The sequence below is a fragment of the Actinomadura sp. NTSP31 genome, from assembly GCF_041951385.1.
GTDB classification, from domain to species: Bacteria; Actinomycetota; Actinomycetes; order Streptosporangiales; family Streptosporangiaceae; genus Spirillospora; species Spirillospora napierensis.
This window is the reverse complement of the sequence record NZ_JBGNUT010000022.1, coordinates 112,274-166,136: the sequence shown is the minus strand read 5'-3', so window position 1 is coordinate 166,136 and position 53,863 is coordinate 112,274. Positions and strand designations below refer to the sequence as shown.

Annotated in this window: 56 protein-coding genes and 1 pseudogene (2 of these 57 cut by a window edge); 26 read left to right on the top strand and 31 right to left on the bottom strand. The window is 73.8% G+C overall.

All coding sequences use genetic code 11. From position 1 onward, the window contains the following. Positions 1–359 (bottom strand): annotated as a pseudogene (locus tag ACA514_RS32195) (helix-turn-helix domain-containing protein); its annotated part reaches 61 nt to the left of the window's first position; the annotation flags it as partial. Between the two features lie 23 nt (positions 360–382). Between ACA514_RS32195 and ACA514_RS32190 the strand changes: the two are divergent. Genes ACA514_RS32190 through ACA514_RS32180 form a run of 3 tightly spaced genes read left to right on the top strand, consistent with a single transcriptional unit; the run spans position 383 to position 2,346 of the window. Further along, the gene (locus ACA514_RS32190) at positions 383–991 is read left to right on the top strand and encodes a LysE family translocator (protein ID WP_375045034.1); all 609 of its coding nucleotides are present in this window, start codon (positions 383–385) and stop codon (positions 989–991) included. A 37-nt stretch (positions 992–1,028) separates the two neighbouring features. Continuing rightward, complete coding sequence (locus ACA514_RS32185) at positions 1,029–1,595, top strand: TetR/AcrR family transcriptional regulator (RefSeq protein ID WP_375045033.1); 567 nt, start codon at positions 1,029–1,031, stop codon at positions 1,593–1,595. Between the two features lie 16 nt (positions 1,596–1,611). Continuing rightward, on the top strand, positions 1,612–2,346 hold the full coding sequence (locus ACA514_RS32180; protein WP_375045032.1) for a cupin domain-containing protein: 735 nt from the start codon (positions 1,612–1,614) through the stop codon (positions 2,344–2,346). A 15-nt stretch (positions 2,347–2,361) separates the two neighbouring features. Here the strand turns inward: ACA514_RS32180 and ACA514_RS32175 are convergent, their stop codons facing one another. Then, positions 2,362–3,135 (bottom strand): glucose 1-dehydrogenase, encoded by a 774-nt coding sequence (locus ACA514_RS32175; protein WP_375045031.1) that lies wholly within the window; start codon positions 3,133–3,135, stop codon positions 2,362–2,364. A gap of 84 nt (positions 3,136–3,219) precedes the next feature. Here ACA514_RS32175 and ACA514_RS32170 point away from each other — a divergent pair, with 84 nt between their 5' ends. Then, entirely contained in the window at positions 3,220–3,837 is a 618-nt protein-coding gene (locus ACA514_RS32170) for a TetR/AcrR family transcriptional regulator (protein WP_375045030.1), read from the top strand. Between the two features lie 76 nt (positions 3,838–3,913). Here ACA514_RS32170 and ACA514_RS32165 read toward each other — a convergent pair whose 3' ends face one another. Continuing rightward, positions 3,914–4,657: an SDR family NAD(P)-dependent oxidoreductase gene (locus tag ACA514_RS32165; RefSeq protein ID WP_375045029.1), complete on the bottom strand. Its 744-nt coding sequence runs from the start codon at positions 4,655–4,657 to the stop codon at positions 3,914–3,916. Positions 4,658–4,781: 124 nt separating this feature from the next. Between ACA514_RS32165 and ACA514_RS32160 the strand changes: the two genes are divergently transcribed. The 5 genes from ACA514_RS32160 (at position 4,782) to ACA514_RS32140 (ending at position 8,940) form a co-directional block, all read left to right on the top strand. Further along, positions 4,782–5,081: a hypothetical protein gene (locus ACA514_RS32160; protein WP_375045028.1), complete on the top strand. Its 300-nt coding sequence runs from the start codon at positions 4,782–4,784 to the stop codon at positions 5,079–5,081. Between the two features lie 4 nt (positions 5,082–5,085). Next, on the top strand, positions 5,086–5,328 hold the full coding sequence (locus ACA514_RS32155) for a hypothetical protein (protein WP_375045027.1): 243 nt from the start codon (positions 5,086–5,088) through the stop codon (positions 5,326–5,328). A gap of 117 nt (positions 5,329–5,445) precedes the next feature. Continuing rightward, a complete protein-coding gene (locus tag ACA514_RS32150; RefSeq protein ID WP_375045026.1) occupies positions 5,446–6,576 on the top strand; it encodes a serine hydrolase domain-containing protein in 1,131 nt (376 codons plus the stop codon). 380 nt (positions 6,577–6,956) lie between these two features. Then, positions 6,957–8,222 carry a PucR family transcriptional regulator gene (locus ACA514_RS32145; protein WP_375045025.1) on the top strand — a complete coding sequence of 422 codons (1,266 nt, stop codon included), beginning with the start codon at positions 6,957–6,959 and terminating at the stop codon, positions 8,220–8,222. A 106-nt stretch (positions 8,223–8,328) separates the two neighbouring features. Continuing rightward, the gene (locus ACA514_RS32140) at positions 8,329–8,940 is read left to right on the top strand and encodes a DUF4232 domain-containing protein (protein WP_375045024.1); all 612 of its coding nucleotides are present in this window, start codon (positions 8,329–8,331) and stop codon (positions 8,938–8,940) included. 4 nt (positions 8,941–8,944) lie between these two features. Here ACA514_RS32140 and ACA514_RS32135 read toward each other — a convergent pair whose 3' ends face one another. Continuing rightward, positions 8,945–10,132, bottom strand: a complete 1,188-nt coding sequence (locus ACA514_RS32135) for a hypothetical protein (protein WP_375045023.1) — start codon at positions 10,130–10,132, stop codon at positions 8,945–8,947. A 195-nt stretch (positions 10,133–10,327) separates the two neighbouring features. After that, positions 10,328–11,539, bottom strand: a complete 1,212-nt coding sequence (locus ACA514_RS32130; protein WP_375045022.1) for an acyl-CoA dehydrogenase family protein — start codon at positions 11,537–11,539, stop codon at positions 10,328–10,330. A 377-nt stretch (positions 11,540–11,916) separates the two neighbouring features. On the opposite strand from ACA514_RS32130, the gene ACA514_RS32125 reads away from it, so the two are divergent. Further along, positions 11,917–12,345 (top strand): ATP-binding protein, encoded by a 429-nt coding sequence (locus ACA514_RS32125; RefSeq protein WP_375045058.1) that lies wholly within the window; start codon positions 11,917–11,919, stop codon positions 12,343–12,345. 103 nt (positions 12,346–12,448) lie between these two features. On the opposite strand, the gene ACA514_RS32120 is transcribed toward ACA514_RS32125, so the two are convergent. The 3 genes from ACA514_RS32120 to ACA514_RS32110 form a co-directional block, all read right to left on the bottom strand. Next, positions 12,449–14,053 carry an AMP-binding protein gene (locus ACA514_RS32120; protein ID WP_375045021.1) on the bottom strand — a complete coding sequence of 535 codons (1,605 nt, stop codon included), beginning with the start codon at positions 14,051–14,053 and terminating at the stop codon, positions 12,449–12,451. A 106-nt stretch (positions 14,054–14,159) separates the two neighbouring features. Continuing rightward, positions 14,160–15,377, bottom strand: a complete 1,218-nt coding sequence (locus ACA514_RS32115; protein WP_375045020.1) for a PucR family transcriptional regulator — start codon at positions 15,375–15,377, stop codon at positions 14,160–14,162. Positions 15,378–15,585: 208 nt separating this feature from the next. Then, positions 15,586–17,175, bottom strand: a complete 1,590-nt coding sequence (locus ACA514_RS32110) for an MDR family MFS transporter (RefSeq protein WP_375045057.1) — start codon at positions 17,173–17,175, stop codon at positions 15,586–15,588. A 164-nt stretch (positions 17,176–17,339) separates the two neighbouring features. Between ACA514_RS32110 and ACA514_RS32105 the strand changes: the two genes are divergently transcribed. After that, the gene (locus ACA514_RS32105) at positions 17,340–17,933 is read left to right on the top strand and encodes a TetR/AcrR family transcriptional regulator (protein WP_375045019.1); all 594 of its coding nucleotides are present in this window, start codon (positions 17,340–17,342) and stop codon (positions 17,931–17,933) included. 22 nt (positions 17,934–17,955) lie between these two features. Beyond that, the gene (locus ACA514_RS32100; RefSeq protein WP_375045018.1) at positions 17,956–18,621 is read left to right on the top strand and encodes a pentapeptide repeat-containing protein; all 666 of its coding nucleotides are present in this window, start codon (positions 17,956–17,958) and stop codon (positions 18,619–18,621) included. Here the strand turns inward: ACA514_RS32100 and ACA514_RS32095 are convergent. The 3 genes from ACA514_RS32095 to ACA514_RS32085 all read right to left on the bottom strand — a co-directional run bounded on the left by ACA514_RS32095 (position 18,618) and on the right by ACA514_RS32085 (position 20,906). Beyond that, the gene (locus tag ACA514_RS32095) at positions 18,618–19,028 is read right to left on the bottom strand and encodes a VOC family protein (protein WP_375045017.1); all 411 of its coding nucleotides are present in this window, start codon (positions 19,026–19,028) and stop codon (positions 18,618–18,620) included. The genes ACA514_RS32100 and ACA514_RS32095 overlap by 4 nt on opposite strands. 49 nt (positions 19,029–19,077) lie before the next feature. Beyond that, complete coding sequence (locus ACA514_RS32090; protein ID WP_375045056.1) at positions 19,078–19,437, bottom strand: helix-turn-helix domain-containing protein; 360 nt, start codon at positions 19,435–19,437, stop codon at positions 19,078–19,080. Positions 19,438–19,508: 71 nt separating this feature from the next. After that, positions 19,509–20,906: an MFS transporter gene (locus ACA514_RS32085; RefSeq protein ID WP_375045016.1), complete on the bottom strand. Its 1,398-nt coding sequence runs from the start codon at positions 20,904–20,906 to the stop codon at positions 19,509–19,511. A 92-nt stretch (positions 20,907–20,998) separates the two neighbouring features. Between ACA514_RS32085 and ACA514_RS32080 the strand changes: the two genes are divergently transcribed. Both ACA514_RS32080 and ACA514_RS32075 read left to right on the top strand, forming a co-directional pair. Beyond that, positions 20,999–21,898, top strand: coding sequence for a LysR family transcriptional regulator (locus ACA514_RS32080; RefSeq protein ID WP_375045015.1), 900 nt, complete (start codon positions 20,999–21,001; stop codon positions 21,896–21,898). Between the two features lie 96 nt (positions 21,899–21,994). Then, on the top strand, positions 21,995–22,492 hold the full coding sequence (locus ACA514_RS32075; RefSeq protein WP_375045014.1) for a nuclear transport factor 2 family protein: 498 nt from the start codon (positions 21,995–21,997) through the stop codon (positions 22,490–22,492). On the opposite strand, the gene ACA514_RS32070 is transcribed toward ACA514_RS32075, so the two are convergent. Beyond that, complete coding sequence (locus ACA514_RS32070) at positions 22,493–24,229, bottom strand: pyruvate dehydrogenase (protein WP_375045013.1); 1,737 nt, start codon at positions 24,227–24,229, stop codon at positions 22,493–22,495. Positions 24,230–24,384: 155 nt separating this feature from the next. Between ACA514_RS32070 and ACA514_RS32065 the strand changes: the two genes are divergently transcribed. The 4 genes from ACA514_RS32065 (at position 24,385) to fahA (ending at position 28,263) form a co-directional block, all read left to right on the top strand. After that, positions 24,385–24,915, top strand: coding sequence for a MarR family winged helix-turn-helix transcriptional regulator (locus ACA514_RS32065; RefSeq protein WP_375045012.1), 531 nt, complete (start codon positions 24,385–24,387; stop codon positions 24,913–24,915). Between the two features lie 140 nt (positions 24,916–25,055). Continuing rightward, the gene (locus ACA514_RS32060; protein WP_375045011.1) at positions 25,056–26,252 is read left to right on the top strand and encodes a homogentisate 1,2-dioxygenase; all 1,197 of its coding nucleotides are present in this window, start codon (positions 25,056–25,058) and stop codon (positions 26,250–26,252) included. Continuing rightward, positions 26,249–27,091 carry a hypothetical protein gene (locus tag ACA514_RS32055; protein ID WP_375045010.1) on the top strand — a complete coding sequence of 281 codons (843 nt, stop codon included), beginning with the start codon at positions 26,249–26,251 and terminating at the stop codon, positions 27,089–27,091. The genes ACA514_RS32060 and ACA514_RS32055 overlap by 4 nt, the downstream gene beginning before the upstream one ends. Beyond that, entirely contained in the window at positions 27,088–28,263 is a 1,176-nt protein-coding gene (fahA, locus tag ACA514_RS32050; protein ID WP_375045009.1) for a fumarylacetoacetase, read from the top strand. Before ACA514_RS32055 ends, fahA begins: the two co-directional genes overlap by 4 nt. Here the strand turns inward: fahA and ACA514_RS32045 are convergent. Further along, the gene (locus tag ACA514_RS32045; protein WP_375045008.1) at positions 28,258–29,475 is read right to left on the bottom strand and encodes an MFS transporter; all 1,218 of its coding nucleotides are present in this window, start codon (positions 29,473–29,475) and stop codon (positions 28,258–28,260) included. The genes fahA and ACA514_RS32045 overlap by 6 nt on opposite strands. Then, positions 29,472–30,356, bottom strand: coding sequence for an MBL fold metallo-hydrolase (locus ACA514_RS32040; protein ID WP_375045007.1), 885 nt, complete (start codon positions 30,354–30,356; stop codon positions 29,472–29,474). The genes ACA514_RS32045 and ACA514_RS32040 overlap by 4 nt, the downstream gene beginning before the upstream one ends. A 109-nt stretch (positions 30,357–30,465) precedes the next feature. On the opposite strand from ACA514_RS32040, the gene ACA514_RS32035 reads away from it, so the two are divergent. Then, positions 30,466–30,894, top strand: a complete 429-nt coding sequence (locus tag ACA514_RS32035; RefSeq protein WP_375045006.1) for a MarR family winged helix-turn-helix transcriptional regulator — start codon at positions 30,466–30,468, stop codon at positions 30,892–30,894. Here the strand turns inward: ACA514_RS32035 and ACA514_RS32030 are convergent. Continuing rightward, a complete protein-coding gene (locus ACA514_RS32030) occupies positions 30,883–31,134 on the bottom strand; it encodes a hypothetical protein (protein ID WP_375045005.1) in 252 nt (83 codons plus the stop codon). The two genes, ACA514_RS32035 and ACA514_RS32030, sit on opposite strands and share 12 nt — an antisense overlap. Positions 31,135–31,398: 264 nt before the next feature. On the opposite strand from ACA514_RS32030, the gene ACA514_RS32025 reads away from it, so the two are divergent. Next, on the top strand, positions 31,399–31,863 hold the full coding sequence (locus ACA514_RS32025) for a MarR family winged helix-turn-helix transcriptional regulator (RefSeq protein WP_375045004.1): 465 nt from the start codon (positions 31,399–31,401) through the stop codon (positions 31,861–31,863). Here ACA514_RS32025 and ACA514_RS32020 read toward each other — a convergent pair. Then, on the bottom strand, positions 31,833–32,441 hold the full coding sequence (locus ACA514_RS32020) for a hypothetical protein (protein WP_375045003.1): 609 nt from the start codon (positions 32,439–32,441) through the stop codon (positions 31,833–31,835). The genes ACA514_RS32025 and ACA514_RS32020 overlap by 31 nt on opposite strands. Before the next feature lie 130 nt (positions 32,442–32,571). After that, positions 32,572–33,156, bottom strand: coding sequence for a hypothetical protein (locus ACA514_RS32015; protein ID WP_375045002.1), 585 nt, complete (start codon positions 33,154–33,156; stop codon positions 32,572–32,574). A 377-nt stretch (positions 33,157–33,533) separates the two neighbouring features. Here ACA514_RS32015 and ACA514_RS32010 point away from each other — a divergent pair, with 377 nt between their 5' ends. Further along, positions 33,534–34,526 (top strand): helix-turn-helix domain-containing protein, encoded by a 993-nt coding sequence (locus tag ACA514_RS32010; protein WP_375045001.1) that lies wholly within the window; start codon positions 33,534–33,536, stop codon positions 34,524–34,526. Between the two features lie 19 nt (positions 34,527–34,545). Here ACA514_RS32010 and ACA514_RS32005 read toward each other — a convergent pair whose 3' ends face one another. Continuing rightward, a complete protein-coding gene (locus tag ACA514_RS32005) occupies positions 34,546–35,556 on the bottom strand; it encodes a nitronate monooxygenase (protein ID WP_375045000.1) in 1,011 nt (336 codons plus the stop codon). 114 nt (positions 35,557–35,670) lie between these two features. Between ACA514_RS32005 and ACA514_RS32000 the strand changes: the two genes are divergently transcribed. Beyond that, positions 35,671–36,603, top strand: coding sequence for an NAD(P)-dependent oxidoreductase (locus ACA514_RS32000; protein WP_375044999.1), 933 nt, complete (start codon positions 35,671–35,673; stop codon positions 36,601–36,603). On the opposite strand, the gene ACA514_RS31995 is transcribed toward ACA514_RS32000, so the two are convergent. From ACA514_RS31995 to ACA514_RS31980, 4 genes are read right to left on the bottom strand one after another with little or no spacing between them, the layout of a single operon-like run. Continuing rightward, positions 36,600–37,694 (bottom strand): NAD(P)-dependent alcohol dehydrogenase, encoded by a 1,095-nt coding sequence (locus tag ACA514_RS31995; RefSeq protein ID WP_375044998.1) that lies wholly within the window; start codon positions 37,692–37,694, stop codon positions 36,600–36,602. The genes ACA514_RS32000 and ACA514_RS31995 overlap by 4 nt on opposite strands. A 13-nt stretch (positions 37,695–37,707) precedes the next feature. Beyond that, positions 37,708–38,955, bottom strand: coding sequence for a cytochrome P450 (locus tag ACA514_RS31990; protein WP_375044997.1), 1,248 nt, complete (start codon positions 38,953–38,955; stop codon positions 37,708–37,710). A 60-nt stretch (positions 38,956–39,015) separates the two neighbouring features. After that, positions 39,016–39,840 carry a crotonase/enoyl-CoA hydratase family protein gene (locus tag ACA514_RS31985; RefSeq protein WP_375044996.1) on the bottom strand — a complete coding sequence of 275 codons (825 nt, stop codon included), beginning with the start codon at positions 39,838–39,840 and terminating at the stop codon, positions 39,016–39,018. Between the two features lies 1 nt (position 39,841). After that, on the bottom strand, positions 39,842–41,608 hold the full coding sequence (locus ACA514_RS31980) for an acyl-CoA dehydrogenase family protein (RefSeq protein WP_375044995.1): 1,767 nt from the start codon (positions 41,606–41,608) through the stop codon (positions 39,842–39,844). Positions 41,609–41,718: 110 nt separating this feature from the next. Here ACA514_RS31980 and ACA514_RS31975 point away from each other — a divergent pair, with 110 nt between their 5' ends. Next, the gene (locus ACA514_RS31975) at positions 41,719–42,450 is read left to right on the top strand and encodes a PaaX family transcriptional regulator C-terminal domain-containing protein (protein WP_375044994.1); all 732 of its coding nucleotides are present in this window, start codon (positions 41,719–41,721) and stop codon (positions 42,448–42,450) included. 7 nt (positions 42,451–42,457) lie between these two features. Here the strand turns inward: ACA514_RS31975 and ACA514_RS31970 are convergent, their stop codons facing one another. Next, positions 42,458–43,171, bottom strand: a complete 714-nt coding sequence (locus tag ACA514_RS31970; protein ID WP_375044993.1) for an SDR family oxidoreductase — start codon at positions 43,169–43,171, stop codon at positions 42,458–42,460. An 82-nt stretch (positions 43,172–43,253) separates the two neighbouring features. Here ACA514_RS31970 and ACA514_RS31965 point away from each other — a divergent pair, with 82 nt between their 5' ends. Next, positions 43,254–43,646, top strand: coding sequence for a winged helix-turn-helix transcriptional regulator (locus ACA514_RS31965; protein ID WP_375044992.1), 393 nt, complete (start codon positions 43,254–43,256; stop codon positions 43,644–43,646). 25 nt (positions 43,647–43,671) lie between these two features. On the opposite strand, the gene ACA514_RS31960 is transcribed toward ACA514_RS31965, so the two are convergent. From ACA514_RS31960 to ACA514_RS31945, 4 genes are all read right to left on the bottom strand, one after another. Beyond that, a complete protein-coding gene (locus tag ACA514_RS31960) occupies positions 43,672–44,112 on the bottom strand; it encodes a DUF732 domain-containing protein (protein ID WP_375044991.1) in 441 nt (146 codons plus the stop codon). Positions 44,113–44,295: 183 nt separating this feature from the next. Further along, positions 44,296–44,715: an acyl-CoA thioesterase gene (locus ACA514_RS31955; RefSeq protein ID WP_375045055.1), complete on the bottom strand. Its 420-nt coding sequence runs from the start codon at positions 44,713–44,715 to the stop codon at positions 44,296–44,298. Between the two features lie 13 nt (positions 44,716–44,728). Further along, positions 44,729–46,015, bottom strand: coding sequence for a PQQ-binding-like beta-propeller repeat protein (locus tag ACA514_RS31950; protein WP_375044990.1), 1,287 nt, complete (start codon positions 46,013–46,015; stop codon positions 44,729–44,731). A gap of 134 nt (positions 46,016–46,149) precedes the next feature. After that, positions 46,150–46,785 (bottom strand): MBL fold metallo-hydrolase, encoded by a 636-nt coding sequence (locus tag ACA514_RS31945; protein WP_375044989.1) that lies wholly within the window; start codon positions 46,783–46,785, stop codon positions 46,150–46,152. Between the two features lie 87 nt (positions 46,786–46,872). On the opposite strand from ACA514_RS31945, the gene ACA514_RS31940 reads away from it, so the two are divergent. Then, positions 46,873–47,334, top strand: a complete 462-nt coding sequence (locus tag ACA514_RS31940) for a MarR family winged helix-turn-helix transcriptional regulator (protein WP_375044988.1) — start codon at positions 46,873–46,875, stop codon at positions 47,332–47,334. Between the two features lie 12 nt (positions 47,335–47,346). Here ACA514_RS31940 and ACA514_RS31935 read toward each other — a convergent pair whose 3' ends face one another. The 4 genes from ACA514_RS31935 to ACA514_RS31920 all read right to left on the bottom strand — a co-directional run bounded on the left by ACA514_RS31935 (position 47,347) and on the right by ACA514_RS31920 (position 53,667). Further along, on the bottom strand, positions 47,347–50,742 hold the full coding sequence (locus ACA514_RS31935) for a DUF4132 domain-containing protein (RefSeq protein WP_375044987.1): 3,396 nt from the start codon (positions 50,740–50,742) through the stop codon (positions 47,347–47,349). Between the two features lie 49 nt (positions 50,743–50,791). Then, positions 50,792–51,739 (bottom strand): LysR family transcriptional regulator, encoded by a 948-nt coding sequence (locus ACA514_RS31930; protein ID WP_375044986.1) that lies wholly within the window; start codon positions 51,737–51,739, stop codon positions 50,792–50,794. 11 nt (positions 51,740–51,750) lie between these two features. After that, on the bottom strand, positions 51,751–52,743 hold the full coding sequence (locus tag ACA514_RS31925; RefSeq protein WP_375044985.1) for a DMT family transporter: 993 nt from the start codon (positions 52,741–52,743) through the stop codon (positions 51,751–51,753). A gap of 90 nt (positions 52,744–52,833) precedes the next feature. Beyond that, entirely contained in the window at positions 52,834–53,667 is an 834-nt protein-coding gene (locus tag ACA514_RS31920; RefSeq protein ID WP_375044984.1) for a helix-turn-helix transcriptional regulator, read from the bottom strand. Positions 53,668–53,790: 123 nt separating this feature from the next. On the opposite strand from ACA514_RS31920, the gene ACA514_RS31915 reads away from it, so the two are divergent. Next, positions 53,791–53,863, top strand: partial view of an aldo/keto reductase gene (locus ACA514_RS31915; protein WP_375044983.1) — the start only. It continues 911 nt past the right edge of the window; the window shows 73 of its 984 coding nt (coding positions 1–73); its start codon is at positions 53,791–53,793; its stop codon lies off the right edge, out of view.

Below are 53,863 nucleotides of genomic sequence, written 5' to 3'. Positions count from 1 at the left end.
CCCGCCGCGAGAGCCGTCTCCGCCAAGGGCCTCCCTTCGCGCAACCGCCTCCGCGCCACGTCGAGGCGGCGCATCACCGAGTACCGGTAGGGGCCCGGCACGGCGCGGACGCGAGAGCCCGCGCCGCAGCGGAGCAGGCCCTCCGCGAGTTGGAGAACCAAGGCGTCGGACGTCCGGATCCCCACCTCGGTGACGCCGACGGCGTACACGTCGTGCCGATGCCGGCCATACGGACGGCCGCGCAGGCGGGCGCGGAACAGCTCCACGCCGTCCACCGGTCCGCCGGCCTCCACCCACTCGCCCGGACGGCACGAACGTTCAAGACCGCCGCCGCGCGCATCGGCCACACTGCGTGCCATAAGCGGAGTCTACGGAGGAACCCATGGAAGCCTCCTTGGCCCAGGCGATGGCCTTCGTGGCGTTCACCGCGGTGGCCGCCGGAAAGCCCGGCCCCAGCAACGTGCTGCTGGCCGCTGTCGGCGCCAGGGTCGGCGTGCGGCGAGGCATGAAGAGCCTGCTCGGACAGGTGACCGGGATGACCTCCATGCTGTTCGCCGTCACCCTGGGACTCGGCGGCCTCCTCCTCGACCACGCCTGGACGCTCGAGACCCTGAAATGGGGCGGCGCCGCGCTGCTCTGCTGGACGGCCTGGGGAATCGCGACCGCGGACCACACCGAGGAGGCCGCGGAGGCGCCCACCGGCTTCCTCGGCATGGCCGCCTTCCAGTGGGCCAATCCCAAAGGCTGGCTGATCGCCACCGCGGCCGACGCCACGTTCCTCGACCAGCACAAGGGCAGCGCCCTCAACCAGGCGCTCGTCTTCGCGGTCCTGTTCCTGCTGGCCGCGCTGCCCAGTTGCCTGCCCTGGCTGGCGTTCGGCGCCGCGCTCCAGCGCTTCCTCCGCACCCCGCGGACATGGCTCGTCTTCCGCTGCACGATGGCCGCCCTCCTGGCGGCCTCGGCCATCCTCTTCGTCGTCCCGCACGGCTGAGCGCATCTCTGTACCTACTGGTATGTACACTGTTCGCGTGAGCACCAGGGAACGGCTCGTCGAGAGCACGCGCGCGCTGCTGTGGGAACGCGGCTACGTCGGCACCAGCCCGAAGACCATCCAGCAGCGGGCCGGCGCGGGCCAGGGCAGCATGTACCACCACTTCACCGGCAAAGAGGACCTCGCGCAGGCGGCCATCCGCCGTACCGCCGACGAGATGCGCGCCGCCGTCGACGCGCAGTTGTCCGGCCCCGGCACGGCGGTCGAGCGCATCACCGCGTACCTGCGCCGGGAACGCGACGTCCTGCGGGGATGTCCCATCGGCCGGCTGACCCAGGACCCCGACGTCATGGCCGTCCCCACCCTCCGCGCGCCCGTGGAGGAGACCTTCAGCTGGCTGCGCGCGCGTCTCGCGGCCGTGGTGCGGGAGGGCATCGACCGCGGCGAACTGGACGCCGCCGTCGACCCCGCGTCCACCGCGGCGGCGATCGTCGCCGCCCTCCAGGGCGGATACGTCCTCGCCCGCGCCGCGGGCACCACCGACCCCTTCGACCAGGCGGTCACCGGCATCCTCGCGCTCCTCGGCGCGCGCACCGTCCACTGACCCAAGGAAGGCCACCATGGACATCACCCGGCAGTCCGCCGCCGCAGTCGCCGCGCCGTCCCAATGGATCACCGGCGACGCCTGGATCGAGCCCGTCGCCAAGCCCGAGGTGGGCACGCAGATCGACAGCGTCCGCTTCGCACCCGGCGCCCGCACCGTCTGGCACCGCCACCCGCTCGGACAGGTGCTCGTCGTCACCGAAGGCACCGGACGCGTGCAACGCCGCGGCGGGCCCGTCGAGACGATCCGGGCGGGCGACACCGTGCGCATCGCCCCCGGCGAATGGCACTGGCACGGCGCCGCCCCCGCCGCTCCCATGACTCACCTGGCCATTGAGCCGATCTCCGCCGACGGCACCGCGTCCGAACCGGGCGCCCCCGTCACCGACGACGAGTACCACCGCGACGACGACGACGTCCCGCCGGTCACCCGCTCAGTGGTGCTCGACCAGCTCCTGCCGGCGCCGCGGACCACGCAGCGGGTCCAGGTCCGCCGCATCACCATCGCGCCCGGACACGCCGCCGGGCTCCACGTCCACAACGGCCCGGTGTTCGGCAGCATCGAGACCGGCTCGGTGATCTACCAGATCGACGGCGAACCGGCGTCCGTGCTCGGCCCCGGAGACGTGTTCTACGAACCCGAGAACACGCGCATCGCACGCTTCGACGCACGGGAAGACGGCGTGACGTTCCTCGGCTACTTCCCCCTGGCCCCCGGCGAGGACGCCGAACTCACATTCCCCGACCACTGACGCCGCCCGGCTGAGCTACAGGCCGGAGCCGCCCGTGGCGTCGACGACCCGCCCCGTCACCCAGCGGGCGTCGTCGGAGGCGAGGAAGGCCACGATGTCGGCCACGTCCTCCGGCCGCCCGACGCGGCCGAGTGCGGCGAGCGAGGCCGCTTGCGCCTCCGCTTCCGGGTCACCGCGCAGCCAGTCCGCGTTGACGTCGGTGTCGATGATGCCGGGGGCGACCGAGTTCGCCGTGATGCCGCGCGGCCCCAACTCCTTGGCGAGGTTGAGGGTGAACGTGTCCAGGGCGCCCTTCGTGGCGCCGTAGGCGATGATCTCCGGCATGGCCAGACGGGCCGCGCCGCTGGAGACGTTGATGATCCGGCCCCCGTCGCGCAACCGCTTCAGCCCTTCCTGGACGACGAAGAACGGCGCGCGGACGTTCACGGCGAAGACCTCGTCGAACTGCTCCTCGGTCAGCGACGCCAGGTCCGAGCTGCGGCCGATGCCGGCGTTGTTGACGATGATGTCGACGGCGCCGTCCGGCACGTGCTCACGGCCCTCGGCGTCGAAGGCGGCCCACAGAGCGGCCGCGTCACCGTGCCGGCCCAGCTCCGCCCGCAGGGCGAACGCGCGTCCGCCGTCCTTGCCGATGCGCTCCACCACCTCGCGCGCCGCCGCCTCGTCACGCGCGTAGGTGATCGCGACGGTGGCACCGTCCCGGCCGAGCCGCTGCGCGATGGCCCGCCCGATGCCCCGGCTGCCCCCGGTGACCAGCGCGACCTTGCCGTCCAATGCCCGTCCGCCCATGCCGTCGACTCCCTTCAATTCTTGAGCGATCACTCAAGAAGGAACGTAGCACACATTCTTGAGCGAGCACTCTAAAATGGAGGGGTGAGCGAATCGGGCACGAGGCGAGGACGACCGCGCGGGTTCGACCGCACCGCGGCGCTGGCGGCGGCCACCCGGCTGTTCTGGGAGCGCGGCTACGCGGCCACCTCCATCGGGGAGCTGACCGAGGCGATGGGCATCAGGCCCGGCAGCCTGTACGCGGCCTTCACGGACAAGAAGTCCCTGTTCGAGGAGGTCGTCCGCGACTACGGCCGCTCGCCCGCCGGCGCGTTCATGGGCGACGCCTTGGAGGAGGAGCCCACGGCCTACGGCGCGTTCGCCCGCATCCTGCGGGAGGCCGCGGCCATCTACTCCGACCCGTCCCACCCCGCCGGGTGCCTGACGATCTGCGCCGCCACCAACATCGCTCCACAGGACGCCGAGGTCGAGACGTTCCTGCGCGACCTGCGCAACAGGAACCTCGTCACCTTCGAATCCCGCCTGCGGAAGGCGCGGCAGACGGGCGAACTGCCGCCCACCGCCGACCCCCGCTCACTGGCCGCATACTTCGCCATGGTGATCCAGGGCATGTCGCAGCGCTCCCGCGACGGCGCCACCAGGGAAGAACTGACCACAACCGCCGAACTGGCCCTCAACGCCTGGCCCCGGGCACCACATTGAAAGGCCGGCCGCCGCTCGTCACGACCGGGTCTTGAGGCCGTCCAAGGCGAGCGGGCGCTGCTCGGCGGGGGTGCGGTCAGGCGAGGCCGCCGGTGGCGCGGATGTTCTGGCCGGTGATCCAGCCGCCGTCCGGACCGGCGAGGAAGGCGACGACGTCGGCGATGTCGGAGGGCTGCCCGAGCCGGCCGAGCGGGGTGCCGGCGGCGACCGCCTCCAGCACCTTCTCGGGGTTGGAACCGCGCAGCAGGTCCGTGTCGGTCGCGCCCGGAGACACGGTGTTCACGGTGATCCCGCGCGGCCCGAGCTCCATCGCCGCCACGGCGGTCAGCTGCTCGACGGCGCCCTTGCTGGCGGCGTAGAGCGCGATGCCGGGGGCCGGACGCACCGTGTTGACGGTGGAGAGGTTCACGATGCGCCCGCCGTCGCGCAGGTGCCGGGCGGCATGCCGGATCGTGAGGAAGACCGACGTCAGGTTGACGGCCATGACCTGCTGGAACAGCTCTTCTTCGGTGTCGGCGAGCGGGGTGGGGGTGAAGCTCAGCGCGGCGTTGTTCACCAGGACGTCCAGCGCGCCCAGGTGCTCCTCGGCCGTCTCCATCAGCCGCTGCCCAGCGCCCGGTTCGGCCAGGTCGAGGCGCACCGCGTGGGCGTGGCCGCCCGCCTCCCGCACCGCGCGCACCAGCTCGGCGGCGGGTTCCTCGCTCCGGGCGTAGTTGAACACCACCCGCGCGCCGTCCCGCGCGAGCCGCTCCACGATCGCCCGGCCGATGCCGCGCGAGCCGCCCGTCACGACGGCGGTCCGGTTCTCCAGAGCGGCCATGGCCGCCTCCCTTCCTTGATCTCCGGGAACCCTAACCGGACTGGTCGTCTCCGAACGCGCGGAGGGGCTGCCGGACCGGCCGGACCGCAAGGTCTACGCGCTGACGCCGGCCGGGCAGCAGCGGGTGTCCGCCTGGCTCACCGAGGTGAACTGGCCGAAGCCGAACCTGGCGGAGTTCCACCTCAAACTCGCCGCCGCCGCGGCGGCCCGGCTCGCCGACCCGGTGGAACTGGTGGACGCGCAGCGCCGCGAGCTGCGGCGGCGGCTCGGCGAGGCGCAGCGCGCGCTGCCGGCGGAACCGGACGGCTCGACCGCCGCCCTGCTGCTGGAGGGGGTCGCGCTGCGGCTGCAGGCCGATCTGCGCTGGTTGGAGGCTTGCGAGCGGGTCTGGTCGAAGGTCGTCGACGAATCCGAGGACGCATGAACGAGTGCGGCGCGGTGATGCAGACGCGCGGCCTGTCCCGACGCTGCCCGGCGCGCTCATCGGCGTCCCCTCGGGGCTGTTCCTGGTGCTGCTCTTCTCCGCGCAGAACACCGCCATGCCTCCTACGTGGTGGCTGTTCGTCCCCGCGCTCGCCGCTCCCTTGGCGACGGCGGCGCTCACGGCCGTGCCCGCACGCCTCGCGGCCCGCCGGTCCGTGGCACGAACGCTCAGCACCGAAGCGGGCTGAGGAACCCGGCGGGTGTCGGTAGGTACACCCCCGGGACGGTGTCCAGGGCCAGTGTGGGGCGGCCCCTGGACCGGAAGCCTTGATCACAACAGCTTCCGAGGCGTCGAGGAGACCCCCATGGCACGCATGACGGTTCGCGTCCTGTCCACCGCGCTGGCCGCCGCCGCGCTCACCGCGGCGGCCGTGCCCGCCGCCAACGCCGCCGCCGGACCGCGCTCACACAGTGGGCGGCTCGACGCGAAAGTGCAGGAGCGGGCGGACAAGCTGGTCGCGGACGGCGCGCCCGGCGTGATCGTCATGACGCGGCGCGGCGGCCGCGTCTCGCACGTCACGTCCGGCGTCTCCGACAAGGCGACCGGCGCCCCGATGGACGCCCGGCTGCTGGTCCGCGTCGCCAGCGTCACCAAGACGTTCACCTCGACGGTCGTGCTCCAGCTCGCCGCCGAGCACCGGCTGTCCCTGGACGACACCGTGGACGAGTGGCTCCCCGGCCTGGTCAGGGCGAACGGCAACGACGGGTCGAAGATCACCGTCCGGCAGCTGCTCGCGCAGACGAGCGGGCTGAACGACTACACGCCGGACCCGCGCGTGATGACCGACCCGTCCCGGACGTGGACGCCCGCCGAACTCGTCGCGATCGCGACCGAGACGCCGCCGCTGTACGAGCCGGGGACGAGCTGGAACTACTCCAACACCAACTACATCCTCGCCGGGATGATCATCGAGAAGGCGACCGGGCACGAGGTGGGCGACGAGTTCCGGCGGCGGATCTTCACGCCGCTCGGGCTGCGGCACACCTCCTACCCGACGACGGACACCGCGTTCCCCGGCCCGTACGTGCACGGCTACTACGCCGAGTACGGCGACGTCAGCACGCTGATCAGCCCGTCGAGCGCCCGCACGTCCGGCGGCATCGTCAGCACCGTCGACGACGTGGCCCGCTTCCACCGGGCGCTGTTCACCGGGAGGCTGCTGCCCGCGAAGCAGATGCGCGAGATGCGGACGGTCCGTCCCGTCAACGACGACGGCGTCGTGGAGGACTACGGTCTCGGCGCCGCCCGCATCAGGTTCTCCTGCGGCTACGCGTGGGGCCACGACGGCGGCTTCCCCGGCTACCGGACCTGGACCTACACCAGCCGCGACGGGAACCGCCAGGCGATCATCACCTACAACGAGTCCAAGTACGAGCACGACGAGACGTTCCGCGCCGACCTCGCCAAGGCCGCCGACACCGCCTTCTGCGCCTGACCGCCGCGCGGCCGGCCAATATGAATCATTTTCTAACACCCGGCGATAAATAATCGAGATATGGCCTGTTATGCAGCGCTTTGTCGATGACGCACAGGTCAGCGGCCTACACCGGACGACAAGCGCTTGGTTATAAGCAGGTGAGCAGCGCGTACCGGGATTTGTTCTTTTCCTCTACAGAACGCCCCCGGTCCCCCTGCGTACCGTCGAAACGTCCTGGACCGCGGACGGACGGCGCGCGGGGGTCCCCGCTCGGCGCGCCCCACCCCCGCCCGCGGTCTCGAACTACCGCCGCCCGCGCCGGCCGGGCCGGGAGGGGCGACCCCCACCCCGACCCCCCGCTCCCCGGCCCCCGCGGAACGCGGTGACGGAGGTGCCCGATGACCAGAACCCTCGACCATGGAGGTCTCGCCGAGCGCTCCGCCGCGCTCCCGCCGCGGCTCGCCCGGATCATGCGTCCCGAACTGCCCAGCCTCGCCGAGGAGATCGTCACCGAGATCCGCCGCGCCATCCCCGAGTACGCCCGCCCGATCGACGGGCCGTACGGGCACGTGCTGCGGATCAGCGTGGAGCACAGCCTGTCGGCGTTCGCCGACCGCGTCGCCGCGCCCCCCGGCGCGCCGCCCGCGGCCGACGTCTGCGCCGACACCGCGCGCATGCTCGGCCAGTACGAGGCGCACGAGGGCCGCAGCATGGACAGCCTCCAGGCCGCCTACCGGATCGGCGGGCAGGTCGCGTGGCGCCGCGTCATGAAGGTCGCGCCCCGCCACGACATCTCCTCCGCCGTCATGTCCCGCCTCGCCGACGCCCTGTTCGTCTACCTGGACGAGCTGGCCGCGGCCTCCCTGGAGGGCTACCTGGGGGCCAGGGCCCGCCCGATCCCCGCGCTGGACGAGCGGCGCCGCCGCCTCCTGCACCGCCTGGTGGACGAGCCGGGCCTCGACGCGGCGGCGGCGGCCGAGTCCGCGGGCTGGACCGTTCCGGCCGAGGTCACGCTGGTCGCCGTCGAGCCCGAGGCCCGCTGCGTCTGGACGGCGCTGGACGAGGACGTCCTCGCCGACCTGGAGTGCGCGTCCCCGCACCTGCTGGTGCCCGGCCCGTTCACCGCCGGGCGGCGCGCGATGCTGGAGGCCGCGGTCCCGGGCCGCCGCGCCGCGGTCGGCCTCACCGTGCCGCCGGCGCAGGCCGCCGACTCGCTGCGCTGGGCCCGGCAGGCCCTCGCCCTCGCCCTCGACGGCGTCTTCGACGACGAGCCGGTCGTGCTCTGCGAGGAGAACCTCGTCGCCCTGTGGCTGCTGTCGGACCCGGCGCTCGTCGAGCAGCTGACCCGCCGCCGCCTCGGCATCCTGGACGGGATGACCCCCGGCCAGCAGGACCGGCTCACCGAGACGCTGCGGACCTGGCTGGTCACCCGCGGCACCGCCGCGGAGATCGCCGAGCTGCTGCACATCCACCCGCAGACCGTCCGGTACCGGATGCGCAAGATCGAGCAGGCCTTCGGCGAGGAGCTGGCGGACCCGGAGGCCCGGTTCGGCATCGAGGTGGCGCTGCGGGCGGCGTTCCTGCGCTCCCGCCGGCCCGCGGCCGCGCCGCGCCGGCCGACCGCCGTCTCGCATCCCCCGTCCCAGCTGCGCCGCCTCAAGTGACCACCGGCGGGGGCGCCGGACCGGCGCCCCCGCCGGGATGTGCCGATCTTGTGCGGAAGCACAGGTGGACGGGTGTTTCGCGGCATTTGTCTGGGATGATCGGCGGGTGAACGGTACCTCGGGGGGTTTGCGGCGGTCCGCCGTGGCGGCGGCGGCGCTGGCCGCCGTGCTCGGCGCGGGAGCGTGCGGGTCGGAAACGGGCACCGCGTCCGGCGTCCCGCCGACGACCGGTGCCGCGACGCGCGGGCCCGCCCCCGCACCCACCCTGGCGTCGCCCACGCCCACCACGCGGACGCCCTGCTCCGCGGAGGGCGTCAGCCTCTCGATGGACATCCCCGACGCGGCGATGGGGCTGCGCGCGGCCTCGGTCGAGCTGCGCAACTGCGGGAAGCGGCCGTACAAGCTGAACGGCTACCCCGCGCTGCGCGTCCTCGACAAGAACCGCGAGCCGTTCGACGTGCGGCCCATCAAGGGGACGCACGAGGTCAAGGACCCGGGACCGAAGCCGGTGACGGTCGCGCCGGGCAAGTCCGCCCGCTTCGTGATCGTCTGGCGCAACCTGGTCACCGAGTCGACCACCGTGGCCGTCAGCGGCAGCTACCTGGAGGTCCGCCCCGCGCCGGGGCGGCCCGTCCTCGTCCTCCCGTCCAACGGCCCCCTCGACCTCGGCAACACCGGCCGCCTGGAGAGCACCGCCTGGACGCCCGTCCGGCGGTGACGGCTCACCCGCCCGCGGGGAAGCGGGCGGGGCTGTCCGGCGGCTGGACGGGCCGCACGATCGGCCAGCCGGCCGGGGGCGGGCTCTCCAGCGGCGACTCGGGGTAGGCGGACGGGTCGTCCGGGAACCGGGTGGGCGTCCTGGCGTACCGGCCGGCCGGACGCGGCGCCGCCCAGCCCTCCGGCCGCTCAGGCACGGCAGGCGTCGGCGCGGCGAGCGCAGGCGCGGCGGCGTGACGGACCGAGCGGACCGGGCGGGACGTTCGGGGCGCGGAGCGGCGCTCATGCCGCGGAAAGGCGAGCAGCGCCAGGACCGCCAGCAGGACGCCCGCGACCCGCAGCAGGAACAGCGCCGGCGCGTGCGGCCACGGCTCGCCGTACAGCAGGGTGGCCGACAGCAGGAGGTGCGTCTTCGCGGTCACGGTCACGACGGTGACGATGATGGTGAGCCGGCAGCGCTGCAGCCCCAGGGACAGCAGCCCGAGGCCGAGGACGCCCGCGAGCACGAACAGGTACGGGTGCGGGGACGACAGCACGGCCGTCCCGCGGTGCCCGGCGAGCATCAACGCCATGCCCTGGCCGAAGACCTCGGTCGCGCCGAGCAGGACGCCCGCGCCGAGGCCGTAGGCGATGCCGGTGATCGGCCGGGCGTGCCGCCCGGCGACGGGACGGTCCCGCAGGAAGAACATCCACAGCGGCAGGCCGAGCGACGGGACGAAGACGAGCCCGGCCTTCCACAGCGGCAGCGCCTGCGCGGCGCCGGCGCCGTCCGGCCGGTGCAGGGCGTCGGCGAGCGGCTCGCCGTGCGCGGGCAGCACCGACAGCGCGGCGGTGACCATCGCCGCGACGACGATGACGACGGCGAGCCACTCGCGGGAGGTGGGCCGCTCGCCGAACCCGCTCATCCCGACGACCAGCAGCAGCACGAGGCTGAGGCCGTAGGCGGGCAGCGCGGCGACGACCGGCAGGGCGGTCAGCCCGCCGGCGAACAGCGCGAACCCCGCGAGGACGACCAGCACCCCGGCGACCCAGCGGGGGCTGCGCAGCAGCAGCCCGGCGGCGTGCAGCGGCCGCCGGCCGCCGATCGGCCCGATCCGCCCGACGGCCGTCTTGAACAGGACGAAGGCCACGAAGAAGACGGCCTGCGCGGTGCAGGCGAGGACGGCGGCCCAGACGATCTCACTGGTGTTCACGGTCGCACCTCCGGGGGTGGGCCCCAACCGGAGCCAGAGGCGGCTCCCGGCGGGCGGTACCCCCTATGCGGCCGCTCACCGGGCGATAAACACGGTCGAAACGGATGGTGACACGGCGAAGGCGTCCGGCGATTGGAGCCGGGACACGGAGAATCGAGCGGATTTCCGCGCCCGGGTGAGTAGTGCCGGACGGGCTCAGCGGACGGGGAGGCCGGTGACGGCGCGGCCGATGACGAGGCGCTGGATCTCGCTGGTGCCCTCGAAGATCGTGAAGATCTTCGCGTCGCGGTGCATCCGCTCGACCGGGTAGTCGCGGGTGTAGCCGTTGCCGCCGAGGATCTGGATCGCCTCGTCGGTCACCCGCACCGCCGTCTCGCTCGCCACCAGCTTGGCCATCGACCCCTCGGCGTTCTCGAACGCCATGCCCCGCGCCGCCATCCAGGCGGCCCGCCACACCAGCAGCCGGGACGCGTCGATCGCGGTCTTGCAGTCGGCGAGCTTGAACGCGATGGCCTGGAAGTCGCCGATCTTCTTGCCGAACTGCTCGCGCTCGCGCGCGTAGTCCAGCGCGTACTCGTAGGCCGCGCGGGCGATCCCGACCGCCGACGCGCCGACCGCCGGACGGGTCGCCTCGAACGTCTTCATCGACACCTGGCCGCGCCCGCGCCGCCCCTCGCGGGCGCGCGCGAGCCGCTCGTCCAGCCGGTCCTTGCCGCCGACGAGGCACCGGCCGGGGACCCGGACGTCCCGCAGCACCACCTCGGCGGTGTGCGACGCCCGGATGCCGTGCTTGCGGAACTTCTGCCCCTGCTCCAGGCCCGGCGTGCCCGGCGGGACGACGAAGCTCGCCTGCCCGCGCGACCCGAGGTCCCGGTCGACGGACGCGACGACGACGTGGACGCGCGCGATGCCGCCGTTCGTCGCCCACGTCTTGGTGCCGTCCAGCGCCCATTCGTCCTTGGCCTCGTCGTACACGGCGGTGGTGCGGATCGCGGACACGTCGCTGCCCGCGTCCGGCTCGGACGAGCAGAACGCCGCGACCGCGACGTCGTCCGGGGTGCCGAACATCGCCGGCAGCCACTCCTCGGCCTGCTCGGGAGTCCCGCTGGTGGCGACGGCCGCGGCGGCCAGGCCGGTGCCCGCGATCGCCTCGCCGATGCCGCCGTCGCCCCAGAACAGCTCCTCGAACGCGACCGGGATGCCGAGCCCGGTCGGCGACAGCGACTGCGCCGCGAAGAAGTCCAGCGAGTACAGGCCGATCCGCGCGGCCTCCTCCAGGATCGGCCAGGGCGTCTCCTCCCGCTCGTCCCATTCGGCCGCCGCGGGGCGGATCACGTCCTGCGCGAACCCGTGCACCCAGTCGCGGATCTGGAGGAGTTCCTCGTCGAGTTCCAGTGAGAACGTCATAGCCCGGCCCCTTCGCCGTCCGTCGCCTGACGCCGACGCTAGAGGCGCGGACCGGCCCGCGCCGTACGTTCGGCCGATCAGTTCGGCACCGGGTTGTGCGGGCGGCTGAGTGGTGCGGCGGCGGCCGTTCACCATTTTCGCAAGGCGGCGATGGCGCGGTGATCCATACCGTAGGCTCCCGCCGAAGGGTCGAGTACCGGGCTTTGGACCGGTCCCGGCCGGGTTCACGCGCGCCCGCGACACGGCGCGCGGCGCCCGGCCCGGCGGCCGCGTCCCGGACCGGCCGAGATCGGCTCGTCCGGCGCATTGCCGATCACGCACCGCAGGTGAATGATTGCAGTGCGCTTCCGATTCGATGTGGTGATGCGGTGACTGCGATGGAACGGCTCGGCGAACCGTTCGGCTTCGTCGGCGACCCGGCGGCGGGCCGGCGTGCGCGGCGGACCGTGCGCGAGCTGGCCGCGAAGGTCGTCGCGCGGGAGGAGCTGCTCGACGACGTCGAGCTGATGAGCGCCGAGGCGATCGCCAACGCCGTCCTGCACGGCAGCGGCACCATCACCGTCACCGTCGAGACCGACGGGCGCCGGCTGCGCGTCGAGGTGGCCGACGAGGGCCCCGTCCGGGACGACCTGCACGGCCGCCGCCGCCTCGACCACGGCCGCGGCCTCACCGTCATCGACGCCCTCGCCGACGAGTGGAGCCTCGACCAGACCCCCCACCGCACCCGCCTCTGGTTCCTAGTCTCCCAGGGGGACGACCCCCTGGAACCCCCGTCACGGCGGACGGACCGTTTCCCGCTCCGCTAGCCCTCCGCGCGAAACAGCCCGTCCGCCGGCGGGCATGCCCGCTGCGCTCGCAGGGCTCGCTCCGCGTGCCTGCCCGTGGCCGGCGGCCGAGCCGCGACCTCGATCAGGCGGGCGGGCTCAGGGAACGGCGGACGACCTTGCCGGTGGCGTTGCGGGGCAGGGCGTCGATGAAGTGGACGTCGCGGGGCACGGCGAAGCGGGCGAGGCGGTCGCGGACGTGCGCGCGGACGGCGTCGGCGTCGAGGGTCTCGCCGTCGCGGAGCACGACGTAGGCGGCGGCGCGCTGCCCGAACTCCGCGTCCGGGACGCCGGTGACCGCGACCTCGCGGACCTGCGGCAGCGCCGCGACGGCCTCCTCGATCGCGCCGGGGAAGACGTTCTCGCCGCCGGAGACGATCATGTCGTCGTCGCGGCCGTGCACGAACAGCCGGCCGGCGGCGTCGAGGTGGCCGAGGTCGCCGAGGCTCATCAGGCCGTCGCGCATCTCCTTGGTGCCGCCGCCGGTGTAGCCCGCGAACAGCAGCTCGTTGGCGGCGAAGATGCGCCCGGTGGCGCCCGGCGGGACGGGCCGGCCGTCGTCGGCGTAGATCGCGACGCGGGTGCCGGGCGGCGGCGTGCCGGCGGTGTCGGGGTGCGCGCGCAGGTCGGCGGGGGTGGCGATGGTGACCCAGGACGCCTCCGTCGACCCGTACAGGTTGTAGAGGACGTCGCCGAAGGCGTCCATGAACGCGGTGGCGAGGGCGGCGGGCAGCGCGGAGCCGCTGACGGCCGCGATCCGCAGCGCGGAGGTGTCGTACTTGGCGCGGACGGTGTCCGGCAGCTCCATGATCCGCTGGAGCATGACGGGGACGGCGACGAGCGCGGTCGCGCCGGTCGCCTCGGCGGTCCGCAGCGTCAGCTCCGGGTCGAACCGGGCGCGCAGCACGATCGTCGCGCGCAGCGACACCGCGATCTGCAGCATCGCGTATCCCCAGGTGTGGAAGAGCGGCGCCTCGATGAACATCCGGTCGTGCACCCGGTACGGGATGCGGGACAGGATCGACGCGAGGGGCTGCAGGCCGGGGCGGGAGCGGCGGTCGGCGCCCTTCGGGCGGCCCGTCGTGCCGGAGCTGAGCACGATCGTCCGGCCGGTGCGCGACGGCGGCCCGACCGGCCCGGCGGGCGCGGTGGCGATGAGCGTCTCCAGCTCCGCGTCCGGGGAGCCGGCGGTGACGGTCCGGACGGTCTTCGGCAGCGCGGACAGGAACCCGCCGAACTCGGCGTCGGCGATGACCAGGTCGGCCTGCTGCTGCCGGACGACCGCGGCGAGCTGCTCGGCGCTCATCCCGGTGTTCAGCATGACGAGGTCGGCTCCGGCCTTGCCGCAGGCGGCGAGCGTCTCGACCATGCCGCGGTGGTTGCGGCACAGCACCGCGACGCGGGGCGCCTCGCCGATCCGGGCGAACGCGGCGGCGAGCCGGTCGGTGCGGGCGTCGACCTGCCCGTACGTCAGCTCGCCGTGGTCGTCGACGATCGCGACCGCGCCCGGGTCGCGGGCGGCGGCGGACGCGACGGTCCCGCCGAGCAGGGTGCCCCAGCGGCGCAGCGCGCCGAGCTGCCGGGCGACCCGGAGCGGCGGCCCGGGGCGCCACAGCCCGCTGCGGACGAACATCCCGCCCGCCCGCGCGACCGACGCGGTGCGCCGCCCGAACTCCGATCGTCCGCTCATCTGCCGCTCCCGGTCGTCCGACGCCTGCTCCAGTGGGGCTTCGACCGTACGGACGGCGGGCGGCGCGGCTCTTGCGACTCAACGCAGGTGTTCGGGCGGGGGCTTGTCAGGCTCCTGACAACGCGCCGGTGCGGGCGCGGGCGTTGAGGATCATCTCCAGCTCCAGGCAGCGGCGCGGATCCTGCAGGTCGGCGCCGAACAGCTCCTCCAGGTGCCGCAGCCGGTACCGGACGGTCTGCGGGTGGACGTGCAGCCGGCCGCCCGCCTCGGTGGCGTTGAAGTTGCTCTCCAGCAGCGACAGCAGCGTCTCGGCGAGCCGGTCGGCCTGCGCGCGGCCGAGGCCGCGCAGCGGCGCGAGCCGGGAGTCGGCGGCGTGCGCGATGAGGTCCTCCGCCGTGAAGATCACCAGCAGCGGGACGTGGTCCAGGCAGCGGACGACCGCGCCGTCGTCGATGTGCCCGCGCCGGGTGACCGCGAGCCCGTGCCGCGCCCAGCGCATCGACTCGGCGGCCCGGGCGGGCGGCACCGTGGGGCCGACCGCCACGATCCAGTCGCGCAGCAGCGCCTCGGTGACCCGGCCGCGGCCCGGGCCGTCCGGGTCGGGCAGGACCAGCGCCGGCTCGGACGCGGCGAGGTCGGCGAGCACGTCCGGCGGCAGCGGGGGGAACGGGCCGTCCTCGCCGGGGTCGGCGCGCGGGTGCAGCGCGACGGCGGCGACGGTGCGCGGGACGCGCCAGCGGGCGCCGCGCGCCGCGTCCGCGATCTCCTCCGCGCCGGCGCCGGACAGCAGCAGGCCGAGCAGCCGGGCGCGGCGGCGCCGCAGCGCGTCCCGGCCGTCCGCCGCGCCGTCCGGCCGGGCGGCCTCCCAGCCGCGGACGGCCTCGGCGGCGGCGGCGTCCATGTAGGCGAACTGCGCGTCGGCGATCAGGCCGAGGGTCTCCCGGTCGACCTCCAGCGACTCGGCGAGCGCGGTCAGGGCGCGCCAGGCCGCGCGCGCGGTGCGGCGCAGCGCCCGGTGGGTCTCCTCGAGGTCGCGGCCCCGCGCCGCCATGTCCCGGCCGAGCGCGCGGTGCGCGGCGGCGACCCGGTCCCAGGCCGTTCCGGGATCGTCGACGAGGTCGAGGAAGTGCCCGAGGCCCGCGACGATCTCGGCCCGGATCTCCGCGGCGCCGCGTCCGTCGCCGGGCGGGACGCCGCCGGGGCCGCCCCGGCGCACGTCGGCGAGGACCTCGGCGGCGGCGCCGGCGACCAGCGGCCGCATCCGGCGGGCCAGCCGCCGGGGGATCTGCTCGAACGGACGGACGTCCAGCACGGCGTGTGTCATCGAACGGCTCCTCGGCTCGATGGAACCTTGTGATACTCCGAGTACCACAAGGATGGCGCACCGGCCCGCCCATTGGTTGTCAGGATCGTGCGCAAATGTGTGGGCCACTCCGCGCAATCCTGCTAACGAGCCCAAGAACTCCCTGGTCATAGCGACGGGCCGCCGCGTCGAACGCAGCGGCCCGTCGGCCCCCGATCTCAGCCGGACATCACCGGCTTGCTGAACTCCCCGTCTCACTGACGGCCGCCGCGGGCACCAGGGCCGGAGCCTCGGCGGGCGTGCCCGGCGCGGCGTCGGCCGGCAGGTCGAGGCTGTCGCGCAGCGTCACCGGCTTGAGGAACGCCGCCGCGACGATCCCGACCACCGCGATCAGCGCGGAGAACAGGAAGATGTGCCCGGTCGCGTCGCCGTAGGCGGCCCGGACGATCTCGCGGATCGGGCCGGGCAGCGCGCCGACGTCCAGGTTCCCGGTGTCGCCGCCACCCCCGGACGGGTTCACGCCGATGCGGGAGAGGCCGTCGGCGATGTTGCCCGACACCCGGTTGGCCAGGACGGCGCCGAGCACCGAGACCCCGATCGTCCCGCCGAGCGAGCGGAAGAACGTGACGGTGCCGCTGGCGGCGCCGATCTCGTTCAGGTGCACCGAGTTCTGCACGACCAGGACGAGGTTCTGCATCGCCATGCCGACCCCGGCGCCGACCAGGAGCATCCCGGCGCCGACGAAGACCAGCGAGGTGTTCTGGTCGATGGTGGCCAGCGCCGCGAACCCGGCGGTCAGCACGACCGCGCCGGTGACGATGTAGGACTTGACCTTGCCGGTCCGGCTGGTGAGCCGCCCGACGATCGTGGACGAGCCGAGCACGCCGACCATCATCGGGATCGTGAGCAGGCCGGCCTCGGTCGGGCTGTAGCCGCGGCCGATCTGGAAGTACTGGCCGAGGAAGACCGCGCCGCCGAACATCGCCATGCCGACCGCGAGGCTGGCCACGATCGCGAGGGCGGTGTTGCGGCGGGCGATGATGCCGAGCGGGATGATCGGCTCGGCGACCCGGGACTCGACCCACACTGCGGCGGCGAGGATCAGGACTCCGGCGCCGACCATCGCGCCGGTCTGCCAGGACAGCCAGGAGAACTTGTCGCCGACGAAGGTCACCCAGATGAGCAGCAGGCTGACGCCGCCGGCCAGCAGCGTCGCGCCCCAGTAGTCGATCTTCACGTCGTCGCGCCGGACGACGGGCAGCTTCAGCGTCTTCTGCAGCAGCGTGAACGACACGACGGAGAACGGCACGCCGATGAGGAAGCACCAGCGCCAGCCGAGCCAGGACGTGTCGACGATCAGGCCGCCGAGCAGCGGGCCGCCGACGGTGGCGACCGCCATGACCGCGCCGAGGTAGCCGTAGTAGCGGCCGCGGTCGCGCGGGCTGATCATCGCCGCCATGACGATCTGGACGAGGATCTGCAGCGCGCCGACGCCGAGGCCCTGGAGCGCGCGGAACGCGATGAGCTGCGCGCTGTTCTGCGCGAACCCGGACGCGATCGACGCGACGACGAAGATGACGATGGAGACCTGGAGCAGCCTCTTCTTGTCGTACAGGTCGGCGAGCTTGCCCCAGATCGGGGTGCTGGCCGTCGCGACCAGCAGGGTCGCGGTGACGACCCAGGTGTACTGCGACTGGGTGCCCTTGAGCGCGCCGATGATCTGCGGCAGCGCGGTGGACACGACGGTCTCGCTCAGCATCGCGACGAAGAGCACCAGCATCAGGCCGCTGAGCGCTTCGAGGATCGACCTGCGCGACATCTTCGCGGACGGCGCCGGCGGGGCCGGCTGGTCGGCGGACACGGTCAAGGGACGCCTCCGGTGAGAGTGGGAACGCCCTCTACAAGGCGTCAGCGGCCCACATTATTCCCACTGGGCAAGTTTTCGCATCGAGAAAAAATCTGCCCCGCTAGGGTGGAGGCACCATGGAGACCACGGCCGGCGGGCTGCGCGAGCGCAAGAAGGAGGCGACGCGCACGGCCCTGCACGAGGCCGCGATGCGCCTCGCCGTCGAGCACGGGCTGGACGCGGTCACGGTCGAGGCCATCGCCGACGCCGCCGGCGTGTCCCGCCGCACCTTCTCCAACTACTTCGACGGCAAGGAGGACGCGCTCCTCTACGGCGACGAGCAGCGCATGCGCGGCCTCCTCGACCGCTTCGCCGCCCGCCCGCCCGGCGAGACGTCCTGGGCCGCGCTGCGCGCCGCGTTCCACGACCTGTCCGGCGAGATCGGCGAGCCCGACCCGCGCTGGGCCGCGCAGACCCGGCTCGCCCGCGCCCACCCGTCCGTCCTGGCCCGCCAGCTCTCGCACTACGCCACGTCCGAGCGCGCCCTCGCCGACCTCGTCGCCGACCACGACGGGCTCCCGCCCCGCTCCACCCGCGCCGTCGTCATGGCGGGCGCCTTCATGACGGCCCTGCGCATCGGCGCCCTCACCTGGGCCGAAGGGGACCCGCCCCGCCCCATGGCCGAGGTGACCGACGAGGCCCTCACCGAGATGGCCGCCCGCTTCGTCTGACCCCGCCGCTAAGGTCGGGCGGATGCCGGCCAACACGCGCGCCACGCGCCCCAAGGAACCCGCCGCCCCCAAGCTCCCCGGCACCCTCGCGCCCGCGGACGCCGTCCTCGCCGACGACGGCGTGTACCTGTCCGCCGACTACGGGCCGCTCGACCTGTCCGCCCATGACGTGGAGGACGTCGAGTTCGACCGCTGCCGCTTCCGCGAGACCCGCCTGGCCGGCACCGCCATGCGGCGGGCCGAGTTCTCCGACGCCGAGTTCACCGGCTGCGACCTGGCGAACCTCCGCCTCACCGACGCGCGGCTCCTGCGCACGCTGGTCGACGGCAGCCGCCTCACCGGCACCGCGATGACCGGGTCGTCGCTGCGGGACGTCCTGTTCCGCGACTGCCGCGCCGACCTGTCGTCCTACCGCTTCAGCCGGTTCAAGAACGTGGTGTTCCGCGACTGCAACCTCACCGACGCCAACTTCCAGGAGGCCGACCTGTCCGGCGTCCGCTTCGAACGGTGCAGGCTGGCCGGCGCCCAGTTCAGCAACGCCACGATGAAGGGCACCCGGCTGTCCGACTGCGACCTCTACGGCGTCCGGGGCGTGCAGAGCTTCGCCGGCGCGATCGTCCCCGCCGCCGACGCCCAGGGCCTCCTGTTCGCCCTGGCCGCGGCGATGGACATCACGATCGAGGACTAGGACTTCAGCTGGGTGAAGCGGATGCTGTTGCCGAAGGGGTCGCGGAGCGCGGCGTCGATCCCGTACGGGCGCTCGGTGGGCTCCTCGGTGAACTCGACGCCCCGGTCCCGCAGCGTCTCGTAGGTCTTGCGGCAGTCGTCGGTACCGAAGATGAGGGACCCGCCCGTCGCGCCCTTGGTCAGCAGCTCGCGGACCTGCGCGGCCGTCTCCTCCGACAGCGACGGCGGTCCCGGCCGCTCCAGCAGGACCTGGCGGCCGGGCTCGCCGGGGACGCTGACGGTCAGCCAGCGCATGAAGCCCATGTCGACGTCGGCGTTGACCTCCAGGCCGAGCTTGCCGACGTAGAAGTCGAGGGCCTCGTCCTGGTCGAGGACGTAGATCTGGGAATGCGTGATCGCGTTGAACATGCGCCTCACGCTAGCGAGGTTCGGCCCGGAGAAACTTCTCCGAAACTGCTCAGCCGCTCGGCCTGGTCCACGCCATGGTGAAGCAGGTCGGCACGTTCGCCGCGACCGCCTCCCGGCGGTACTCCCGCGGCGACCGGCCGACGATGCCGCGGAACGTGCGGCTGAACGTGCCGAGGCTGCCGAAGCCGACCGCGAAGCAGATGTCGGTGACGCTGCGGTCGGTCTCCCGCAGCAGGAACATGGCCCGCTCGACGCGGCGGCGCTGCAGGTAGCGGTGCGGCGTCTCGCCGAACGCCGCCCGGAACGTCCGCGTGAAGTGCGCGGGCGACACGTGGGCGATCCGGGCCAGCGCCGGGACGTCCAGGGGCTGCGCGTAGGCGCGGTCCATCGCGTCCCGCGCCCGCAGCATCCGGCGGTTGCTCTGCTCCACTGCCCCGCTCACGTCCCCATCCCACCACGTCCGGCGGGCCGGGAAGCCGCTCAGCGCTCGGAGAGGGTGCGGGCGAGCAGGCCGGTGACGACGGCCAGGGCCAGCACCACGGCGGTCGTGACCATGGTCGCGTGGTCGTAGGCGGACGCCGCGGTCCCCGGGGTGCCGGGCGCGGCGCCGAGCGCGCCCGCGAACAAGCCGCCGATCAGCGCGACGCCCGCGGCGTTCGCGACCTGCGTGGCGGTCAGCAGGACGCCGCCGGCGGCACCGCCGTCCGCCGGGTCGACCCCCGCCAGGACCTTGCCGATCAGCGGCGCGGCGACCAGCCCCTCGCCGATCCCGGAGACCGCCAGCGCGGGCAGCAGCCAGCCGATCTGGGCGTGGCCCGGGACGGTCCCGACGATCAGCAGCATCGCGGCGAGGCTGACCGCCATCAGCGCCGCGCCGGGCACCAGCGCGGCGCGGCTGCGGCCGGTCAGGCTGGCGACCGCGAACCCGACGCCGAGCGGCGCGAAGATCAGCCCGCTCCGCAGCGGGCTCTGCCCGAGCCCCGCCTGAAGGTGGTAGGCGAGCAGGAGGAACAGGCCGGCATTGCCGGCGTAGAAGCCCAGGACCGTCGCCAGGCCCCGCACCATCCGCCGCTGCGCGAGCAGCCGCATCGGCACCAGCGGGTTCGCCTGCCGCCGCTCGAAGAAGCCAAAGGCGACGAGCAGCGCCGCGCCCGCCGGCGGGATCGGCAGGCTCCACACGGGCCAGCCGAGCGCGGCCGGGAGCAGCAGGCCGGCCAGGGCGAGCCCGAGGAGGCCCGCCCCGCCGAGGTCCAGGCGGGAGCGCGCGCCGCGCCCCTCCGGGACGGTCGCGCCCGCGACGAGCAGGGCCGCCAGCCCGATCGGGACGTTGACCAGGAACGCCGAGCGCCAGCCGAGCCCGAACGGGTCCCAGCCGAGCAGCGCGCCGCCGACGATCTGCCCGGAGATCGAGGCCAGCCCGATCGTCGCCCCGTACAGCCCGAGGGCGCTCGCCCGCGCGGAGCCGGTGAAGGACGCCTGGATGATCGACAGGACCTGCGGCAGCATCACCGCGGCGGCCAGCCCCTGCAGCACGCGGGCGCCGATCAGCAGCGGGGCGGACGGCGCCGCCGCGCACAGCACCGAGGTGACGAGGAACAGCAGCACCCCGGCCAGGAAGGCGCGCCGCCGCCCGTACAGGTCGCCGAGGCGCCCGCCGGTCACCAGGCCGACCGCGTACGCCAGCGTGTATCCGGCGGCGACGAACTGCGCCTCGCCGAACGAGGCGCCCAGCCCGTGCTGGATGGACGGGACGGCGACCGTCACGATGCTCGCGTCCAGCAGTCCCATGAACGTCGCGAGCAGTACCGATCCGAGGGCGATCCACTGCCGCGCGCCGGCCGTCCCGGCGGCGCGCGGGCTTGTCGTTGCGGTGACCATGGGGCCATTCGGCCATGCGCGGGGCGGCGGCGTCCAAGTCCTGGTTCTTCGCCTGTGAGAAGCCGGAGTTATCACCCGTTATCGTCGGCGGCATGGAGCTGCGACATCTGCGCTACTTCGTGGCGGTCGCCGAGGAGCTGCACTACGGCCGGGCCGCGCAGCGGCTGCACGTCGCCCAGCCGGGCCTGAGCCAGCAGATCAAGGCGTTCGAGCGCGAGCTCGGCGCGGAGCTGTTCGCCCGCAACCGGCGCGGCGTGGCGCTGACCGAGGCCGGGGCCGCGCTGCTACCCGCCGCCCAGGACGTCCTGGCCCGCGCGGACGCGGCCGTCGAGCTGGTGCGCCGGCATGGCCGCGGGGAGGCGGGGCGGCTCACCGTCAGCCTCACCCGCTCCGCGCCCGGCGGCCCCGTCACCGCGCTCGTCGACGGCTTCCGGGCCGCGCACCCCGCCGTCGAACTCCGGCTCACCAGCGGCTTCACCGCGCTGCACGAGCAGCGGCTGCGCGAGCGGGCCGTCGACGCGGCGATCGTCCGGCCGCCCATCGACCAGGGCGACGGCCTGGCCGTCCTGGAGATCGGTGCCGAGGCGATCGTCGCGGCGGTCCGCGGCGACGACCCGCTGGCCCGCAAGCGGCGCCTCCGCACCGCCGACGTGGCGGGCCGCCCGCTCGTCTGGTGGCCGCGCGAGCACGGCCCGGGGATGTGGGACCGGATGCTCGACCAGGTCTTCGGCGAAGGGGTCCGGCCGCCCGTCGCGCACTGGGAGCCCGAGGAGGAGCGGATGCTGCACGCCGTGGCGCAGGGGCACGGCATCACCTTCGTCACCGAGGGCAAGGCGGACACGCTGCACATCCCGGGCGTCGTCGTCAGGCGCTTCGCCGATCCCGTCCCGACCGTCCCGATCGCGCTGGCCTGGCACCGCGACAACCGCAGCCCCGCGCTGCGCCGGCTCGTCGCCCACGCCCGCGAGATGGTCGCGGAGAACCGGGACTGACCGGGGCCCGGTGTTCCCGGTGGGCGGGAGCGGCCGCCGCCCCGCCGGCGCCGCGCGGTTAGCGTTCGCTGATCCACTCGGGAAAGGGGCTCGGACATGGCGGAACGCTCCCTGGAGCAGCGGACGGCCGACCTGGAGCGGATCGAGGCGATCAAGGCCCTCAAGTACCGGTACTGGCGGGCGTGCGACGGCAAGGACCCGGCCGCGTTCCGGGACTGCTTCGTCAGGGGCCCCGCGTCGATCGACTACGGCTCGCTCGGCACGTTCGAGGACGCCGACGAGCTCGCGCGGGTGTTCGCCGAGATCGCGCTGAGCGAGGCCGGCGGCCGGTACGCGGTGCTCGACATGCACCACGGCTTCCATCCCGTCATCACCCTGATCGACGACGTCTCCGCGTCCGGTTCCTGGACGCTGCGCTTCCGGCAGCTGAACCGGGTCGACGGCACCGAACTGCTGATGACGGCCGAGTACGACGACGCGTACGTCCTGGAGGACGGGCGGTGGAAGATGGCGAAGTCGCACGTCCGGCCGCTGTGGACGATCCGTCGCCCGCTGCCCGAGGGCACCGAGGTGACCCAGCTCGGCTGGCCGTGATCAGGGCCGCGGGATGTTGCGGAGGTTGCTGCGGGCCAGGTCCAGCATCTTGCCGACGCCGCCGGTGAGGACGGTCTTGCCGGCGGCGAGCGCGAAGCCCTTGACCTGCGCCGGCGTGATGTGCGGCGGGATCGACAGGGCGTTGGGGTCGGTGACCACGTCCAGGAGGTAGGGGCCGGGCGCGTCGAGGGCGGCCGCCATCGCGTCCCGGACGTCGGCGGGCCGTTCCACACGGGCGGCCTCGATGCCGGCGGCCTGCGCGATGGCGGCGTAGTCGACGGCCTCGTGGTCGGTCTCGTAGGACGGCAGGCCGTCCACCATCATTTCCAGGCGGACCATGCCGAGTGACGCGTTGTTGAAGACGATTATCTTGACCGGGACGCGGTGCAGTTTCACGGTGAGGATTTCGCCGAGCAGCATGCCGAGGCCGCCGTCACCGGAAACGGAGATGACCTGGCGGCCGGGCGCGCCGTACTGGGCGCCGATCGCGTGCGGCAGGGCGTTGGCCATCGACCCGTGCACGAAGGAGCCCATCACGCGGCGGCGGCCGTTCGGTGTGATGTAGCGGGCGACCCAGACGTTGCACATGCCGGTGTCGACGGTGAATATCGCGTCGTCGGCGGCGAGGTCGTCCAGGACGTCCGCGACATATTCGGGATGGATCGGGGAGTGCTTCTCGATGTCGCGCGTGTAGGCGGAGACGACGTTCTCCAGCGAGCGCGCGTGCCGGTGCAGCATTTCGTCGAGATAGGAGTGGTCGCGTTTCTGCTCGACCTTGTCCATGACGAGGCGGAGGGTCTCACCGACGTCGCCGTGGACGGCGAGAGTGAGCGGCGTGCGGCGGCCCAGCTTGGCGGGGTCGTCGTCCACCTGGATGGTGTGCCGTCCCGGAAGGAAGGGGTCGTACGGGAAGTCGGTGCCGAGCAGGAGGACGAGATCGGCCTCCTGCATCGCCTCGTAGCAGGCGCCGTAGCCGAGAAGGCCGCTCATTCCGACGTCGAACGGGTTGTCGTACTGGATCCATTCCTTGCCGCGCAGGGCGTGCCCGATGGGCGACAGCAGCTTGTGCGCGAGCTGCATGACCTCGGCGTGCGCGTCCTGGACGCCGGAACCGCAGAACAGCATCGGCTTACGCGCCCGGTTGAGCGCGTGCGCCAGCTGGTCGACCTGGTCGGCGGGCGGTTTCACGATGCCCCTGTGGACGAGGAAGTCGTGCTCGCCGGTGGGGTTCTCGGCGTCCTTGCTGGCGATGTCGCCGGAAAGGGCGAGGACGGCGACGCCGCCGAGTCCGACGGCGTGCTGGATCGCGGTGCGCAGGATGCGCGGCATCTGCCCCGGCCCGTTGATCAGCTCGCAGTAGTGGCTGCATTCGGTGAAGAGCCGCTCGGGATGGGTCTCCTGGAAGTAGCCGCTGCCGATCTGGGTGCTCGGGATCTGCGAGGCCAGCGCCAGGACGGGCGCGCCGGACCGGTGCGCGTCGTAGAGGCCCTGGATCAGGTGCGTGTTGCCGGGCCCGCAACTGCCCGCGCAGACGGCGAGCCGCCCGGTGGTCTGCGCCTCGGCGGCGGCGGCGAACGCGCCCGCCTCCTCGTTGCGGACGTGCACCCACTCGATGTCGCCGCCGGTGCGCCGGACCGCGTCCACGACCGGGTTGAGGCTGTCGCCCACCACGCCGTAGATGCGCCGCACGCCCGCCTGGCGCAGCACCTGGATGAACTGGTCCGCGACCGTCGCCATGTCCCCTCCGAACTCCCCGCGTCGAGCAGGAGCCTGCCCATGATCGCCGCGGCGACACCTGCCCGGAGGGGCCGGGCGTGCCCCGGGCACCGGAAGGGAGAGATGATAAATCGTTGAACTACTTGGCTCCGGGACGCGGGATTAGGGTGGCGGGCATGGACGACGAGCACGAGGACCTGGACTTCTGGTCGTTCGTCGATCTCGCGGGCGGCCGGCTGGCGGACGAGTTCGGCTTCCCGCACCGGCTCGCGACCCGGCTGCTGCTGACGCTGAACCGGGCGTCGGCGATCGTCACCTACGACCTGGAGTCCACGGTGCACCGGCCGCACGGGCACTCCTGGGCCGGGTTCCGGCTGCTGTTCGTGACCTGGCTGGCCGGCCCGCTGGAGCCGGGCCGCGCCGCCACGCTCGCGGGGATGAGCCGGGCCGCCGTGTCGAACCTGGCGAAGACGCTGGTCGCGGACGGGATGATGGTGCGCACGCCGGGCGAGCGCGACGGCCGCTCGGTGATCCTGTCGCTGACCGAGGACGGCCGCCGGCGGATGCTGGAGATCTTTGCGGGCCAGCACGAGCGGGAACGCCAGTGGGCGGGCGTGCTCACCGAGACCGAGCAGCGGATGCTGATCATGCTGCTGGACAAGCTGATCGCGAACCGGCACCAGTTCGACGTCCGCGAGCGGAGCTAGCCCGGGGCCGGCCCGGCACCCGGGCCGGTTCCGGCCGGAGCGCGCCCGGGCGGACCGTGGGCCTTTTCAGCCCCCGCCGTGCGACGTAGTGTCGCAAGAAGTAGTACACGCCTTAATCATTTAGGGGAGGCGAGGGACCCATGGCCCACTATCGGCGGGTCGGGGACGTGCCGCCGAAGCGGCACACCCAGCACCGGGACGCGTCCGACCGGCTCTACTTCGAGGAGCTGATGGGCGAGGAGGGCTTCACCGCCGACTCCTCGCTGCTGTACCACCGGGAGATCCCGTCCGCGATCGTCGACTCGCGGATCTGGGACGTCCCGGACGCGGCCACCACGCCCAACCACCCGCTCAAGCCGCGCCATCTCCGGCTCCACGACCTGTTCCCCAAGGAGACGTGGGCGGGCACCGACGCCGTGACGGGGCGCCGGCTGATCCTCGGCAACGACGACGTCCGGCTCTCCTACGTCGTGTCCGCGGCCGAGTCGCCGCTGTACCGGAACGCGACCGGCGACGAGATCGTGTACGTCGAGTCCGGCGCCGCGACCGTCGAGACGATCTTCGGGACGCTCGCCGCGAAAGCGGGCGACTACGTCGTCATCCCGGCCTCGACCACGCACCGCTGGCTGCCCGAAAGCGACGAGCCCCTGCGCGCCTACGTCATCGAGGCCACCGGGCACGTCGCGCCGCCGAAGCGGTACCTGTCACGGTTCGGGCAGTTCCTGGAGAACGCCCCCTACTGCGAGCGCGACCTGCACGGCCCCGGCGAGATCCTCACCGCCGAGGGCACCGACGTCGAGGTCCTGGTGAAGCACCGCACCTCGCGCGGCATCGGCGGCACCCGCTTCGTCTACGCGCGGCACCCGTTCGACGTCGTCGGCTGGGACGGCTGCCTGTACCCGTTCACCTTCAGCGTCCACGACTTCGAGCCGATCACCGGCCGCGTTCACCAGCCGCCGCCCGTCCACCAGGTGTTCGAGGGCCACAACTTCGTGGTGTGCAACTTCGTCCCGCGCAAGGTGGACTACCACCCGCTGTCGATCCCGGTGCCCTACTACCACTCCAACGTCGACTCCGACGAGATCATGTTCTACTGCGGCGGCGACTACGAGGCGCGCAAGGGCTCCGGCATCGGGCAGGGCTCGGTGTCGGTCCACCCCGGCGGCCTCGCGCACGGCCCGCAGCCCGGCGCGTACGAGCGCGGCATCGGCGTCGAGTTCTTCGACGAGCTGGCCGTCATGGTCGACACCTTCCGCCCGCTCGAACTCGGCGAAGGCGGCCAGGCCTGCGAAGACCCCGCGTACGCGTGGACGTGGGCGGGGAGGCGGAACCCATGACCGGCCTGCCCGCGTTCGCGCGCGGCCTCTGCGACGACGCGGCGGTGTTCCCGCCCGGCCTCGCCCCGCTGGCCGACGCCGTCCCGGCCCACCGGCGGCACCGGGCCGCCCCCTACGCCGCGCTCGTCGGGCCGCTCGTGCTGCCCGCCACCGCGCTCGACCAGCTCTACCCGCTGGTCACCAGCGACCCGCTGGACCTGTCGATCACCGCGCCGAACGGCCCGGCGCAGGCCGCGAACGCCGTGGCGGCCGCCGCGGACCTGCCCGTCGAGGTGCACGCCGTCGAGGTCGCGGTGCCCACCGGGATGACGGCGTCCGACCTGGTGCACGGGCTGGAGCTGCTCGACGTCCCGGTGTACGTCGAGGTACCGCGCGACGAGCGCCGTCCCGCGGTCATCGACGCGCTCGCCGCGACCGGGCACCGCGCCAAGTTCCGCACCGGCGGCGTCCACGCGAACCTGTACCCCGGGCCGGACGAGCTGGCCGCCGCGGTCGTCGCCGCCGTGCACGCCGGCGTCCCGTTCAAGGCGACCGCCGGGCTGCACCACCCGGTGCGCAACACCGACCCGGAAACGGGCTTCCACCAGCACGGATTCCTCAACCTGCTGCTCGCCACCGACGCGGCGATGCACGGCGCCGGCCCCGCCGAGCTGACCGCGATCCTCGCCGACCGCGACGCCGCGTCCATCGCCGCCCGCGTCGCCGGCCTCGGCGACGCCCGCGCGGCCTTCGCCCGCTCCCGCTTCCTGTCGTTCGGCACGTGCAGCATCACCGACCCGCTGACCGAACTCGCCGCCCTCGGCCTCCTCCCGGCCTCGCTCCTCAAGGAGGACGCTTGACCCGCATCCCGATCCCGGACGGTTCGCTCTACGGTCTCGACAACCTGCCGTACGGCGTGTTCTCGCCGCGTGGCGGGGAGCCGCGCGTCGGGGTGCGGGTGGCGGACTCGGTCGTCGACCTCGCCGCCGTCCTCGGCGACGACGTGTTCTCCCGGCCGTCGCTCAACGCGTTCATGGCGCAGGGGCACGCGCGGTGGGTCGAGGTCCGCGAGCACGTCTTGGCCGCCGTGTCCGGCGACCTCCCCGGCGACGCCGTCCACGCGCTGGACGCGGTGACGCTGCAACTGCCGTTCGAGGTCGCCGACTACGTCGACTTCTACGCCTCCGAGCACCACGCGTCGAACCTCGGGCGGCTGTTCCGGCCGGACGCCGAGCCGCTGATGCCGAACTGGAAGCACCTGCCCGTCGGCTACCACGGCCGCGCGGGCACCGTCGTCCCGTCCGGCACCGGCATCGTCCGGCCGAGCGGGCAGCGCAAGGCGCCCGACGAGCCCGCTCCGGCGTTCGGGGAGTGCCGCCGCCTGGACATCGAGGCGGAGGTCGGGTTCGTCGTCGGCACCGGCTCGCCGCTCGGCGCCCCGGTGGGCGTGGACGAGTTCGCCGAGCGCGTCTTCGGGGTCGTGCTGGTCAACGACTGGTCGGCGCGCGACGTCCAGGCGTGGGAGTACGTGCCGCTCGGGCCGTTCCTCGGCAAGAGCTTCGCGACGTCGGTGTCGCCGTGGGTGGTGCCGCTGCTCGCGCTGGAGGCCGCCCGCGTCCCCACGCCGCCGCAAGACCCCGAACCGCTCCCCTACCTGCGCGAGAAGAACCCGTGGGGCCTCGACCTCGACCTCGTCGTGGAGTGGAACGGGCAGGTGGTGTCGCGTCCCCCGTACCGCGAGATGTACTGGTCGCCCGCGCAGATGCTCGCGCACATGACGGTGAACGGCGCCTCGTCCCGCACCGGCGACCTGTTCGCGTCCGGGACGGTGTCGGGCCCGCGGAAGGACCAGCGCGGCGCGTTCATCGAGCTGACCTGGGGCGGTAGGGAGCCGATCGAGGTCGGCGGCGAGCCGCGCACGTTCCTGGAGGACGGCGACACGGTCACGATCTCCGCCACCGCGCCGGGACCGGGCGGCGCGCGCCTCGGCCTCGGCGCGGTGACGGGCCGCGTCCTGCCCGCGAGCTCATGAGCACGTCCGCACTCGCGGCGGGCCGCCCGCCCGGTCCGCCGCGGGCGCGCGGACGCTTCCGGCTGTCGTGGCCATGAGGGACCCGGCGGCGAGCGCGGCCACGGCCGCGAGCAGCGCCGCCGCTGCGAACCCGAACGACGCCGACAGGGCGCCGAACGCGAACGGGGCGATCGTCGCGCCGGTGTAAACGCCGACCTGGACGGTGTGGCCCGCGTTCTCGGCGCGGTCCGGCAGAAGGCGCAGCGCCGCCGACAGCAGCAGGCCCGTCCAGCCCCACCCGGCGGAGAACGCCAGCACGGCCCCGGCGAGGAAGGTGACCGGGGAGCCGGCCGCGATCAGCGCGAGCCCGGCGGCGCCGCTCAGCATCATCGCCGCGATGACCGCGCGGTCGCCCCGCGGTGCCCGGTCGGCCAGCGCGCCGGCGACCAGCCGCACGGCGATCGCGATGACCGCGCTCAGCGCGAGCAGGTCGCCGGTCAGCGCGTCCGGGACCCCGGAATGCGCGCCGAGCTGCACGAAATACGACGCCACCGCGTTGTTGCCGGTCGCCGACAGCGCCGCCGCGGCCGCCCACAGGACCAGCGTCCGCCGGACGGCGCGCGGCATGGGCTCGGGCGCGTGCGCCGTGCGCCGCCGTTCCGTCGCGGGCGTGCGGGCGAGCGGGGCCAGGGCCGCGGGGACGAGCGCCAGCAGCCCTGCGATCGCCATGGCGGCGCGCCAGCCGTAGGGGTGGACGACCAGGGCGACGAGCAGGCCGGGGATGAGGGTGCCCGCGCCGAGTGCGGCGCCGACCGTCCCGGCCGCGAGGGAACGGCGGCGGGCCGGGGCGCGGGCGGCGATGAGCCGCCCGGCCGCCGGCTGGACGAGCCCGTTGGCGAACCCCGCGGCGACCAGCACCGGGAACAGGACCGCGACGTGCCCGGCGCGGGACAGGGCCAGCATCGCCAGCGCCGCGACGATCGCCGCCGCCGACAGGACGGCCGGGACGGGCAGCCGCGCGGCCAGCCGCTTCGCGACGGGCGACCCCAGCGCGCTCGCGGCATAGAAGGCGCTCATCGCCAGGCCCAGCGTCGTCCGCGTGGTGTGCAGGGTGTCCTGCATGGACGGGGCGAAGGCGCCGACCGCGAACCCGGGCATCACCGCCGCGGTCGCGGCGAGCGCGGCGGCGACGACGCCGGGCCAGGGCCCTCCGCGCGGGGCGGGGCCGGTCACGGGTGCTCCGGGTGCCAGCCGGGGGTGCCGGGGACGACGCGGCCGAACTGCACGTCGGCGAAGTGGATGCCGAAGCCGATCGTGCCGGGTTCGGCGAGATCGGCGACGAGGCGGCGGCGGACCTCGGCGGACAGCACCGGGTCGTGGTCGGGCGCGGCGGACCATTCGGGATGGTCGATCTGGGCGGGGCTGTGCAGCGCGTCGCCGAACGCGATGAGCCGCCGCCCGTCCGAGGTGATCTCGTACGTGGCGTGCCCGGCGGTGTGGCCGTACGTCGCCCGGACCCGCACGCCGGGGAAGACCTCCTCGCCGTCGGCGACCACCTGCACCTGGTCGGCGAAGCCGTCGAGGATGTCGTCGCCGGTGCCGGACAGGTGCCGGTGCTCCCACTCGGCGGCGGTGAGCAGGACCCGCGCGTCGGCGAAGGGCGGGCGGCGGTCGGGGGCGGCGGGCCAGAGCCAGCCGACGTGGTCGCTGTGCAGGTGGGTGACGGCGACGGCCTCGATGCTCGCGGGGTCGCGGCCGAGCGCGGCGAGGCCGTCGAGCAGCGCGCCGCCGTGCGCCGCGCCGAACGGCTTGGCGGGGTCGTCGGGCCAGGTGCGCGGGCCGACGCCCGCGTCGACCAGTAGGGCGCGGTCGCCGTGCTCGACCAGCAGCCCGCCGATGCTGGCGACGAGGTTGCCGGTGGCGTCGAGGTATTCGGGGTGCGCGTCCCAGAACCCGGCGGGCGAGCCGAGGAGCCAGGTGCGCGGCTTGAGCGCGACGGCGCCGTCCGGCACGTAGCTGATCCGCAGGTCGCCGAGCTGGACGGTCCTGATGCCGGCCTCGGCGGCGAGGCGGTCGCTGGCGCCGGTGGCGGGCGTGCCGGTGGTGCTGGGCATGGCGGTCTCCCTCCGGAGGCGGCCGCGCCCTGCGGCCGCCGCACACCGGGAAACTTACAACTAGAACTATTCAAGCTGCAACCATTGCAGCTTGATGTAAACTCGGGCCATGAGCAGCGATCCGGAGTTCGCCGCGGCGGCCGAGCGGGCACTGTGCGGGCTGGTGACCGGGCTGTCCCGGCAGATCGAGGAGCACGTCCGCGAGCGCGCCGCGACGCTCGGGCTGACCGGCCCGCAGGCCACCGCGCTGCGCGAGCTGACCGGCCCGATGACCATGCGCGACCTCGCCGACCGGATGAGCTGCGAGCCGTCCAACGCCACGTTCGTCGTCGACAAGCTGGAGAAGCGCGGCCTGGTCGAGCGCCGCCCGCACCCGCAGGACCGCCGCGCCAAGCAGCTCGTCCTGACCCCGGACGGCACCGGCCTGCGCGCCCGGCTGCTCGAACTGCTCACCAAGGACTCGCCCCTGGGCGCCCTGGACCAGGACGAGCAGGACACCCTCCAGGGCCTCCTGCTCCGCGCCCGCTCACTCCACTGACATCGGCGCCAGGACGATCCGGCGGCCGGGGGTGACCGGGGCGTTCCAGACCTGCTCGACCTGGCCGAGCGGCACGGGGACGGCATCCACGGCGAGCGCGCCGGAGGCGATCTCCTGTGCCAGTGACGGCAGTTCCGCGACGATGCCCGCGGCCGTCACCGACCCCTGGCCACTGCCCATGATGCTCAGGTTCGCGGCGCGCAGCACGAACGACGGGAGCGTGATCTCCAGCCCGGCCATGGAGCCGATCTGTACCCAGGCCAGGGCCTTCGCGCGGTCGGCGCGAGGGTGCCCGGCGCGTCGTCGGCGGCGACGAAGTAGAGCAGTTCGCCGTCCTGGGTGCGGCCGACCGCGTCGATGCCGGGGACGAGCGGCAGGACTCCGTCCGAGGTGTAGTGGCTTCCGTCGGCGGCGGAGCGCATGGTGGCTCCCCGATCTAGTTTGTGTCACGTACTACTTCGCAAAGTAGTTTGTGACACGTACTACGTCAACTAGGCTGTCCCCATGACCACCGATCCCGCGGGCGACCGCCCCCTCGACCCGGTCGACGCCCTCGTGCAGCTGTCGTTCCTGGTCCAGGGCGTCCTGTCCGCCATCGGCTCCGAGCACGACCTGTCGATCGTCCAGATCAGGCTGCTGGGCATCCTGCGCGACCGGCGGGCCGGCATGGTGGAGCTCGCCACCTACCTCGGGCTGGACAAGTCGTCCATGACCGGGCTCGTCGGCCGCGCGGAGAAGCGCGGCCTCGTGCGGCGCTCGCCGTCGCCGCACGACGGCCGGGCCGTGCTCGTCTCGCTGACGCCGGACGGCGAGCGGCTCACCGAGCGGGCCGGCGCCGAGATCGCCCGCCGCGTCGCCGCCCTCACCGGACGCCTGGCTCCCGCCGAACGCGCCGAACTGACCCGCCTGGCCACCGTCCTCCTGGACGGCACCGTGTCTCAGGCACCCTGGGCACGCCGCCGGCAGTAGGCGAGCGTGACGGCGCCGAGGAGCGGCCCCCAGGCGACGAGTGGCACGTAGGCGACGACGGCCAGCACGCCCTGCCAGGTTTCGAAGTTGACCGGCGCGTCGGCGGTGAGCCGATCGCCCGCCAGGTCGCGGCCGAACGCCAGCATGCCGACCGCCCACGTCCACAGCACGGTCAAGACGGTGGCCCCGATCGCCCCCGGGACGACCGCCGCGAGCGTCGGCACGCGCCGTCCGCGCAGGAACGGCACCCATCGCGGGAAGACCTCGCCCCACGTCGACACGAGCCCGACGGCGGTGAACGCCAGCAGTTCGGACACCACCGACAGGAGCACCACGTAAAGCTCTATCGGCAGCCACGGCGGCAGGTTGCCGCTCGCGTCGGAACCCGCGTCCCGGATGATCGGCAGGTGCAGGGCGACGGCCGCGATCCGCCACAGGCTGGACGGGAGCACGGCGAGCGGGACGGCGAACGCGGCGGTCCTCGCCCAGCGCGGCACCCCGGCGGCGGGCGCGTGCGCGGCGGCCCACGCGGCCCGCACCCGCCCGGGACGAGGAACGGCAATGGCGGAATCGGTCATGCCCCGACGGTCGCGCGCACACTTCACGCCCCGCCTCCCCCGCCGGCGGGATCCGCGTCCCCCACCCGAGGGAATCGACGCCGGGAGGCCCGGCCGGAGGCGGGTCCGGCCGGGCCTGTCCTGCGGCGGATCAGGTGATGTTCTTGGGGCGGTACGCCTTGTACTGGCTGCCCTTGGCCAGGCCGTAGGTGCGGGTGCGGTGGTCCGTGCCGTAGTGCCCGCGCTGCTCGTAGGCCCAGTAGGCCGTGTGCTTGCTGCTCGTCCACTTCTCGAAGATGACGACGTGCCGGGTGGTGTTGCTGCCGATCGCGTCGATCACCAGGTCGCCCGTCTTGAGCTGCGACATGGTGATGCGCTTGCTGTAGGTCGAGGACGCGAGGCCGACCGTGTTCGGGCCGGGCTTGGGCAGCCGCAGGGTCATCGACGCGTAGCCCGAGCAGTCGGTGCGGTAGCCGCCGTGGGTCTTGCTCTGGCTGTAGGGGACGCGGCTGCTCGTGTGCGGGTGCCAGGTCTTGGCCCGCGCGATGACCTGAGCGCGGGTGACCTTCGGGACGGCCGCCACCGCGACGGTCCGGCCGGTGTCGGCCTGCATCTGCGCGCCCTGCGGCGCGGCGGAGTGCTCGGCGGGGGACGTGAGCCCGATCAGCCCGGCGGCGGTGCCGGCGGCGAGCGCGAAGGAGCCGGCTCCGATGAGGACGGCCCGAGGGGAAGCCATTGGTGAACCTCCGTGAATGGTCGTTGAATTGCGTCCGCGAGGGACGCCATGAGGGATTCGTCGATCGACCCGGCAGACGCTAGGGAACGCTTTCCGGCGTTGTGCAGACCCGGCGGCGAGGTCGGGACAAAGAGACAGGCTCAGGCCTCTGACCAGCAGGGACATCGCTCCTGCCGGGACGTGGACGGGACATCCCGGCGCCCGCGGGACACCATCGCCGATCACCCTTGGTGCCCATCCGAAAGCGCACGGCGATGATCGCGGTTCCGGCCATTCGGGCCGCCGGACTGGGCATAATGAGCCGCCGCGACGGAGAGTTCTGGGCGTTGTCCGCGGCCGATGCCGGGCCCGCGGTCCGATCTGCGGAGGATGCACCGATGAGCCGAAGCCGCCCGCCGGCCCCACTGCCCGACGACCTGCCGGACGCGGTGCGCGTCCTGCTCACCGAACTGCGCGAGCTGAGGAGCGCGTCCGGGCACGATCTGCGGTCCCTGGAGCGCCGGACGCACGCCAGCAGGTCGTCGTGGAGCCGGTGGCTCGGCGGGGAGACCTTCCCGCCGCGCACCGCGGTCACGGCGCTGGCGCGGGTGTGCGGCGGGGACCGGCCCCGCCTGGAGGCGCTCTGGGACGTCGCCGACCAGGCCCGGACGGCGGCCGCGCCCGAGACGGCCGCGCCGGAGACGCCGCCCGACGCACCCGGCGCGGACGCGCCCGGCCCGGCGGAGCCGATCACGGAGGAGCCCCCGCCCGAGGCCCCGCCGCGGCGGAGACGCGCCAGGCCGACGGTGCTCATCGGCGCCGTGGCGGGGTGCGCGCTCGCCTGCGGGGCCGTCGGCGTGCTGCTCGGGACGACGCTGCGCACGAACGCGCAGGAGGCGCCGGGCCCCTCAGCGCGCCACGGCGCGTCGCCCGCGCACGCCACCCGCGCCGCCGCCGTCCGCACGATCTACCGGCACGAGGTCGTCGAGCGCGCGAAGAGCTGGCATCCGCACGCGCCGGGACGGGTGCCGTACGACCAGGCGGGCAGCTTCCAGGGCTACCGGGCCGACGGTTCGGGGTACGCCTCCATGGCGCTGGGGCTGCCGGCGCCGGGTCCCAACTCGGCGGCGCTGCTGGCGTCCTACTGCGACCGGGTCCCGCCCGCCCGGCTCGGTCCCGGCGACCTCGTCGTCAACGCGACCGGCGGACCCGACGCCCGCGAGGTCATGATCTTCGAGCGGTGGACGGGCCCGTCCCGCACCGCCTACTGGGCGTACCAGCAACGCCGCGGCTACGGGACCGACCACCTCGTGCGCCGCGCCGCCCTCATCCGCGACGGGCGCCATGTCGGCTGCCATCCGCGCAACCTGCGGGACGACCCGGTCGGCTGACGCGGCGCGTCCGCGCAGGTCAGAGGCGGGATGCCAGGTGCGCGACGAGGCCGGCGGCCGGGGTCTCGGCGGCGGCGCGGAAGGCGGTGCCGGCCCACAGGTTGACAGCGTCCGGGTCGCCCTGGGCGGCGGCTGCCTTGCGGAGCGGCGAGGTGACGTAGTGGACGTCCGGGTACGCGGCGGGCGCGTCGCCGGAGTGCTCGGTCAGGAAGCGGTTGACCAGGCCGCGGGCGGGGCGTCCGCTGAAGGCCCTGGTCATCGCGGTGGACGTGAATCGGGGGTCGGTGAGCGCGGCCTTGTGCACGGCGCTCGCGCCGCTCTCCGGGCAGCGCAGGAACACCGTCCCGAGCTGGGCGGCGTCGGCGCCGAGCGCGAGGACCTCGGCGACGTCGTCCGGTGTGCCGAGGCCGCCGGCGGCGATGACCGGCCGGTCGGTGACGGCCAGGACGTCGCGCAGGAGCGTGCGGAGCGGGAGCGCGCCGTCGAAGGTGTTGGTGAACGAGCCGCGGTGCCCGCCGGCCTCGGTGCCCTGCACGCACAACGCGTCGGCGGCGGACGACCGCCGGGCCTCCTCGGCGGTCGTCACGGTGACGACCACGACGGTGCCGCGCTCCTGGAACGCCTGGACGACATCCGTGCCGGGGCAGCCGAAGGTGAAGCTGACGAACGCGGGCGGGTCGGCCAGCAGATCGGCGATCTTCGCGTCGTAGGCGTCGTCGCGGGCGGACGGGGCGCCGGGTTCGACGCCGAGCCGCCGCGCCTCGGGCGCGAGCAGGTCGCGGTAGGCGGCCACGGCGGCGGGGTCGACCTCGTCGAGCGACGGCATGAACAGGTTGACGCCGAACGGGCGGGACGTCAGCGCGCGCGTCCGGTCGATGTCCGCGCGCATCGCACCGGCCGTCTTGTAGCCGGCGCCGAGGAAGCCGAGCCCGCCGGCGTCCGACACGGCGGCGGCGAGTTCGGGCGTGGACGGGCCGCCCGCCATCGGCGCCTGGACGATGGGCAGACCGGGAAGCCAGGGTGCCGTCATGCGGTCCCCCTTTCCGCGTCGCGTTGGATCAACCGCCGGCGGTGCGTCCCTCGGACGCCGCGTTCGGAAAGATAGCCCGGGGAGCGCCCGGCGCGGCCGGCGGATTCAGCGAACGTGAACGACAGGGAAGAGGCCGATATGCGGGTATTGCTGCACTACGACATGGACCACGCCGAGCCCGGCCTGGACATCGTCAGCTGCTCGGAGCAGGACGACGCCCGCTTCGCCGGGCTGCTGCCGGACGCCGAGGTCATCTGGCACGTGCTGCGGCCGCTGACCGGCGACGACATGGACCGGGCGCCGAAGCTGCGGCTGATCCAGAAGCTCGGCACCGGGGTGAACACCATCGACCTGGACGCCGCCGCGGAGCGCGGCATCGCGGTCGCGAACATGCCGGGACGCAACGCGCAGGCCGTGGCGGAGACGAGCCTGCTGCTGGCGCTCGCGGCGCTGCGCAAGCTGGTCGCGTTCGACGCGCGGACGCGGCGCGGCGCGGGCTGGCCCGCCGACCGGTCGCTGGTCGGCGGCGAGCTGAAGGGCCGGACGGTCGGCCTGCTCGGCGGCGGCGAGGTCGCCGGGCTGCTGCGCGGGATGCTGGAGGCGATCGGCGCCCGCGTCCTGTACACCTCGCGCCGCCCGCGCCGCGACGACCCGGCCTGGCGGGAGCTGGACGACCTGCTGCGGGCGAGCGACGTGCTGTCGGTGCACATCCCGCTGACCGACGAGACGCACCACCTGCTGAACGCCGAGCGGCTCGCGCTGCTGCCGCCCGGCGCGATCGTGGTGAACACCGCGCGGGGCGCGGTCATCGACGAGTCCGCGCTGGTCGCGGCGCTGGCGTCCGGGCACCTCGGCGGCGCCGGGCTGGACGTGTTCGAGCGCGAGCCCCTCGACTCCGGCGATCCGCTGCTCGCGCTCGGCAACGTCGTGGTGATGCCGCACGTCGCGTGGCTGACCGGCGAGACGTGGGACCGCTACTTCGAGGTCGCGGCCGAGAACTGCCGCCGCCTCGCGTCCGGCCGCGACCTCCTGCACCGCGTCGTCTAGGGGATGAGCACCGGCTTGACGACCTTGCCGGACGCGGCGTCCGCCTCGGCCTGGTTGATCTGGTCGAGCGGGTACTCGGCGATGAGCCGGTCGAAGGGGAACAGGCCGCGCCGCCACAGGTCGATCATCTTCGGGATGAAGGTGTGCGGGACGGCGTCGCCCTCGATGATGCCCTTGACCGTCCGTCCCATCAGCAGCAGGTTCGGGTCGAGGCGGTACTCCTCGCTGCCGACGCCGACGAGGCCGCAGACGCCGGTGGTGCGCAGCGACGCGACGGCGGCCGACACGACGGACGGGACGGCGGTCGTGTCGAAGGAGTACTGCACGCCCTCGCCGCCCGACAGCGCCCGGATCCGACCTGCGATGTCCTCGTCGGCGCCGTTGATCGTGTGGGTCGCGCCGAGTTCGCGGGCCAGGTCGAGGCGCGCGTCGTTGAGGTCGACCGCGACGATGGTGGTGGCGCCCGCGACCCGCGCCGCCATCACCGCGGAGAGCCCGACCGCGCCCGCGCCGAACACCGCGATGCCGTCGCCGGCGCGGACGCCGAGGGAGATCAGCACGGACGCGGCGCCGGTCTGCACGCCGCAGCCGAGCGGGCCCAGCTTCTCCAGCGGCACGTCCTTGGTCACCGGCACGACGTTCTGCACGGTGCCGAGCGCGTGGGACGCGAACGACGACTGCCCGAACCACCGGTTGTTGACGGCGTTCCCCTCGGCGTCGAGGGCTCGGGGCGTGCCGTCCAGCGGGATCGCGATCATGTTGAGCGCGGCCATCTGCGGGCAGGCGCCGGGCACCGCGTCGCGGCAGTTGGCGCAGGCCCCGCAGGAGTCGAACGACATGACCACATGGTCGCCGCGGGTGACGCCGGCGACGCCCCGCCCGACCGCCTCGACCACCCCGGACCCCTCGTGCCCGAGGATCACCGGCTTGGCGACCAGGTCGCCCGGCACCCGCCCGATCAGGTCGGTGTGGCACATCCCGACGCCCGCGATCCGGACGACGATCTCGCCCGGCCCGGGGTCGGCGAGCTCGACGCGCTCGATCGTGTAGGGGGCGTCTGCGGCGCGCAGCACCGCGGCGTCGATCTGCACGGGAACGTTCCTCTCAGGCCAGCGAGTAGCGGACGGGCAGCCGCTTGAGGCCGCCGACGAACGTGGTCGCGATGCTCTCCGCCGGGCCCGCGAACTCGATGGAGTCCAGCCGCAGGAGCAGTTCCTCGAAGAACGCGCGGACCTCGATGCGGGCCAGCGCGGCGCCCAGGCAGTAATGCACGCCGAAGCCGAACGCGAGGTGCTTGTTCGGGTCGCGCCCCACGTCGAAGCGGAACGGCTCGTCGAAGACCTCCTCGTCCCGGTTCGCCGACGGGTAGGACAGCAGCACCGCGTCGCCCTTGCGGATCGTGACGCCGCGCAGGTCGTGGTCGCGGGTCGCGGTCCGCATGAACTCCTTGACCGGGGTGACCCAGCGGATCATCTCGTCCACGGCGAGGGGCATCAGTCCGGGGTTCTTCGTGAGCCGTTCGCGCTGGTCGGGGTGCTCGATGAGGGCCTGCAGGCCGCCCGCGATCGTCGCGCTCGTCGTGTCGTGCCCGGCCGTGGCGATGATGACGTAGTACGAGGCGGTGTCGAAGTCGTTGAGCGGCTCGCCGTCGATCCGCGCGTTCGCGATGGCGGACGCGAGGTCGTCGGTCGGGTGCTTGCGGCGCTCGTCGGTCAGGCTCTGGAAGTAGGCGAAGAAGTCCAGCAGGACCTGGAGCTTCTCCTCGTTGGACTGGCCGCGCTGCAGTTCGTCGTCGTCCCCGCCGAAGAGCTCCTGCGTCAGCTTGAGCATCCGGTCGAAGTCGCTTTCGGGCAGGCCCAGCAGCGACAGGATCACGTACAGCGGGAAGTGCACCGCGACCTGCCGCGCGAAGTCGCATTCGCCGCCGAACTCGACCATCCGGTCGACGTACCGCTTCGCCAGCTCCTTCACCCGCGGTTCGAGCGCCCGCATCGCGCGCGGCCGGAACCAGTCCGCGCCGATGGCCCGGATGACCCGGTGGTCGGGGTCGTCCATGTGGATCAGCGTGCGCAGCGCGATGCCCTGCTCCGCCCGCTGCCGGTTCAGCTCGTCGAACTCGGCGGTGCCGAGCAGCGGGCGGGGCGCGTTCAGGAAGATCTCGTGGTTGCGCTCGATCTCCAGCACGTCCGCGTGCTTCGTGACCGCCCAGAAGGGGGTGTAGCCGGGCGCCTCCACCCACTGCACCGGCGACTCGCGCCGCAGCAGGGCGAGCGCCCCGTGCAGCCGCGCTTCGTCGGCGTACGCCTTCGGATCGGCGAGCGCCCGGCCCGCCTCGTCCACGCTCAGGGTCATGGAGCCGAGCTTAGGGCCCCGCCCCCGCCAAGGTAAGCACCGAGTTACAGCCGGGCGCCGTCAGCCCAGGTCGGTGAAATCACCGTGGCGGCCGTGGCCGGCGGCGAACCTCCCGGCGCCGTTGAGGGCGTCGGCGAGGGAGCCGAGGCCGTGGCGGTACTCGACGGCGAGCGCCTCCTCCTCCGGGAGGCCCTCCGCGTCCAGGACGGACATGCGGTCGTTGCGCAGGCACGCCTGCGGGAAGCGGGCGATCTCCGCCGCCAGCTCCTCGGCCGCCTCCCGCGACGTCCCCGGCGGGACGAGCCGGTTCGCCAGGCCGATGTCGAACGCCTCGCGCGCGGCGACGGGACGGCCGGTCAGGATCAGGTCCATGGCGCGGCTCGTCCCGATCAGCCGGGGCAGCCGGAACGTCCCGCCGTCCACCAGCGGGACGCCCCAGCGGCGGCAGTACACGCCGAACGTCGCGTCCTCCTCGGCCACCCGCAGGTCGCACCAGAGCGCCAGCTCCAGGCCGCCGGCGACCGCGTGCCCGGCGACCGCCGCGATCACCGGCTTCGACAGCCGCATCCGGGTGCAGCCGAGCGGGCCGTCGGCGGGCGGGGCGTCGACGCGCGGGCTGTCCGGCGTGCCGATCGACTTCAGGTCGGCGCCCGCGCAGAACGTCCCGCCCTCGCCCCACAGGACGGCGACGCTCGCGTCCGGGTCGGCGTCGAACGCCCGGAACGCCGCCGCGAGCCCGCGCGCCGTCGCCCCGTCCACGGCGTTGCGCACCTCGGGGCGGGAGATGATCACCGTCGTGACGGGTCCGCGGCGCTCGCTGCGGACGGGCGAAGCGGACCGGGGGGTGTGGGGGGTCGTGCCCCCGCGAGGTACAGAGTCCGGCATCTCACTCCCCAACGTGGACGAACGCGCCGTCCGCCAGGTCCTTGAACCGTTCGAGGTCCTCGGCCGGCGCGTCGATCGCGCGCAGCGGGCCCGCGTCGGCCAGGTGCCTCCGAGCGTAGAGCCGCGCGACGAGCGCCTTGCGGTCGGCGCCCGAATCGGCGCGCTCCCAGCTCGCCTGCTCCAGCAGCAGCGCCGCCGCGTACACGTCCGCCATGTACTGGGCGAGGGGGAACAGCCGTGCCTCCGCCGTCGCCCGGTCCAGGCCGCGCCACGTTTCGACGGCCTCGCGGACGTGCCCGATCCGCTCGTTCACCAGCTCGGCGGTCGCGTCGTCGCCGTCCGGCGCGTTCCGGACGGCCGCGGTGAGCCGGTCGAGGAACGGCTCGTGCGCGTCCTGCCGCTCGATGGCGCGCCGGACGTCCAGGCACAGGATGTTGTCGCCGCCCTCCCAGATGGGGTTGACCTGCGCGTCCCGCAGGATGCGCGCGACCGGCCACTGCTCGATGTAGCCGTTGCCGCCGTGGATCTCGATGGCGTCGCTCGCGGACGTCACGCCGAGCCGCGCGGCCCGCAGCTTGATCAGCGCGGCGCCGATGCGCAGCCGCGGCCTGCCCAGGTAGCCGTCGAAGACCAGCGCCTGGGCGGCCTCGGTCTCCACGATCATCTCGGCGAGCTTGCGGCGCATCAGCGGCTGCTCGGCGAGGGGCGCCCCGAAGGCCTCGCGGACCCGCGTGTAGCAGAGCGACTCGACCAGCGAGCGGCGCGCGCAGCCGACGCCCATCATCGAGATGCCGAGCCGGGCGCCGTTCGTCAGCTCCATCATCCGCGCGAGGCCCTTGCCGTCGCCGCCCTGGCCCGAGCTGGACGCCGGGGCCAGCAGGAACGCCTCCGCGTCGGTGAACTCGATCTCCGCGGACGCCACCGACCGCGTCCCGAGCTTGTCCTTCAGCCGGCGGATCCGGACGCCGTTGCGCGACCCGTCCCGCCGCTCCCGCAGCACCAGGAACGGCGCGATGCCGCGCACCCCGTCCGGGCCGCCCTCCGACTTCGCGAGGACGACGAACGCCGAGCCGTTGGCGTTCGAGGCGAACCACTTCAGGCCGTTCAGCCGCCACGCGTCGCCGTCCCGGGCCGCCGTCGACTCCAGCGCGCCGAGGTCGGAGCCGCCCGACCGCTCGGTGAGCAGTTGCGCCGCCTCGCCGGAGAACTCCCCGGCCGCGAAGATCTCCCGGACGCGCGCCTTCACGTCGTCGGGCGCGAACATCTCGGTGAGGCCGACGACCATGTCCCCGCCGGTGCCGAGCGCGCACGCCATGCCGATGTCGGCCTGGTCGAGCAGGTAGCTCCAGGCGACCGCCATCGGCGCCGGGTCGACGCCGTTCGCCCTGGCCTCGGCGACGAAGTCCGGACGGGTGAACGAGGTGGCGACCAGTTCCCGCCGCGCCGCCTCGAACGACGCCGGCATCACGACCTCGCTGACGTCGCGCCCCCACCGGTCGTACTTCTCCAGCCGCGGCGGGTTCCGGTCGGTCTGCTCCGCCCACGCGTTCACCGGCCCGCCCATCAGGGCGCCGAGCTCGCGCAGCCGGGGCTCGGCCCAGCCGAACCCGTCCCCGAGGTGGCGCCGCATCAGGAACCGCAGCGTCGGGTCGCAGTCGTACCAGTTGAGGCCCGCGGCCCCCTGGTAGCGCTCCGTCGCGTACCGGCGGGCCTTGTCCGCGCCGCCGAACGGGAGCCGGTCGAACGGCTCGGTCAGGTAGGAGGCCATGCCCCGGACGTTACACTTCTGTTTCACGCGATGGAAGGCTGTAATCTCACCGCCCGCCGCACCGGACCGCGCGTCCCGCCGGGCCGCACCGGATAAAGTCCCGAACAGCCATGGACACGCTGGAGATCCGCCCCCTCACCGCCCGCTCGGTCGTGCTGAGCACCCTGCTGGGCGTCCACCCGCCCCGGCTCCCCGCCCGCTACCTGGTCCGCGCCGGCGACCTGTTCGGCATCGCCGAGGGGACCATCCGGGTCGCCCTCTCCCGCATGGTCACCTCCGGCGACCTCGTCCAGTCCGACGGCACCTACGCCCTCACCGACCGGCTCCTGCGGCGCCAGGCCCGGCAGGACGAGTCGCGCCGCCCCCGCACCCGCCCCTGGGACGGCTCCTGGGAGATCGCCGTGATCACCGCCGAGCGCCGCCCGGCCGCCGACCGCGCCGCGCTCCGCCAGGCGATGTCCGCGCTCCGCCTCGCCGAACTGCGCGAGGGCACCTGGCTGCGGCCCGCCAACCTCGTCCGGCCGCGCCCCGAGACGGTCGTCCGGCAGTGCACCTTCCTCGACGGCCGCCCGGAGGCCGACCCCGCCGCCCTCGCCCGGACCCTCTGGGACCTCGACGGCTGGACGGCCACGGCCCGCGCCCTGCGCGCGTCCATCGCGGAGGCCGGCACGATCGCCGAGCGCTTCACGCTCGCCGCCGCCGCCCTGCGCCACCTGCTGGACGACCCGCTCCTCCCCCCCGGCCTGCTGCCGCCCGACTGGCCGGGCCCCGCCCTCCGCGCCGCCTACGAACGCTTCGAGAAGGACTTCGCCGACCTCCTGACCAGCGAAGTCCTCACCTAGAGCCGGCTCACGGCGCGGTCAGGACGCGGAACCCGGCGTCCACCGGGATGCGGGCACCGGCCACCGCGGGCAGCGACCCGTCCACCACCGCGGCGATCACCGCCGCGACGTCGTCCGGCTCGACCAGCCGGCCGAGGACGGAGCGCCCGGCCAGCGACGCCTCCAGCTCCGGCGTCCGCGCGGCGGCGGACCCCTCGGTGCGCACCGCGCCCGGCGCCACCACGTTGGCCGTCACCGGGCTCGCCTCGGCCGCCACATAGCGGGCGAACACGTCGAGTGCGGCCTTCGCGGTGGCATGGGCGGCCGCCCCCGGACGGGTGAAATCGGCGCTGAGACTGGACACGTACACGATCCGCCCGCGCTCCGGCATGCGTTCGAGGACGGCCCAGGTGACGTGGTAGACGGCGGCCAGCTCGTCGTGCACCTTGCCCATGAACGTCTCCCACGGCATCGACCGGACGGGGCCGAACGGCGGGGTGATGTTGGCGTTGCACACCAGGGCGTCCACCGGCCCGCAGGCGGCGACGAGCCGCGCCACGTCGTCCGGGTCGCGGACGTCCGCGCGCACGGCGGTCCCGCCGGTCTCCGCGGCGACGCGCTCGGCGGCCTCCCGGTCGCGGTGGTAGTTGACGACGACGCGGTATCCGCGCCGGGCGAGCTCCCGGGCCGTGGCGGCGCCGATGCCCCGGCCGCCGCCGGTGACGAGTGCGACTGGTTCCATGGCCGCCACGCTAGAGGCCTGGACTAACCTTTCGAAAGTACATACCTCGGCGTAAGCCCTGGAAGAGAAGGTAGGTGCCCTGGTGGACGACGTCTTCCGGCGGGACTGTCCCGCGCGCATGGTGCTCGACCACGTGGCGCGCCGCTGGGGCGTCCTCGTCCTGACCTCGCTGGACGCTTCCGACCTGCGGTTCTTCGAACTGCGGAACCGGATCGAGGGGGTCAGCGAGAAGATGCTGTCCCAGACGCTGCGGACGCTCCAGCGGGACGGCCTGATCGTCCGGACGGTGGAGCCGACCGTCCCCCCGTCCGTCACCTACGGCCTGACGCCGCTCGGACGCGGCATCACCGCGTCCCTGCGCACGCTCACCGGCTGGATCCGCGACAACGCCGCCGAGATCATCGAGGCCCAGCGCACCTACGACGCGACCGGCGGCCGGAAGGCGGCGCCCAAGGCCGTCGGCGGCGCCTCCTAGGCTCCGCCCGCCCGGCGGACCCCGGTCAGCAGCCGGTGTGGGTCGCCGTCCAGTCGTCCAGGAAGGTCTGGACGTGGTACGGGTAGATGCCGCCGTCCGTCAGATAGGCGTAGGCGGTGGAGTAGTCCTCCCCGCAGGTCACATGGCCGGCGTTGATCGCCCAGTCGTCCGGGGCCTTGATGCCGTCCGAGGCGATCAGCGCGAGGAAGTTCGCGTCCTCGTCACTGGTGGGAGCCGGCGGCGGGACCACCGTGGTGTGCTGCGGCGCGGGCCGGGTGACGGTGACGGTCGGCCGCGGCTTGGCCGCCTTGTGGGATGCGGACGGCGTGGCCGCCGGCGCGGAGTGGGCGGCCCGGCCCGCCGTGTGCGAGCCGCCGTTGTTCACCGCGACGTACGCGACGACGCCGGCGACGATCACGATCACCGCCGCCACTGTGGCCACTGCCGCTACGACGAATTTCTTCATGTCGTGCTCCGTTGGGCCGTTGCGAGGGGGCAGTGCGACGGGTCCCGCCCATCCCCTCGCGCTGGGCGAGGCCCAACTCTTCCCAGGCTACGCGCGGGGTGCGTTCCGTCACAGTGGTCGGCCCATGACTCGAAAGCAACACCTGCCCGGCCTTTCAACTGCGGGAACGGACGCGGGCGGTGCTCAACCGGGAGTGACCACCAGCTTGCTCATTTCGGCGCGCATCGGGCCGGCGATCGGCACCGGCCGGCGGGTCTCCCGGTCGACGAACACGTGCACGAAGTGGCCCTCGGCGATGAGCACGTCGTCCGACGCCCGGTACATCCCGATCTCCCAGCGGACGCTGGAGTTGCCCAGTTTGCCGATCCGCAGGCCGAGCCGGATCGTGTCCGGGAAGGCCACCTCGGCCTTGTAGTGGCAGTGCGACTCCACGCACAGCGCGATGGACGGCGCGTCCAGCGGCGCGAACCCCGCCTTGGTGATCATCCACTCGTTGATCGCGGTGTCCATCAGCGAGTAGTGCACGGCGTTGTTGACGTGCCCGTAGACGTCGTTGTCCTTCCAGCGCGTCGGCACGCTGACCTGGTGCGGGTAGTCGCTCATCACGCGCGCCAGTCTAGGGACCGGTCAGGGCCGCGACGCCGGTCGCGGTGCGCACGTACAGGACGCCGTCGCCCGGGACGATCACCTGCGCGTCCTCCTCGTAGGCGCACTCCTCGTCGAAGTACCCCATCTCCTCCTTGCCGGGAATCGGCTCCCCCAGGTCGAACTCCCACCGGACGTCCCCGGACGCCGCGTCGAGCGCGATCACCCGGCCCTCCCGCAGGGCCATGTAGACGACCCCGCCCGCGAGGACGGGGGTGCCCGCGCCGGTACCGGGCAGCGGACGCGTCCACCGGACGCCCCGCCCGGCGATGTCGATGGCGGTCACCGCCTTGGCGAACGAAGGCTCGCCTCGGCCGCCGCCGCCCCGGCGGTTCACCGCGACGAACACCGTCCCGTCCGCCACCGCCACCGCGCCGGCCGAAGTCTCCGGCATCCGGTGGCTCCAGCGGATCTCCCCGGTGCGCGGATCCTGGCCGGTGATCGCCCCGTCGTACGGATGCGGCCCCCGGTCGACCGGCATCCACACCAGGCCGCCGGCGACCACGGCGTGCACGGCCCTGGTCACGTCCCGGCCTTCGTACTCGCCGTCCAGGCCGTCGAAATCGTCGTCCATCTCGTCGGGGTCGACGTCCAGGTTCCAGTCGAGGTCGGTGACCTGGCCGGTCCGCAAGTCCAGGCGCATCACGCCGCCGTGGACGTGCTCGATCTCGAAGCCGCCCGGGACGTGGACGGAGCCGTCGGGGCCGACCGCCGGAACGGTCTGGACGCGCCCGGTCGCGCCCGCCGCGTGCCAGAGCGGAGCCAGGTCAGGCAGGCCGAACGCCCTGATCCCGGAGTTGAGGCCGTACAGCAGGAGGGTGTCGCCGACCACGACCGGATACCCGCCTCCCGGTACGGTTCCGGTGAGCTCTCCCGTCGCGAGGTCGTGGATCCCGACCTTCCGGCTGAAGTCGGCGTAGTACTCGAACGTCCCGTCCTCGGTCCCGGCCACGAACACCCGGTCGCGCCACACCGCCACCGCCATGGTGAGGACGTCCGGCCACTCGCCGTTCTCGTCCCGCACCCAGAGTTCGGCGTTCTCGCCGGGCACGCGCCAGCGCGTCTCACCGGTGCTCGCGTCGAACGCGTACACCGTGCCGGCGATGTCCGCGACGACCAGCGCGCCGCCGGCGAGGACCGGCGGGCAGAGCACCGGCGCCGCCGTCCGGGCGAGCCGGGACGCCCGCGGCGCCTCAGGGAGACCGGACACCCCGTACGCGCCGGTCCGTCCGTCGTCCCCGTAGTGCGCCACGACCATGCCGTCTCCTCCGAAGGATCGTCGGCCCGCACCCCCTGAGCACGGCCGCCGAAGGGGAGGATAGGCCCGCGGCGGCTCGCCGGCCTCGGTTACCGGGCAGAACGCGGGGCGGGCATGCCGGGTTCCGGTCGCGCTCAGAGTTCGATGCTGTTCCCCGGCGCGAGGAGGGACATCGTGAGGCCGGTCAGGCCCTCCAGGAACATGGCGGCGGAGTTCTGCCCGAGGTCGCTGAGCATCAGCTCGTGGATCTGCAGCAGCCGCGTCGGACGGACGCCCCGGACGTAGTCGACCGCGTCCCCCAGCTTGGTCCACGGCCCGCTGGTGGGCAGCAGCAGCGTCTCGATCGGGACGTCCGGCACGTGGTAGGCGTCGCCCGGGTGGTACACCCGGCCGTCGATCAGGTAGCCGGTGTTGTCCACGAGCGGGATGTCCGGATGGATCAGCGCGTGCTGCTCGCCGTGCACGGTCACGGCGAAGTCGCCGATGGCCAGCGCGTCGCCGCCGGCGACGGCCCGGACCCGCCCGCCATGGTCGCCCAGCTTCTCCCGCACCGCCGCCGGACCGTAGACGTGCAGGTCGGGCTGCTTCTCCAGGGCCGCGCCGAGCAGGGCGTCATCGAAGTGGTCGAAGTGCTCGTGCGTGATCAGGACGGCGTCCGCGGCGGCGACGGCGGACTCCGCGTCCGGCGTGAACGTGCCGGGGTCCAGCACGATCGTCGTGTCCTCCTTCTCCAGGACGACGCAGGCGTGGGCGTGCTTGGTCAGTTGCATGACCTCTTCCTTCCACAGCAAAGGTGTACAGCCATAACTGTACACCTTTGCTGTGTACAATGATCGCGGACGCCCCCGGAGGACCCCATGACGAACCACGACCACCTCGCCGAACGGCTGCGGACGTCCATCGCCGGCCTCGTCCGCACGACCCGCGCCCGAGCCGACTCGCTGCCGCCCCCGCTCGCCCAGACGCTCGGCCTCCTCGACCGCGAAGGCGAGGCGAGCATCGCCCTCCTCGCCCAGCGGCGCGGCGTCCGCCACCAGAGCCAGAGCCGCACCGTGAAGGACCTCGAAGACCTCGGCTACGCCCGCCGCGACGCCAACCCGCGTGACGCCCGCGGCGTCGTCATCGCCCTCACCCCCGAAGGCCGGGCCGCCCTCGACCGCGACCGCGAGGCCCGCCGCGACTGGCTCGCCACCGCGATCGCCGCCACCCTGACCCCCGCCGAACAGGACCGCCTGGCCGAACTCCCCGCCCTCCTCGACCGCCTGACCGCCCACGCCGATCCCCCGCCGGACCCGCCCCGAGGACGACGCTCCGAGTAGAAGCCGGCCAGGTCAGCCCCCGCTCGCCGCCTCGAGGTCGGCGATCACTTCGGAGGCCGTCACCGGGTCCAGCTCGCCGAAGCGGTACGGCGCGTCCTGGAGGGCGGGACAGGAGAACCGGTCCGGGGCGGGGTCCGCACCGATCCAGACCGCCTCGAACGTCTGGTCCCCCGACGCGCGCACGTGGCCGGCGTACAGCCCCGTCTTCAACGTGAGGACGACGTACCGCCCCTCTGCGACCGGCCGGACCATGCAGTCGACGCCGCCGTCGGAATCGACGGGCCCGCGGTGCCAGCCGCGCCGTTCGAGCCGCAGGACGCTGCCGAAGGGGACGGTCACGTTCTCGAACCGCGTCAGCCTCCCGCCCGCCTTCTCCTCCTCGGTCAGCGCGTGCACACCCCTTCCGAGCTGCGGGAACGGCTGCAGCAGCTCGTAGTCGGCGAAGATCCGCGACCAGTCGCCCAGCGTGTCCCCGAGGTGCAGCGGGTGGGCGATCCCGACGGCGGCGTCACCGGGCAGCGCGACGGCGGCATCGGTGACGTCCGCGAAGGTGCGGTCCTCGGCGAGCCGGAACGCGGTCGTCGCGCCGCCGCGCTCGGCGAGCCAGACCAGGCGCCGGGCGATGTGCCACACCAGCGGGTGCCGGACGAAGAACTCCCGGAACTCGGCCGGCGACCAGCGGCGTCCCGTCGTCATCGCCAGCTCCAGGCGCTGGAGCTGGATGCCCGCGATCGCGCGGACGTCCTCCTTCAGCTCGGCGAAGCGCCGGTGGGCGGCGGGGGCCAGGGCGGGGTCGTCGCGCACCCCGGGCCTGGGCGGGTCCGACCGCCATGCGCCGTCCTCGCCGACGACGTGGGGCCTCAGCGTCTCGTCGAAACCGGCGGTGAACCGCCGCGGCCCGTAGTCGAGGACGAGCGTGCCGGCGGCGTCCAGGCCGAAGTCGGGGACCAGCCGGTCACCGAGCTGCTCCGGGCCGAGCCCGCGAGCCGCCGCGATCTCCTCGACCTTCTCCTGCGCGCGCTGTTTCAGGCCCTTGTACCTGGCCTTCTGGGCGATGGCGTGGATCTCGCGCAACGCGGGATCGGTTCCGATCCCGGCGAGCACGTCGAGGCCGCGCACCGCATGGCGGTGGCCGCCCTCTCCCGGCCAGGCGCGGATGAGGGGACCCAGCCGCCGCACGGTGCCGTCGTCCCCGAGCCACCCCAGGGCGCTGAACTGCCAGGCTTCCTTGGCCGGCGCCCCGCTCTCCCGCCAGCGGTGGAACAGCGCCCAGCCGAAGTCGGCGAGCGACCGCTCGTCGCACGCCTCCAGCACCCCCGCGAGGCCGTGGTCCGTCTCCCCGGACGAGGACATCGCCAGCAGGGTGAGCAGATGCCGGACGGCCGGCACGGGCAGCGCCCGCTCGCCGCCCCGCAGCAGCACCGGCGGAAGCGCCTCGGCGTCCACGCCGGGAAACACCGACGGCGCCTTCCGGGGCGGCATCTCCTCCGCGTCGGCGGCCAGCAGCTCTCGCACTAGCGCGACGGCCTGCTCTCCGTGCGGGCGCGCGGCGTCGACCACCGCGCCCTCGCCCACCTCGCGGGCGAGGACATGGAGCGCGTACTCGGCGGCCGTCCGGGCCCGCCCCGCCCGGCCGAGGGCCACCGGGAGCAGGTGAGGCAGCGCCGCCCGGCCGTGCCGGCTGAACCAGGCGGCCGCCGGCCCGCGCGCCGCCGTGACGCGCAGCAGCCAGCCCGCCATCGCGTTGGCGACCTCGCCGTCCAGGAACGGCAGCAGCAGCTCGGCGCCGCGGGCGGGCCTCGCCCGGGCGAAGCTCAACGTGACCGGGAGGGCGTCGAGGCCGAAGCGGGCGATGAGGGGCTTGAGCCAGTGGTCCGCGCTCCACGGATTGTGCGTGCCGAGCCCGTCCCGGTTCCAGTCGGAGGGCCGCCACTCGCGCAACACGGGACGGACCAGCTCCTCGGGGCCCTTCGCCAGCATGGCGGCCTGCCAGTAGGACTCCCGCTGGACCGGTTCGTGCGCCGCACCCGCGCGGATGTCCGCGATGCGCTTCTCCCATGTCTCATCGCGCACGGCGGGCCGCGGGACGGGTTCCAGCGTGACGCCGCCGCCACTGGGATTGGCGATCGGCGTGCGCAGCCAGGCGTCCCGCTCACCGGGCGCCCAGACGACGGCCTGTTCTTCGGAGGCGGCCAGGCCCTTGAGGACCACCGGCTTGCGTTCCGGCCTCGTCCGGGCCCAGGGCGGGTCGACCAGGAGCCGCGGCAGCTCGTCCGCCGACGCCTCCGGGACGCGGGCGTCCGCCGCGGCGAGCTTCTCCACGACCGCGCGGGCCTCCGCCGGAAGATCCGGAGGAACGGGCCCGGCGCCGCTCCGCAGGTGATCGGCCAGCAGTTCCTCGGCCATGGCGTCCCCGCGGGCGGCGGCCGGCGCCAGGACGCGGACCGCGCGGACCGGGCGACGCCGCATGGTCTCGCGCAGCGCGGCCCGCATGTGGGTGTTCCCGGAGCGTTCCAGCATCAGCCGGAACGCTTCGTCGCCGGGCAGCCGGCTCAGCGCCTCCAGCAGCCCTTTGCGGCGCGGGGCGCTGTCGTGGTGCCGGTCGAACGCATCGGCCAGGAACGGCGCGATGGCGGGCCCCACCCCCTCGGCCAGGGTGAGGAGGTTCTCGATGTAGTAGCAGTCGCTGACCGAGATGCGCGCGTCGGCGCCCAGCATCTCGAGGTGCTCGGCCGATCCCAGGGACCGCAGCAGCAGTTCTCGCGGCACCGCGTCCGCGGGGAGGGCGCAGCATTCGGCGACCCAGTCCCGTTCGGTCGGGACGAGATAGGCGCAGAGCATCAGCCGCATCGGGGTCGTGCGGAGATCGGCGAGCAGCGCGACGATCTGCCGGTATGCGGCGTCGTCGGCCGCCGCGAGCAGCGTGCGGAGCCGTTTGGCGGCGGAGCCGAGCCTGTCCCCGTGGAACTGGGGCTCGCGCAGCGGGACCAGGCCCCCCAGACCGGGAGCGTAGGGGGCGGCGGCTTGGACGCAGCACCGTTCGACGAAGGCGTGGACGGCGAACGGCAGGCCGTACGTCGTCAGCCAGGCGTCCAGGAACCGGACGGCCGCCTCGTCCGAGGAGGACGTCGCTTCCGGGATGGCCGCGAGCACCGCCGCGCCCAGCGGCCCCGTCTCGCCCGCGAGATGGGCCCGCGCCGCGGCCGCCAGTCCCTCGTCGGTCCCGGGGTGGCTCAGCACCTCCTCGACCTCGCGCGCGTAGGGAGCCAGGAGTTCGTCCTCGCGCAGGGCGGCGACCTTGATCTCCGGGCCGGGATGGCCGCCGCGCCTGGGGTGCAGGTGCCGTTTCCAGGACCTCGGGATGTCCAGGGCGTTCTCGTCGGGAAGCGGGGAGCCGGACTTGATCATGGCGGGGAGGGTAGTGCAGACCCCCGACACCGGCCTTCAGGTCTGGCGATCACCGGGTTCCGTTGCGCGGTGCGCCGGAGCCGTCGCCGGGGACGGCGCTGTGGAGCAGGTCCAGGACGTGTCGCAGGTCGGGGCGCTTGGCGGTGCCCGCCAGGCTGACGGTGTAGACGGTCCGGGAGACGGGGTGGACCAGGGGGTGGAGGCTGAGGGCGGCGGTGGTCTCCGGCAGGGCCATGCGCGGGATCAGGGCGGCGCCCGCTCCTGCCGCGACCAGGGCGGTCAGCACGGAGAAGTCGCTGCTGCAGGCGCGGACGTCCGGGACGAAGCCCGCGGAGCCGCAGGCTCGCTGGATCATCTCGTGGCACGAGGTCTCCGGCCCGGGCGTCAGCCACGGCACGTCCGCCAGGCGGGAGAGATCCGCGGGCTGCCCGGCGGCCAGTCGCAGCGCCTCGGCCTGCTGGGGGTGCAGGGCGAGCAGCACCGGCTCCTCCATCAGGACGGCCTGCTCGCATGCCGCGGGGAAGTTGCGCGGCAGCACAGTGTAGCTGTGCACCACGGCGAGGTCGATGGAGCGCTTGCGCAGCCGGTCGAGGGCTTCGTCAGGTTCCAGGACGGAGAGTCGCAGCGAAGGCGCCGAAGAGGCGTCCGTCTCGACCAGGCGCTGCCACAGGGGCGCGATGAGGGTGCGGGCGGCGGAGGGGAAGGCGGCGATCCGCACGATGCCGTGCCTGCCGGTCTGCAGGGCGGCCAGGCCGGACTCGGCCGCCGCGAGTTCCGCCAGGATGATCTCGGCATGGGCCACCAGCAGCTCGCCGGCCGCGGTCAGCCGCAGCGTGCGTCCGGCCTTCTCCACCACGGGCGTGCCCGCTTCTTTCTGCAGGGCGGCGAGGTGCTGGGAAACGGCCGGTGGCGTCAGATGCAGGGCCTCGGCGGTGGCTGCGACGGTGCCATAGGCGGCCAGGTGCTGGAGGATCCGCAGACGGCGTACGTCGAGCACGGACGGGCTCCTTACTCGGATCGCTCGGGGCGGGACGGGAACTCCCAGTGTGTCCCGAGGGCCGGCAGAACCTTCACCGTGTCGGCCACGGGCGGCGCGTCGAGCGCGTCGCCGTCCGGGGTGTCGCCGGGACGCGGAGCCGCCCTGCTCCGGTGGATGAGGATCACCCCTGCCGCGCTGACCGCCCCGCCCGTCAGCGCGATGGGATGAGGCACCTCGCCGAGCCAGACGTAGGAGACGACCAGCGCCACCGGCGGCACCAGGTACAGGGCCGCCGTGGAGGCCGCGAGCGGCAGGCGGGCGACGGCGTAGGCCCAGATGACGAAGCCGAACGCGGACGGCAGCAGGCCCAGGTAGACCGCGGCGGCCAACGCGTCCGCCGGTGCGTGGAGGGTGGCGGGCCACGCGGCCGGGGCGAGGGGCAGGGCGAAGACGGTCCCCGCGACCATCGCGTAGGTGGCGACCTCCAGGCCGGTGTAGCGGCGGAGCAGCGGCTTGGTCGCGAAGTGGTACGTCCCCTGGACGACGGCGGCGGCCAGGACGATGAGGGCCGGGACGCTGAATCCGCCGGTGCCGTCGCCCAGGCCGACCATGGCCGCGCCGGCGAGTGCGACGACGCTGCCGGCGATGACGGTGCGAGTGGGCCGCTCCTCGAGGAGGAGGCTTCCCAGCAGGACGCTGAACACCGGGGCGGTCGCGATCAGCAGGCTCGCGGTCCCGGCCTCCACCCGGACCTCGCCCCAGTTGAGCAGTACCTGGTAGGCGGTGATGCCGGTGGCTCCGCACAAGGCGATCATCGGGAGGTCGCGGCGCCGGGGCGGACGCACCTTGGCCGACGGGGCCACCAGGATCAGCGCCATGGCCGCGGTCACGATCCTCAGGAACGACAGCGCCGCCACGCCGAGGCCGTCGATGCCGACCCGGATGGCGGGGAAGGCCGAGGCCCACAGCACGACGGTGCCCGCCAGCGCGAGAACGCGGGCCGAGGCGAAGCGGGAGACCATGCGGCCAGCGTTCCGTCACCACACAGAAAAGGTCCAGTTACTTTTTACTGCAAAAAGCTTTAGTGAGGCTTATGCAAGGAGGCCCGGCGATCAGGAGCGGGCCAGGGCGGCGAGCTTTTCCAGGGCGGTCCGGGTGGGGCCTTCCTCGGGGGCGGTGAGCGTGACGAACTGGTGGTCGGGGGTGCCGGGCAGGACCATGCCGATGTAGTCGAGGGTGAGCCGGCCGACCTCGGGATGGCGGTACTCCTTGCGGCCCATGCCCGGGCCCTTCACGTCCTGCCGGTCCCACCAGGTGCGGAACCACGGGGTTCCGGAGAGCTCGCGGATCAGCGCCTTCGTCGCGGGGTCGTCCGGGTCGCGGCCGGTGGCGGTGCGCAGCTGCGCCAGGCCGTGCCGGGCCACCTCCTCCCACTCCACGTAGAACGTGCGGGCCCGCGGGTCGCAGAGCGCGTACCGGAGCATGTTGCGGCGCGGCCAGGGCAGTTCCGCGTGGTGGGGCATGAGGGCGCGGGCCGTCCGGTTCCAGGCCAGCACGTCGAGCCGAGTGTTGATCACGTAGGCGGGAACGGGGTCGATCGCGTCCAGCAGCCGCTGCACCGTCGGGTCGACCGGGCCGTCCGCCGGCGCGTGCGGCGGGGACTGCGGGGACGGCGGCGCGAGCGCCAGCCGGTAGAGGTGGTCGCGCTCGTCGTCGTCGAGGACGAGCGCGCGGGCCAGCCCGTCCAGCACGGAAGGCGAAGGGCGGATGCCGCGGCCCTGCTCCAGCCGCATGTAGTAGTCCGGGCTGATGCCGGCCAGCAGCGCGACCTCCGCCCGGCGCAGGCCGGGAGCGCGCCGTCGCCCGCCGTCGGGCAGGCCCACGGACGAGGGCTTGATGCGGTCGCGCCGGGAGCGCAGGAACTCCGCCATCTCGCGTGTCGCCATGGGTCAAGTCTGCCCTCCGGAGGCTAGCCCTCCGATTCCTAGCCATGGGCGGGCACTGGTAGCCCGGGGGCGCGCGGGGCAGGGTGGAGGGCACATCCATGACAGACGAGAGGTGACTTCTCAGTGCGCTATCGCACCCTTGGAACGAACGGGCCGCAGGTGTCGGCCGTGGGGTTCGGCGCGATGAACGTGGCGC

Excerpts from the sequence above, each read along its gene's own strand:
- ACA514_RS32005 (WP_375045000.1), bottom strand. The coding sequence starts at position 35,556 with ATGACGGCACCCTGGCTTCCCGGTCTGCCCATCGTCCAGGCGCCGATG.
- ACA514_RS32090 (WP_375045056.1), bottom strand. The coding sequence starts at position 19,437 with ATGCTGCGGGCGCGGGACGCGATGGACCGCGCCTACGCGCAGCCCCTG.
- ACA514_RS32115 (WP_375045020.1), bottom strand. The coding sequence starts at position 15,377 with ATGACACACGCCGTGCTGGACGTCCGTCCGTTCGAGCAGATCCCCCGG.
- ACA514_RS32145 (WP_375045025.1), top strand. The coding sequence starts at position 6,957 with ATGACCAGAACCCTCGACCATGGAGGTCTCGCCGAGCGCTCCGCCGCG.
- ACA514_RS31935 (WP_375044987.1), bottom strand. The coding sequence starts at position 50,742 with ATGATCAAGTCCGGCTCCCCGCTTCCCGACGAGAACGCCCTGGACATC.
- ACA514_RS31975 (WP_375044994.1), top strand. The coding sequence starts at position 41,719 with ATGGACACGCTGGAGATCCGCCCCCTCACCGCCCGCTCGGTCGTGCTG.
- ACA514_RS32095 (WP_375045017.1), bottom strand. The coding sequence starts at position 19,028 with ATGTTCAACGCGATCACGCATTCCCAGATCTACGTCCTCGACCAGGAC.
- ACA514_RS32030 (WP_375045005.1), bottom strand. The coding sequence starts at position 31,134 with ATGGCCGGGCTGGAGATCACGCTCCCGTCGTTCGTGCTGCGCGCCGCG.
- ACA514_RS32070 (WP_375045013.1), bottom strand. The coding sequence starts at position 24,229 with ATGGCGACGGTCGCGGACCAGTTCATCCAGGTGCTGCGCCAGGCGGGC.
- ACA514_RS31950 (WP_375044990.1), bottom strand. The coding sequence starts at position 46,015 with ATGGTCGTGGCGCACTACGGGGACGACGGACGGACCGGCGCGTACGGG.
- ACA514_RS32150 (WP_375045026.1), top strand. The coding sequence starts at position 5,446 with ATGGCACGCATGACGGTTCGCGTCCTGTCCACCGCGCTGGCCGCCGCC.
- ACA514_RS32065 (WP_375045012.1), top strand. The coding sequence starts at position 24,385 with ATGGACGACGAGCACGAGGACCTGGACTTCTGGTCGTTCGTCGATCTC.
- ACA514_RS32075 (WP_375045014.1), top strand. The coding sequence starts at position 21,995 with ATGGCGGAACGCTCCCTGGAGCAGCGGACGGCCGACCTGGAGCGGATC.
- ACA514_RS32165 (WP_375045029.1), bottom strand. The coding sequence starts at position 4,657 with ATGGCCGCTCTGGAGAACCGGACCGCCGTCGTGACGGGCGGCTCGCGC.
- ACA514_RS32040 (WP_375045007.1), bottom strand. The coding sequence starts at position 30,356 with ATGCCCAGCACCACCGGCACGCCCGCCACCGGCGCCAGCGACCGCCTC.
- ACA514_RS32110 (WP_375045057.1), bottom strand. The coding sequence starts at position 17,175 with ATGTCGCGCAGGTCGATCCTCGAAGCGCTCAGCGGCCTGATGCTGGTG.
- ACA514_RS32035 (WP_375045006.1), top strand. The coding sequence starts at position 30,466 with ATGAGCAGCGATCCGGAGTTCGCCGCGGCGGCCGAGCGGGCACTGTGC.
- ACA514_RS32175 (WP_375045031.1), bottom strand. The coding sequence starts at position 3,135 with ATGGGCGGACGGGCATTGGACGGCAAGGTCGCGCTGGTCACCGGGGGC.
- ACA514_RS32025 (WP_375045004.1), top strand. The coding sequence starts at position 31,399 with ATGACCACCGATCCCGCGGGCGACCGCCCCCTCGACCCGGTCGACGCC.
- ACA514_RS32015 (WP_375045002.1), bottom strand. The coding sequence starts at position 33,156 with ATGGCTTCCCCTCGGGCCGTCCTCATCGGAGCCGGCTCCTTCGCGCTC.
- ACA514_RS32130 (WP_375045022.1), bottom strand. The coding sequence starts at position 11,539 with ATGACGTTCTCACTGGAACTCGACGAGGAACTCCTCCAGATCCGCGAC.
- ACA514_RS32060 (WP_375045011.1), top strand. The coding sequence starts at position 25,056 with ATGGCCCACTATCGGCGGGTCGGGGACGTGCCGCCGAAGCGGCACACC.
- ACA514_RS32080 (WP_375045015.1), top strand. The coding sequence starts at position 20,999 with ATGGAGCTGCGACATCTGCGCTACTTCGTGGCGGTCGCCGAGGAGCTG.
- ACA514_RS31945 (WP_375044989.1), bottom strand. The coding sequence starts at position 46,785 with ATGCAACTGACCAAGCACGCCCACGCCTGCGTCGTCCTGGAGAAGGAG.
- ACA514_RS32055 (WP_375045010.1), top strand. The coding sequence starts at position 26,249 with ATGACCGGCCTGCCCGCGTTCGCGCGCGGCCTCTGCGACGACGCGGCG.
- ACA514_RS32125 (WP_375045058.1), top strand. The coding sequence starts at position 11,917 with ATGGAACGGCTCGGCGAACCGTTCGGCTTCGTCGGCGACCCGGCGGCG.
- ACA514_RS31985 (WP_375044996.1), bottom strand. The coding sequence starts at position 39,840 with ATGCCGGACTCTGTACCTCGCGGGGGCACGACCCCCCACACCCCCCGG.
- ACA514_RS32010 (WP_375045001.1), top strand. The coding sequence starts at position 33,534 with ATGAGCCGAAGCCGCCCGCCGGCCCCACTGCCCGACGACCTGCCGGAC.
- ACA514_RS32085 (WP_375045016.1), bottom strand. The coding sequence starts at position 20,906 with ATGGTCACCGCAACGACAAGCCCGCGCGCCGCCGGGACGGCCGGCGCG.
- ACA514_RS32180 (WP_375045032.1), top strand. The coding sequence starts at position 1,612 with ATGGACATCACCCGGCAGTCCGCCGCCGCAGTCGCCGCGCCGTCCCAA.
- ACA514_RS32120 (WP_375045021.1), bottom strand. The coding sequence starts at position 14,053 with ATGAGCGGACGATCGGAGTTCGGGCGGCGCACCGCGTCGGTCGCGCGG.
- ACA514_RS31970 (WP_375044993.1), bottom strand. The coding sequence starts at position 43,171 with ATGGAACCAGTCGCACTCGTCACCGGCGGCGGCCGGGGCATCGGCGCC.
- ACA514_RS31990 (WP_375044997.1), bottom strand. The coding sequence starts at position 38,955 with ATGACCCTGAGCGTGGACGAGGCGGGCCGGGCGCTCGCCGATCCGAAG.
- ACA514_RS31925 (WP_375044985.1), bottom strand. The coding sequence starts at position 52,743 with ATGGTCTCCCGCTTCGCCTCGGCCCGCGTTCTCGCGCTGGCGGGCACC.
- ACA514_RS32190 (WP_375045034.1), top strand. The coding sequence starts at position 383 with ATGGAAGCCTCCTTGGCCCAGGCGATGGCCTTCGTGGCGTTCACCGCG.
- ACA514_RS32020 (WP_375045003.1), bottom strand. The coding sequence starts at position 32,441 with ATGACCGATTCCGCCATTGCCGTTCCTCGTCCCGGGCGGGTGCGGGCC.
- ACA514_RS32105 (WP_375045019.1), top strand. The coding sequence starts at position 17,340 with ATGGAGACCACGGCCGGCGGGCTGCGCGAGCGCAAGAAGGAGGCGACG.
- ACA514_RS31960 (WP_375044991.1), bottom strand. The coding sequence starts at position 44,112 with ATGAAGAAATTCGTCGTAGCGGCAGTGGCCACAGTGGCGGCGGTGATC.
- ACA514_RS31940 (WP_375044988.1), top strand. The coding sequence starts at position 46,873 with ATGACGAACCACGACCACCTCGCCGAACGGCTGCGGACGTCCATCGCC.
- ACA514_RS31920 (WP_375044984.1), bottom strand. The coding sequence starts at position 53,667 with ATGGCGACACGCGAGATGGCGGAGTTCCTGCGCTCCCGGCGCGACCGC.
- ACA514_RS32100 (WP_375045018.1), top strand. The coding sequence starts at position 17,956 with ATGCCGGCCAACACGCGCGCCACGCGCCCCAAGGAACCCGCCGCCCCC.
- ACA514_RS31955 (WP_375045055.1), bottom strand. The coding sequence starts at position 44,715 with ATGAGCGACTACCCGCACCAGGTCAGCGTGCCGACGCGCTGGAAGGAC.
- ACA514_RS31980 (WP_375044995.1), bottom strand. The coding sequence starts at position 41,608 with ATGGCCTCCTACCTGACCGAGCCGTTCGACCGGCTCCCGTTCGGCGGC.